Origin of the sequence: Citrobacter sp. T1.2D-1 (assembly GCF_950098555.1) — a bacterium.
Classification (GTDB): Bacteria; Pseudomonadota; Gammaproteobacteria; order Enterobacterales; family Enterobacteriaceae; genus Citrobacter_A; species Citrobacter_A telavivensis.
Genome location: NZ_CATNHH010000078.1, coordinates 57,016 through 114,686, shown reverse-complemented (window position 1 = coordinate 114,686; position 57,671 = coordinate 57,016). Strand labels below are relative to the sequence as shown.

Sequence of the window (57,671 nt, the reverse complement as noted above, 5' to 3'; positions counted from 1 at the left end):
ACGTCATTTACAGAAATTGACACTTCAGATGCCCTTGTTACGTTATTGCGCGCCGGTAATGAAGGACTGTAATTGGGCTTCAGATTGTAAACGCTGCTGTAGCGCACTGGCTTGTGCTTTGCTGGCGAACGGCCCGAGCTGAATACGCCACACGGCGCCGTTCTGCGTGACGCGTCCCGGCACGCCAAACTGCTGGCCTAAGCGCTGCTGATACTGCTGGGCGCGCCCCTGATCGCTCACCGCCCCCACCTGCACTACGTAACTGCCGCTGGCGGACGCTGCGGCAGGCGCAGCCGTCGCGGCGGGTGTCGCTGCCGGTGCACTGACTGGCGCGCTAGCGGGAGTTGCAGCCGCAGGCTGTGGTGCTGGCGTCGGTTCGCTGCCTTCCAGTACGCCTGCGGCCAGGGTCGTCGGTGCACCGAGGAAGCCGCTGCTCTGAACGGGTGCGCCAGCGTTATCTTCACTTTGCAGCGTGGAATTGCTGATGGCGCGAACGTCACCCTGTGGCTGCATCGCTTGCGGTGCGGAGGAGGCGCTGCCCATCCCCCCGCTCAGATCCGGACGTGAGGGCAGGGCATAAGTCTGTTTGGCCACGGTGGTACAGGCCATACCCGGACCGGACAGCGATCCATCCTGCGCAACAATAATGGGATCGATGCGTACTTTGGTGTTATTGGAGGTGTTCAGACGGTCGGCAGCAGCACGTGACAGTGAAATCACGCGATCGTTGCCATAGGGCCCGCGATCGTTAATGCGCACCACGATCATCCGCCCGTTGGCGAGGTTAGTGATTCGCGCATAGCTCGGGATCGGTAACGTCGGATGTGCTGCGGTGAGCTGCATTGGATCGAACGCTTCACCTGAGGCGGTCAGATTGCTACCGGGTTCGGCATCGTAGATCGCCGCGAATCCTGCCTGACTAAAGCGTGAGGCATCCTGCACAATCTTATAGCTCTTACCGTCCCGCTGGTAATCCTGATTAGCGGTCGGGTTGAGCGGTTCAAAACGCGGATCGGCCCCGCTGATTTCAACGACGGGCCCATTACATACCGCTGGCTGTGGCGCGACGGTATTCTGTTGCTGACCATCATCACTCGTACATGCCGCGAGCAGCATAATTCCTGCTGCGACGCAGACTCCAGGCAATTGCTTACGCATTGCGCACCCCTTACACGCTTTTCGATAACATTTTTCTGTGGGTGTGGATCGACATGACAATCCCGAACCCGGCCATCAACACGATCAGTGCTGAGCCTCCGTAACTGACCAACGGAAGCGGAACGCCTACAACAGGCAAAATCCCACTCACCATACCAATATTAACGAAGACATAAACGAATAAAATCAACATTAAGCCACCGGCCATCACGCGACCAAAGGTGGTTTGCGCGTGGGCGGCAATCCACAGACCACGCATAATAAGCAAAATATACAGCGCCAGCAGGATCAGTATCCCGATCAGACCGAGCTCTTCCGCCAGTACGGCGAAGATAAAGTCGGTGTGGCGCTCGGGTAAAAATTCGAGCTGTGACTGGGTACCGTGTAGCCACCCCTTGCCGCTCAGACCGCCGGAACCAATTGCAATTTTAGACTGAATGATGTGGTAACCGGCACCCAACGGATCGGTTTCCGGGTCAAGCAGCATCATCACCCTCTGACGCTGATAATCATGCATCAGAAAGAACCACAGGATCGGGATAAACGCCGCAACCAGCAGCACGGCGACGCCAATCAAACGCCAGCTCAGGCCAGAGAGGAACAGCACGAACAGTCCGGAAAGCGCGACCAGAATCGACGTTCCAAGGTCAGGCTGCGCCGCCACCAGCAGCGTGGGCATAAAAATCAGCACCAGCGCGATGGCCGTGTTCTTCAGGGACGGCGGACAGACGTCACGGTTGATAAAACGTGCGACCATCAAAGGAACCGCAATCTTGGCGATTTCAGAAGGCTGAAAACGTACGATGCCGAGATCCAGCCAGCGCTGTGCGCCTTTGGAGATCGCGCCGAAGGCATCGACCGCCACCAGCAGAATAATACAGAAAATATAGAGATACGGCGCCCAGCCTTCATAGACGCGGGGCGGGATCTGCGCCATGACCACCATGATCACCAGACCCATCGCAATTTGACCGACTTTACGTTCCATCATGCCAATGTCCTGGCCGCTGGCGCTCCAGATAACCATTGAGCTGTAAACCAGCAGCGCCAGTAAAATCAGTAACATGGTGGGATCGATATGGATTTTATCCCAGAATGTTTTTTTGTTCGGATTATCCGTCATGGTTATTGATCCTCCGCCGCTGCAACCGCCGGGTTTTCAGCTGGCAGATCGGTGTTGTTATCGCCCAACATGATGTGGTCAAGAATCTGACGCATAATGGTCCCCACCGCCGGGCCTGCCCCCCCGTTTTCCAGGATGATGGCGACCGCTACCTGCGGGTTGTTGTACGGCGCAAATGCAGTCATCAGTTTATGGTCACGCAGGCGCTCGGCAATTTTATGCGCGTTATAGGTTTCGTTGGCTTTCAGACCGAAGACCTGCGCGGTACCGGATTTAGCGGCAATTTTATACGGTGCGCTGGCAAAATATTTGTGCGCGGTCCCGTTGCCACGGTTGGCGACGCCATACATACCGTCTTTCGCCAGTTCCCAGTAACCAGAATGAATGTCGCCAACCGGTGGCTCCTGCGGCTGCACCCAGGGTACTTTTTTGCCGTCTTCTGCGGTGCTCATCAGCAGATGAGGCACCTTCACCACGCCGTCATTAATCAAAATCATCAGCGCCTTACTCATCTGAATCGGCGTTGCCGTCCAGTAGCCCTGACCAATACCGACCGGGATGGTATCGCCCTGATACCAGGGCTTTTTGAAGCGTTTGAGCTTCCACTCGCGGGTAGGCATGTTGCCGGAACGCTCTTCCGCCAGATCGATGCCGGTATAGTGACCGTAACCGAATTTGCCCATCCACTCAGAGAGGCGATCGATTCCCATGTCATAGGCGACCTGATAGAAGAAAGTATCTGCAGATTCTTCCAGCGATTTAGTGATATTCAGATGCCCGTGACCCCATTTCTTCCAGTCGCGATAACGTTTTTCTGAACCGGGCAACTGCCACCAGCCTGGGTCAAACAGACTGGTATTGCGGGTGATGACGCCCGCGCTTAACGCAGACACCGCGACATACGGCTTCACCGTTGATGCTGGCGGATAAACCCCCTGCGTTGCGCGGTTGACCAGCGGCGTGTTCGGATCGTTAAGCAGACCGGCGTAATCTTTGCTGGAGATGCCGTCGACGAACAGGTTCGGGTCATAACTTGGCATAGAGACCAGCGCCAGCACGCCGCCGGTACGCGGGTCGGTGACCACCACGGCGGCACGACTGCCGGCGAGCAGCGTTTCGATATACTGCTGCAGTTTGAGATCCAGCGTCAGGTAGATATCGTGTCCGGCCTGCGGCGGAACTTCCTTGAGCTGGCGGATAACGCGGCCACGGTTGTTGACTTCGACTTCCTCGTAGCCGGTCTGACCGTGCAGCACGTCTTCGTAGTAGCGCTCAATCCCCAGTTTCCCGATGTCATGGGTGGCAGCGTAGTTAGCCAGCTTGCCATCTTTATCCAGTCGCTCAACGTCTTTATCGTTAATCTTCGACACGTAGCCAATGACATGGGTGAGCGCAGAACCGTACGGGTAGAACCGGCGCTTATAGCCTTTTACTTCAACACCGGGGAAGCGGTACTGGTTAACGGCAAAACGCGCAACCTGGACTTCGGTCAGGTTAGTTTTGACGGCAATAGAGGTAAAGCGGTGCGAACGTGCGCGCTCTTTCTTGAATGCCGCAATATCGTCATCGGTCAGGTCGACGACGCTGCGCAGCGCATCCAGCGTTTGCTGCACGTTATCGACCTTCTCGGGCATCATTTCGATCTGGTAAATGGTACGGTTCAGGGCGAGAGGAATGCCGTTACGGTCATAAATGATGCCGCGGCTGGGGGCGATGGGCACCAGCTTAATCCGGTTTTCATTCGAGCGAGTCTGGTAATCGGTAAAACGGACAATCTGCAGATTATACAGGTTGGCGATAAGCACGCCGGTGAGCAGTAAGATACCCAAAAAAGCGACCAGCGCCCGGCGCACAAATAGCGCGGACTCAGCCGTATAGTCGCGAAAAGAATTCTGTAATTTCATCCGCTGCTTAGTCTACTCAAGCTCAGTGATCACTCACGGTGATAAGGGTGATTAGTGGTAATGCTCCACGCCCGATACAGGCTCTCTGCCACCAGCACCCGGACAAGCGGATGAGGAAGTGTTAGCGCAGAGAGCGACCAACTTTGTTCTGCCGCTGCTTTACAGGCAGGGGATAATCCCTCCGGCCCGCCGATTAACAGGCTGACATCACGACCGTCCAGTTTCCAGCGTTCCAGTTCGGTTGCCAGTTGCGGCGTGTCCCAGGGCTTACCGGGAATATCCAGGGTGACAATGCGATTTTTGCCTGCGGCAGCCAGCATCTGTTCACCCTCTTTGTCGAGAATACGCTTGATGTCCGCGTTCTTGCCGCGTTTGCCGGCCGGAATTTCGATCAGCTCAAAAGGCATGTCTTTGGGAAAACGCCGCAGGTACTCGGTAAAACCGGTTTGTACCCAGTCGGGCATTTTCGTGCCTACCGCGACAAGTTGAAGCTTCACGCATTAACTCCAGAGTTTTTCCAGCTCATACAGGCGACGGCTCTCTTCCTGCATAACATGGACAATCACTTCACCCAGGTCAACGACGATCCAGTCGGCGACGCTTTCACCTTCCACACCCAACGGCAGCATTCCCGCAGCGCGAGATTCCTGAACGACGTGGTCAGCAATAGACATGACGTGACGGCTGGAAGTGCCGGTACAGATGATCATGCAGTCGGTGATACTGGATTTGCCCTGAACGTCTAAGGCGATGATGTCCTGACCTTTAAGGTCATCAATTTTGTCGATTACAAAATCCTGGAGTGCTTTACCCTGCAAGTTTTCCCCCTGGGTGCATGAATGAGTATGAATAAGCCTGTCAGTATACCTGAACCCACCGTCCTTTCGGGACAAATGTCACCGACGGTTTTTGAAAGTGGGCTATCATCCCACCCCATGCAACAGAATGCATCGCCATTTTTGTAAAACAATTTCTGCAAAACGCTGAAGGGCGGGGAAAGTCTGGCAGCGGAGAATAGCAGCCTGTCCTGGCGTGTCAATGGGCGGAGCGTTTCTGGCGATAAAAAACAGACATTTTACTCGCCAGGTGTCCATATCGCTCTGCTGTTGAGAACCCGAAGCGTGGCAAAATCGCCAGTAAAATCAATGGCGCTCCAGCAGCCTTGCTCAACGCGAAAATGCCACATTGCGGCGGCGGGTAAGGCAAGCAGCCGGGCAATCAGCAGGCTGAGGACGCCCTGATGGCTGACCATTAGCACATGCGCATGGTGCTGATAATCGGCAAGAAATGCGATCGCCTGCTCAACGCGCCGGGCGAAGGCCTGAAACCCTTCTCCATTGGTGGGAACGGCATTTTGCCAGTCGTTGCACCAGGCCGCATAGTTCTCGGCATCTTCGTGGGTCAGCTCCCGGTGATGGCGCATCTCCCAATCGCCAAAGAACATCTCATTGAGCTCGGGCTTCACCTGCAGCGGCAGTTCACGCCCCTGAAGCACTAAACGCGCCGTGTGCTGAGCGCGTTCCAGCTCGCTACACAGCACCTGCTCAAAGGGAACCTGGCTGAGCAGTGTATTCAGCGTTTGCGCCTGCGCAACGCCGCGCCCGGTCAACGGCGTGGGAGCATGACCACTGTACAATCCCGCCACATTGGCTTCGGTTTCACCATGACGAACTAACCAGAGTCGCATTTTCCCCTCGTGATACGTATTCGCGCAAAACATGATATTCGCCCTGAATGCGCGCGCTATTTTCTCTAAAATAGCCTCTTTTGCCAGGAGCGGCACAATGTCTCTATTCAAAAGCGCCCACGGCGGTAACATCCGTGAGGCTGCCGAACTCCTCGGGATCTCGCCCGAGAAGCTGCTGGATTTTAGCGCGAATATTAATCCACTGGGTATGCCCGAAACGGTAAAACGCGCCATCGTCGACAATTTACGCCTTGCCGAGCGTTATCCCGACGTCGATTACCGCCATTTGCACCAGGCGCTGGCCCGACATCATCAGGTGCCAGCCGGTTGGATCCTCGCTGGCAACGGTGAGACCGAGTCAATCTTTACCCTGGTGAACGGTTTGCATCCGCGTCGGGCGATGATCGTCACACCAGGATTTGCCGAATACCAACGTGCGTTACAGTGGGGTGAATGCGTCATCGATACGTTCGCGCTGCGTGAAGAGGACGGCTGGCAGTTGACCGGGGCGATCCTCGATGCCTTGACGGCAGAACTGGACTGTCTGTTTTTGTGCACACCTAACAATCCCACCGGATTACTGCCGGAACGGGGTTTACTCGAAGCGATTGCCGGGCGCTGCCGGGCGCTGAATATTGCGCTGATTCTTGATGAAGCGTTTATCGATTTTATTGCCGACGAGGCGGGGTTTATTCCACTGCTACAGAATAACCCGCATATCTGGGTTCTGCGTTCGCTGACAAAATTCTATGCTATCCCGGGGCTGCGGTTGGGGTATCTCATCAACAGCGATGAGCAGGCGGTGGCGGCGATGAGGGCGCGACAGATGCCGTGGTCGATCAACGCCTTTGCCGCGCTGGCAGGGGAACAGGTTCTGCAGGATACCGCCTATCAACAAGCGACATGGCGGTGGCTGCGGGAAGAGGGCGGACGCTTTTATCAGCAACTGTGCGCGCTGCCAGGGCTGACGGTGTATCCTGGCCAGGCGAATTATCTCCTGCTGCGCAGTGAAACCGATCTTCAGCGTGCTTTGCTGGCGCGGCATATTCTGATCCGCAGTTGCGCCAATTACCCTGGTCTTGATGGACGCTATTTCCGTGTGGCAATACGTAGTCGGGAAGAGAACAACCGCCTGCTGGCGGCGTTAACCGAGGCGCTTAGCGATACAACCCGTGCTGATTGATATAGTCCAGCACGGCTTGCGGCATCAGGTCGTCACACGGCTCGCCGTTTTCCAGTCGTTCGCGGATGATCGTGGCGGAAATATTGAACCACGGCGTTTCGGCGAGGTAAATTTTCCCGGCTGGCAGCAGGTGCAGATCGTCTGGCGTATTCGTCAGATGCTGATCCAGCCAATGCTGATGCTGTTCCTGCGCCATTTCGAGCGGGTAGCCGGGACGGCGGCAGACAATCAGATGGGTATTGTCGAGAATCGTTTCGTAGTCATGCCAGGTCGGGAAGGTCAGTAATGAGTCCTGGCCAATGATAAACGCCAGCGGGACATCCGGACCTTGTTCTTCACGCCAGGCCTTCAGCGTTTGCGCCGTATAGGAGGGCGTGTCGTGCCGCAGTTCGCGCTCATCGAGGATGAACAGCGGCTTGTCGGCAATCGCCAGTTCAAGCATGGTTTTTCGCTGTGCACTGGTCGCCTCCGGCTGCGGGCGATGAGGGGGAACATTATTGGGCATCACGATGACCCGCGACAGACCAATCAGATTGGCCAGCGTTTCCACGGGCTTGAGGTGACCATAGTGCACCGGATCAAAGGTGCCGCCAAAGAGAGCCTGTAACGATTTCATATCAGCCATCAATAAAAACTTCAGCCAGCGCTTTGTGGCAAATCAGCAGTGAGAGCCCTTCAAGCTCTGCCCAGACCGACTGGCCATAGTCCTGCTTCAGCGTTAATTCCGTACGTGTCAGTAATTGCACCGCCTGACGTAACTGCGCCGGACTAAGCCGGTTCAGCGCATCGCCAATCATGCCACGGCGGTTTTGCCAGACGCGGTGCTTATCAAAGAGCGTGCGCAGCGGGGTGTGGGCCGACTGGCGTTTTAGCGTGACCAGCAGCAACAGCTCACGTTGCAGGGTGCGCAGCAGAATAACCGGTTCGCTGCCTTCCAGACGTAACTGTTGAAGAATGTGCAGTGCGCGCTTACTTTTGCCCATGACCAGCGCATCCACCCAATGGAACGGGGTGAAGTGGGCGGCGTCGTTAACGGCCTGCTCGACGCGGGGCAGGGTGAGCTTACCGTCTGGCCACAATAAGGATAAACGTTCCAGCGCCTGCGCCAAAGCCAGCAGGTTACCTTCATAGCAATAGCACAATAGTTGATTCGCCGCGTCGTCCAGTTGCAAATTATTTTGCTTTGCGCGCGCCGCTACCCAACGGGGAAGTTGCGCCTGTTCCGGCGTCTGGCAACTGACCTGTACGCTTCGCTCGGCCAGCGCGCTAAACCAGCCGGCATTTTCTTGCGCCTTACTGAGCTTATTTCCGCGCACGATCAGCAGCAGATCGTCATGCAGCAACTGAACCAGCGTAACCAGTTGTTCATTAATGGCGGCATTCGGGCCATTTTCGGGCAGTAACAACAGCAGCGTCTGACGACTGGCGAACAGGCTCATTGCCTGGCATTGCGAGAACAACGCGTTCCAGTCGGTATTATTGTCGAGAGTAAAAGTATGGTGTTCGTCGAACCCCTGAGTTGCCGCAACCTGACGGATGGCGTCCTGGCTTTCCTGCAACAACAAAGGATCGTTTCCGAGTAGCAGATACGCCGCGCGCAACCCTTCAGAGAGTTGCGCGCGGAGTTGTTCAGGGTACAACCGAATCATCAGTTACCCAGCGTGCTGGAGACACGCGTTGAAGAGGAAGCGGGAGCCGCTTCTTTATCGTCAACGGCAACCTCTTCTTGCGATGAGAGACGATCGGCAGCATGTACGCTTGGCAGTTTACGAATCAACTGTTCCGCCGCTCTGTCGTACATCTCTTTGATGATCATATCCTGCTCGTTATCTTTCGCCAGCGCCATCTGCGGGTTGTCGAAGAACGAACGGAATACCCGGACGCTGATAGGATAAATATCGTGACCAGGAATCAACACCGACGCACTGACCGTCATAATCATCTGATATTCCGCAGTCTGACCATTCTGGAAGACAGACGCGGTATCTTTCGAAATACTGACCCGACCCAGACGTAAAGACGGTACGTCTTTACGCAGCGTACTCTTATCCAGTAGCTCAATATCATTCAGACGCAGTTGATTACGCACTGCACGGCTTAACGGACCATTCGGATCCCCTGTGTCCAGAATCATGGTTTTCATTGTGTCCGGAACCTGCGTGGTATTGCGCAGGTGCCAGCCACACCCGGCGGTGGTTAACACCGCCAGAGATAACAACAATGTTGCCAGATATCGCACGCTTCCTCCCGCGCTTAGCCAACGACCAGATTGAGGAGTTTACCCGGCACGTAAATCACTTTACGTACGGTAACGCCATCAAGATATTTTGCGACCAGATGTTCCTGGCCCGCGCGTTCACGAACCTGTTCTTCTGTCGCATTCACCGGAACGGTGATTTTGCCACGCACCTTGCCGTTAACCTGGACTACAACCAGCGTGGAGTCTTCGACCATTGCGGCGTCGTCCGCGACCGGCCACGGCGCGTTGTCGATGTCGCCTTCGCCCTTCAGCGCCTGCCACAGCGTAAAGCAAACGTGTGGGGTAAACGGGTTAAGCATCCGCACCACCGCCAGCAGGGCTTCCTGCATCAGCGCGCGATCCTGCTCGTCATCCTGCGGGGCTTTCGCCAGCTTGTTCATCAGCTCCATCACGGCGGCAATCGCGGTGTTGAAGGTCTGACGGCGGCCGATATCATCGGTCACTTTGGCGATAGTCTTGTGAACATCGCGACGCAGCGCTTTCTGATCTTCCGTCAGCGCGTCAACGTTCAGCGGCGCAACATCGCCACGGGAAGTGTGTTCGTACACCAGTTTCCAGACACGTTTCAGGAAGCGGTTAGCGCCTTCCACGCCGGACTCCTGCCATTCCAGCGTCATATCAGCCGGAGAGGCGAACATCATAAACAGACGCACGGTATCCGCGCCGTAACGTTCAACCATCACCTGCGGGTCGATACCGTTGTTTTTCGACTTGGACATTTTGCTCATGCCGGTATACACCAGTTCATGGCCCGCCGCGTCTTTCGCCTTCACGATGCGACCTTTCTCGTCGCGTTCAACGATCGCATCCACCGGGGAAACCCAGTTACGCTCGCCGCTTTCGCCGACATAGTAGAACGCATCCGCCAGTACCATTCCCTGACACAGCAGCTGTTTTGCCGGTTCGTCAGAGTTCACCATGCCGGCATCGCGCATCAGTTTGTGGAAGAAGCGGAAGTAGAGCAGGTGCATGATGGCGTGTTCGATACCGCCAATGTAAATATCTACCGGCAGCCAGTAGTTTGCTGCGTTGGAATCCAGCATCCCTTCCTGATACTGCGGGCAGGTGTAGCGCGCATAGTACCAGGAGGACTCCATAAAAGTGTCGAAGGTGTCGGTTTCACGCAGCGCAGGCTGGCCGTTAACGGTGGTTTTTGCCCACGCAGGATCGGCTTTGATCGGACTGGTAATACCGTCCATCACAACATCTTCCGGCAGGATCACCGGCAGTTGATCTTCCGGCGTCGGCAGCACGGTGCCGTCTTCCAGTGTGACCATCGGGATCGGTGCGCCCCAGTAACGCTGACGAGAAACGCCCCAGTCGCGCAGACGGTAGTTGATCTTACGCTCGCCGACACCTTTCGCTGCCAGCTTATCAGCAATGGCGTTAAAGGCCGCTTCGAAAGCCAGACCGTCAAACTCGCCGGAGTTAAACAGGACGCCTTTGTCGGTCATCGCCTGTTCGGAAAGATCCGGCTCAGAGCCGTCGGCTGCCAGGATAACCGGCTTAATGGTTAAGCCGTATTTGGTGGCAAATTCGTAGTCGCGCTGATCGTGACCCGGTACGGCCATGACCGCGCCGGTGCCGTATTCCATCAGCACAAAGTTAGCCGCCCAGACCGGGATCGCTTCGCCGGTTAAGGGGTGAACCGCTTTAAAGCCGGTGTCGACGCCTTTTTTCTCCATGGTCGCCATGTCGGCTTCGGCCACTTTGGTGTTACGGCATTCGTCGATAAAGGCCGCCAGTTCAGGATTGCTCTCTGCCGCTTTCTGCGCCAGCGGGTGACCGGCGGCAACCGCCAGATAGGTGGCACCCATAAAGGTGTCCGGGCGGGTCGTGTAGACGGTCAGCGTGTTGTCATAACCGTTCACATTAAAGGTGATTTCCACGCCTTCAGAACGGCCAATCCAGTTGCGCTGCATCGTTTTCACGGTGTCAGGCCAGTGGTCCAGCTTATCCAAATCATTGAGCAGTTCGTCGGCATAGGCGGTGATTTTAATAAACCACTGCGGGATCTCTTTACGCTCAACTTTGGTGTCGCAGCGCCAGCAGCAGCCGTCGATAACCTGTTCGTTCGCCAGTACGGTTTGATCGTTCGGGCACCAGTTGACTGCTGAGGTTTTCTTATAGACCAGACCTTTTTTGTACAGCTCAGTGAAGAATTTCTGCTCCCAGCGATAGTATTCCGGGGTGCAGGTCGCCAGTTCACGGCTCCAGTCATAGCCAAAGCCCAGCATTTTGAGCTGGTTCTTCATGTAGGCGATATTGTCGTAGGTCCACGGTGCCGGCGCGGTGTTGTTTTTCACCGCCGCGCCTTCTGCAGGCAGGCCGAAGGCGTCCCAGCCGATAGGCTGCAGCACGTTTTTGCCCAGCATGCGTTGATAACGAGCGATCACGTCACCGATGGTGTAGTTACGTACGTGGCCCATGTGTAGTCGACCAGAAGGATAGGGAAGCATAGACAGGCAGTAATACTTCTCTTTGCTCTCGTCTTCGGTAACTTCAAATGTGCGCTTCTCATCCCAGTGAAGCTGTACTTTGGATTCTATCTCTTCCGGGCGGTATTGCTCTTGCATGGCAGCCAGTGGTCCTGTTTTCAATACAGCTACAAACGTAGCTTTCGATGTGGTGTTTCAGATCCGCATAGCATAGCCCAAACGCCCGCGTCAAAACAGCCTTTCGCGCATTCAGGTTCGAATTCACGCCATGACAATCCTTGCACGAATTTACACACTCTGTGGGCAGTCTTGCAAAGCGCGGCCTAAATAACGTCTATTATTATAGACAGTTAACGACCCAGGAGGCGAAACGATGAACAAGGTTGCTCAATATTACCGTGAACTGGTGGCGTCATTAAGTGAACGTCTGCGCAATGGCGAGCGCGATATCGATGCGCTGGTGGAACAGGCGCGGCAGCGGGTTTTGCAGGCCGGGGAGTTAACGCGAACCGAAGTGGACGAACTGACACGCGCCGTCAGGCGTGACCTGGAAGAGTTCGCCGTGAGCTATGAGGAGAGTCAGGAAGAGGAATCCGACAGCGTCTTTATGCGGGTGATCAAAGAGAGCCTGTGGCAGGAGCTGGCGGATATCACGGACAAAACGCAGCTTGAATGGCGCGAAGTCTTTCAGGACCTGAGTCATCACGGGGTCTATCACAGTGGCGAAGTGGTGGGGTTGGGCAATCTGGTCTGCGAGAAGTGCCATTTTCACTTGGCGGTGTATACGCCGGACGTGCTGCCATTGTGTCCAAAATGCGGACACGACCAGTTCCAGCGTCGACCGTTTGAACCGTAATATAGCCTGATGGCGATGCTGACGCATCTTATCCGGCCTACGGTGACTATTATGTAGGCCGGATAAGCGTCAGCGCCATCCGGCATTGATCACGCGTAAAACGTTAGCCGTTCTGCCAGCAGGTCAACAAACCCCTGGCGATCCACATCCACCATTACCGTGGCGTTGGGTGCTTTGCCCGTCAGGAAGTAATAGTCCACCACGGTCATCCCCTGGGTATATTTCCCCTGCGTTTCCACGCCAACCCAGCGTTCGACGGTGGTAAACAGTTCGGGTTTTAGCAGCCAGGCGATGGTGCACGGGTCATGTAGCGGCGCGCCGGTGAATCCCCATTTCTCGTCTTTATGATACTCAAGGAAGAAATCGAGTAGCTCCGCAACGATAGTGGAAACCGGGTTGCCAATAGCGCGGAAGCGTTCGGTATCTTCGACGTGAATTTGCGCTTTATGCGTGACGTCCAGGCCGGCCATTACCACCGGAATGCCTGACTGGAAGACGATCTCAGCGGCTTCTGGGTCAACATAGATATTGAATTCGGCGGCAGGCGTCCAGTTGCCGAGCCCCATTGCGCCGCCCATGATCACGATGCGAGCGATTTTGTCATGCAGTTCAGGATGGCTGTTCAGCAACAGCGCAACGTTGGTTTGCGGCCCGGTAGAGACGAGGGTGACCGGCTGTGTGCTCTCGCGCAGCGTCTTCGCCATCAGCTCAACGGCGGTACAGGCCTGAGGCGCAAAGGCGGGTTCCGGCAGCGCCGGGCCATCCAGTCCGCTTTCGCCGTGGACGTTATCGGCAATGATTAGCCCGCGCATCAAGGGTTTCACTGCGCCGCCCGCTACCGGAATGTCTATGCGGTTCAGTAACGTCAGCATCCGTAATACGTTACGCAGCGTTTTATCGGGTGTCTGGTTACCTGCGGATGAGGTGATGGCTTTAACGTCAAGTTCCGGTGAGGCGAGGGCGAGAACAATTGCGATAGCGTCATCATGACCCGGGTCGCAATCTAATAGAATTGGCAGTGCCATTGTTGCTCCTTATGAATGCTACTTTGCGGCAAGGGTAACGCCGGGATGAAAATGATTCGAGGAGCGAGACAAGAAAGCGTGAAATGGCGCGCATTCTGACATGCGCGCCGGAAAAGTTAATGCAGGATTTTGGCAAGGAAGTCTTTTGCACGTTCGGATTTCGGGTTGGCGAAGAACTCCTCTTTCGGCGAGTCCTCAACGATTTTCCCCTCGTCCATAAAGATCACCCGGTTCGCCACTTTGCGCGCAAAGCCCATTTCATGGGTCACCACCATCATGGTCATCCCTTCATTGGCCAGTTCAACCATGACGTCCAGTACTTCGTTGATCATTTCCGGATCGAGCGCGGAGGTGGGTTCATCGAACAGCATGGCGATAGGATCCATACATAGCGCGCGGGCTATCGCCACACGCTGCTGCTGGCCACCGGAAAGTTGGGCCGGATACTTATTGGCATGCGCGGCAAGGCCCACGCGCTCCAACAACTTCTGCGCTTTTTCGCGCGCCGGGGCTTTATCACGCTTCAGCACTTTCACCTGCGCCAGAGTCAGGTTTTCGATAATCGACAGATGCGGGAACAGCTCAAAGTGCTGGAACACCATCCCGACGCGAGAACGTAACTTCGCCAGATCGGTTTTTTTGTCATTGACCATAATGCCGTTTACGGTGATTTCACCTTTTTGTACCGGCTCCAGACCGTTAACGGTTTTGATCAGCGTGGATTTTCCGGAACCCGACGGGCCGCAGACCACCACCACTTCCCCTTTTTTCACTTCCGTGGAGCAGTCGGTCAGCACCTGAAAGTGACCATACCATTTAGAAACATTTTTCAGGGTAATCATTAAACTGTCCTTTTCTTCAAATAGCTGACCAACAACGACGCGCTCAGGCTGATAACAAAGTAGACGGCCCCGGCAAACAGGATCATTTCGACCTGTGTACCATCACGCTCGCCAATAGTAGAAGCGGTACGGAAGAAATCCGCGAGGCTTAAGACGTACACCAGGGAGGTATCCTGGAACAGAACGATGCCCTGTGTAAGCAGCAGCGGTACCATCGCGCGAAACGCCTGCGGCAGAATGATGAGCTTCATTGACTGCCAGTGGGTCATGCCCAGCGCCAGCGCCGCGCTTGATTGTCCGCGGGAAATGCTCTGGATACCCGCACGGATAATCTCGGAGTAATAAGCGGCTTCAAACATCGAAAAGGCGACCATCGCCGAAATCAGGCGAATATCGGTTTTCGGTGACAGCCCCAGAACGTCCTGCAGTAATCCCGGTACGATCAGGTAGAACCACAGCAGTACCATCACCAGCGGGATGGAGCGGAAAACGTTAACGTACGCTTTAGCAAACCAGGCGACAGGCGCGAAGCTGGAAAGGCGCATGACCGCAAGCAACGTTCCCCAGACAATACCGATGACCACCGCTGTCAGGGTAATCTTCAGCGTGATGAGCAGCCCGTCCAGCAGATACGGCAGGGAAGGGACAATAGAACTCCAGTCGAACTCGTACATTATTTGCCTCCCAGATTGCCAGGCAGGCGGATTTTACGTTCCACCACACTCATCACCAGCATGATGAAGGCATTAATCAACACGTACGCCACGGTGATGGCGGTAAACGATTCCCAGGCATGCGCCGAGTAATCCAGCAGCTTACCGGCTTGCGCTGCCATATCGACCAGACCGATGGTGGAGGCGATGGCGGAGTTTTTCACCAGGTTCATCATCTCAGAGGTCATCGGCGGGACGATCACGCGATAGGCGTTAGGCAACAGCACGTAGCGATATGCCTGCGGCAGGGTCAGCCCCATCGCCAGTGCCGCGTTTTTCTGGCCGCGTGGCAGTGACTGAATGGCGGCGCGAACCTGTTCGCAGACGCGTGCTGCGGTGAAAAGCCCCAGACAGAGCATGGAAGAGACGAAGAACTGAATGTTGGGATCCAGTTCCGCTTTAAACCACATACCAAGATTTTCCGGCAGCAGTTCAGGCACGACCAGGTACCAGGTGAAGAACTGGACGATCAGCGGAACGTTGCGGAACAGTTCTACATAAAGGGTGCCGAGCCCGGAAAGGAAGCGATTCGGGACGGTGCGTAAAATGCCGAACAAAGAACCGACCAGGAAGGCAATGATCCAGGCGGTGATGGATAAGGCGACGGTGACCTGAAAGCCGCTCCAGAGCCAGCCGAGATAGGTGGTGTTGCCGAATGGGGCTTGTTGTAAAAAAATGCCCCAGTTCCAGTCTATTGACATACATCTACTCCGAAAAAATAAGGGTAGCAGCGCTACCCTCGAAGATTGTTATCCAGCGTACTTCGGTTTTCAGGCCTGATGGGGAACGACCATCAGGCCTATAGTCTGTCCGTGCTGTATAGCAATCGAGAGGGCAAGGAGTCCCCGCCCCATTTAGTTTTAATTAGTTAAGTGCTTTATCATTCGGTTCTTTGAACAGCGCCTGCATTTCGTTCGACAGTTCGAAATTCATGTTCAGGTTTTTTGGTGGGATCGGGTTTTTGAACCACTTATCAAACCATTTCGCGGCTTCACCTGAGGTCTGCGCCTGGGCGATGGTGTCATCCATCAGCTTTTTGAATTCAGGATCGTCTTTGCGCAGCATGCAGCCGTAGGCTTCCTGAGACTGCGGTTTGCCGACGATTTCCCAGTTATCTGGTTTCTTCGCCTTCGCACGCTCACCGGCCAACAGGGCATCATCCATCATAAAGGCAACGGCGCGACCGCTTTCCAGAGTACGGAAAGAGTCACCGTGGTCTTTAGCGCTGATGATACGCATGTCCATTTTTTGTTCGTCGTTCAGCTTGTGCAGCAGAATTTCAGAGGTGGTTCCTGACGTCACAACAACCGCTTTGCCTTTCAGGTCCGCGAAGTCTTTAATGTCGCCGCCTTTTTTCGCCAGCAGGCGCGTGCCGACGACAAAGATGGTGTCAGAGAAGGCGGCCTGTTTCTGGCGCTCAAGGTTGTTGGTGGTGGAACCGCACTCAAAGTCGAAGGTGCCGTTTTGCAGCAGCGGAATACGGTTCTGAGAGGTAATCGGGATCAGCTTAACCTGCAGATCGGGCTTGTTGAGTTTCTTCTTCACGGCTTCAACGATGGCGTTGGAGTAATCCTGAGAATAACCCACCACTTTCTGCTGATTGTCGTAATAAGAAAACGGCACGGAGGATTCACGGTGACCGACGACGATAACGCCGTTTTTGGCGATCTTGTCGAGCGTGCTGCCTGCGGCTGGCGCTGCGTCTTCCGCGTGTACCAGACCGGCTGACAGTCCCATAACCAGCATTGCTGTGGCTAGCTTACGTAATTGCATATCCAACTCCTTATCGTCTGCGCCGTCGACGCAGTGATACTTATTGTGAGTGTCTGTGTTGTTATCACCTGCAACTTAAGCGTGCAGTGTTTTACCTGTTTGTTAACATTTAGTCTGGCTTAATGTAAAGATTTTGCTGCGTTATTGTTTATTTTTGCGAAGTGCGCCGCACCGTTTAGAGGCAAAAATCTCTCATTGCACCGTTTCGGTGCTACCAGTGAACTGCTTTAGTGCGACTAAGTTGCGCTAAACGTCAAAAACAGGTTTGCCTTGTTTAACAAAGCAATGAGCGTGCCAGAATGGAAGAAGGGAGGGAGAATGGTAGTTTGTAGGCCTGATAAGCGTAGCGCCATCAGGCACGATGTGGCACAACCGCCGGATGGCGGCGTACCGCCTTATCCGGCCTACATTTGATGGTGCACTGTGTTATCTGCGACGTTGACGCAAACTCATTAACACGGCGGCAAAACCGAACAGCGCGGTAATGAACCACAGCGGCCAGTTGCCGGTTCGGGCGTACGGCGTTAAGCCTGTCGTTGGCGTCACATCGGCGGTCAATACCTGACGGGTAAACTGCGGGATCATCGCCTGAATCTCACCCTGTGGACCAATCACCGCCGTAATACCGTTATTGGTACTGCGCAGCAGCGGTCGCGCCAGTTCCAGGGAACGCATCCGCGCCATCTGGAAGTGCTGCCACGGGCCAATCGACTTACCAAACCAGGCATCGTTGGAGATGGTCAGCAGATAGTCCGTATCCGGGCGGAAGTTATCGCGCACCTGTTCACCCAGGATTATCTCGTAGCAAATCGCGGCGGTCAGCGCTAAACCATGCGCATGCAGCTGCGGTTGAACATACGGACCACGGCTGAACGAGGACATCGGCAGGTCAAAGAACGGCGCTAACGGGCGCAGAATGGATTCCAGCGGCACAAACTCACCAAACGGTACCAGATGGTTTTTGTTGTAGCGGTTGGTTGAGTCATAGCGGTAAGGATTGTCTTTCCCCAGCGTGATAATGGTGTTGTAGGTGTCATAGCGGTTCTGTTTGTTCAGCCGCGCATCGACAATACCGGTTATCAGCGAGCTGTTCTTCGCACGCAGCAAATCGTCCATCATGCCCAGAAAACGCTGCTGGTTGATCTCCAGATCCGGAATAGCGGATTCCGGCCAGATGATCAGCTGCGATTTCCCCATTTCGGGCTGCGTCGCATCCAGATAGGTCTTAAGCGTATTCAGCAAATGACCTTCTTCCCACTTCAACGACTGCGGGATATCACCCTGAACCATCGACACCCGGGTCATTCTTTCCGGCTCCAGCGTGTACCACTGGATATAGCGCAGCGGGAAGGGGAGTGCGAAAAGGATAACGGCGACCACCAGCGGACGCCAGTTACGGCTGACCAGCGAGAGAACCAGCAGTCCGCTGACCATCATCAGCAGGAAGTTAATGGCTTCGACACCCATTACCGGCGCCAGGCCTTTCAGCGGGCCGTCTATCTGGCTGTAGCCAAACTGCAGCCATGGAAATCCGGTCAGTACCCAGCCACGCAGGAATTCGGTTAGCTGCCAGACCACCGGCGCGGCAATGGCAACCCGCAGCCAGCTGGTTTTCGGCCACAGACGCGCCAGTACGCCGGCAAACAGCCCGGTATACAGAGAAAGATACGCCGCGAGCAGCACGACAAGGAAAACGTTCACCGGGCCTGGCATGCCGCCAAACTGCGCGATACTGACGTAAACCCAGTTGATTCCCGTCCCGAAGAGTCCCAGTCCCCAGAAGTAGCCAATAGCGGCTGACTGGCGCGGGCGACGATTCAGGGTTAATACCTGCAAGCCCATCAGCGAGACTATCGCCGCGGGCCAGATGTCATAAGGAGAAAAAGCCAGCGTTCCGCAGGCGCCGAATAATAACGCCAGCAGCAGGCGAGTGCGCTGGCGTTCAATTAATGAGGCAAAAGCCATTGAGTTCTTCTTCCCGTTCGGTGTTATTCGTCCAGTGTTGGCTGGGGGGAGTCATCCGGAATTCTGACGTGAACCTGAATAATACGACGGCTGTCGGCCATTGCCACTTTGAACTGGTAACCATCGATATCAATAGTTTCACCACGTGCGGGCAAGTGACCAAACGCCTGCATCACCAGACCACCGATGGTATCGACCTCTTCGTCACTAAAGCTGGTGCCGAAGGCTTCATTGAAGTCTTCGATCGGCGCGAGCGCGCGAATGGTCCAGGTGTGGCGACTGAGTTGGCGGAAGTCGATATCATCTTCTTCATCGTACTCATCTTCGATTTCACCGACGATAAGCTCCAGGATGTCTTCAATGGTCACCAGACCGGAGACACCACCAAATTCGTCGATGACGATAGCCATATGGTAACGCTGGGAGCGAAACTCTTTGAGCATACGGTCAACGCGTTTGCTCTCCGGGACGACAACGGCCTGGCGTAACACTTTCTCCATGCTGAAGGCATCGGCATCGCTGCGCATAAACGGCAGCAAATCCTTGGCCATCAGAATCCCTTCAATGTGATCTTTGTCCTCGCTTATCACCGGAAAACGCGAGTGGGCAGACTCGATAATGACATCGAGGCATTCGTCCAGCGTCTGGTTGCGTTTCAGGGTAATCATCTGGGAGCGGGGAATCATGATGTCGCGAACGCGCTGGTCCGCAATGTCCATCACCCCTTCGAGCATGTCGCGCGTATCTTCATCGATAAGGTCGTTCTGCCCGGAATCACGGATCAGCGCCAGCAGTTCATCACGGTTTTTCGGTTCACCGTGGAAAAGTTGGCTCAGTAACAGGGAAAAAAATCCCTTCTTGTTGCTTAACGTGTCACTACTGTGTGAATTGTCGTCGCTCATGGCGTCGTATGGGTTCTCTTGTTAGTTAATCTCTTGCTCAATGCGCGCAAACTCAGCGCACGGCAGCACTGGAAACCACCGGGCATTCGCCCGGTCGCTTATTCCTTCTCGGCAATGTACGGATCCTCATAGCCCAGAGCAAGCATAATCTCTGTCTCGAGGGCTTCCATCTCTTCAGCCTCGTCATCTTCGATATGATCGTAACCCAGCAAATGCAGGCTGCCGTGGACGACCATGTGCGCCCAGTGGGCATCCAGCGGCTTGCCTTGCTCCTGCGCTTCCTGTTCAACGACCTGACGACAGATGACCAAATCGCCGAGCAACGGTAGCTCAATACCTGGCGGGGCTTCAAACGGGAAAGAGAGCACGTTGGTCGGTTTATCTTTCCCGCGGTAGGTCAGATTGAGATCGTGGCTTTCGGCTTCATCCACCAGGCGAATCGTCACTTCTGATTCTTCCTGAAATTGCGGGATGACCGCATTCAGCCAGGTCTGAAACCGGCTCTCTTCTGGCAAACCGCTGTGGTTCTCACATGCCAGTTGCAAATCAAGGATCACCTGACTCATTTCTGTTCCTGTTCCTGAGCTTCACGCTTGCGCTCTGCAGCAAGCTCAGCTTTACGTTTTTGTTCGGCTTCTTCCCATGCTTCATAGGCGTTAACGATGCGGGCAACCACCGGATGGCGCACGACGTCTTCACTGTGGAAGAAGTTAAAGCTGATTTCTTCGACTTCCGCCAGTACCTCAACGGCATGGCGCAGGCCCGATTTAATGTTGCGCGGCAGGTCAATCTGCGTGACGTCGCCGGTAATTACCGCCTTCGAGTTAAAGCCGATACGAGTCAGGAACATCTTCATCTGTTCGATGGTGGTGTTCTGGCTCTCATCAAGAATGATAAAGGCATCGTTTAGCGTACGGCCGCGCATATAGGCCAGCGGAGCCACTTCAATCACGTTGCGCTCAATCAGCTTTTCGACTTTCTCGAAGCCGAGCATTTCAAACAGCGCGTCATACAGTGGGCGCAGGTACGGATCAACCTTCTGACTCAGATCGCCCGGCAGGAAGCCCAGCTTTTCACCCGCTTCGACCGCCGGACGGGTCAGCAGAATACGGCGGATCTCCTGACGCTCCAGCGCATCCACGGCAGCGGCAACGGCGAGGTAGGTTTTCCCCGTACCGGCAGGACCGACGCCGAAGGTGATGTCATGGTCGAGAATGTTGGCGATGTACTGTGCCTGGTTAGGCGTACGCGGCTTAATCACGCCACGCTTGGTTTTGATATTGACCGCTTTGCCGAACTCGGGGACGCTCTCGGCGCTTTGCTCAAGCACGCGTGCTTCTTTAATCGCGAGGTGGATTTGTTCCGGTTCGATATCCTGCGTCTGGCCGCGCATTGGCGCGGTATCGACGTACAGGCTGCGTAAAATATCCGCCGCAGCGGTGATGCAAATCGGGCGACCGGTCAGTTTAAAATGGTTGTCACGGCGGTTAATCTCGATGCCGAGACGGCGTTCCAGCTGTTTAATGTTGTCATCAAACGGGCCGCAAAGGCTCAGCAGACGGGCGTTATCTGCCGGCTCAAGGGTAATTTCGCGAGTGTCTGTGTTCAAACTGTTCCTCTTATGCATAGGGAGCCGGAAGATGAACATTCACCGGCCTGTCAGGAAATTATTCACGCCACGGGGTAAAGGCGCAAGCACTGGTATCAAGATGGGGGCGTAGAGAGGAAATACAAGAGCCTTATCGGGCCTATGAAGCGTCGTGCTCCAGTAGGCCCGATAAGCACAGCGCCATCGGGAATTTTGACGTTTTGAGCAGAATTAAGGCTGGTAGAATCCAACGCCAATCTCATTTTCTTTACGGGTACGGGCAATCACCGATTCCGGGGTTTCTGCGATGCGCAGCCCCATTTCGTCTTCGGTGCGCACCACTTTCCCGCGCAGTGAGTTGGTCCAGACGTCGGTGATTTCCACATCGACAAATTTACCGATCATCTCCGGTGCGCCTTCGAAGTTCACCACGCGATTATTTTCGGTACGGCCAGACAGCTCCATGATGCTCTTACGCGACGTTCCTTCCACCAGAATGCGCTGAACGGTGCCGAGCATGCGACGACTCCAGGCCATCGCCTGCTGGTTAATGCGATCCTGCAAAATATACAGACGCTGCTTCTTCTCTTCTTCCGGCACGTCATCCACCATATCGGCAGCCGGCGTTCCCGGACGTGCAGAGAAGATAAAGCTGTAGCTCATGTCGAAATTGACGTCGGCAATCAGCTTCATGGTCTGCTCGAAGTCCTGGGTGGTCTCACCCGGGAAACCAACAATGAAGTCGGAGCTTATCTGAATGTCCGGACGCGCCGCACGCAGCTTACGGATAATTGCTTTATATTCCAGCGCCGTGTGGGTACGTCCCATCAGGTTCAGCACGCGATCCGAACCGCTCTGTACCGGCAGGTGCAGGAAGCTCACCAGCTCCGGCGTGTCGCGATAGACTTCGATGATGTCGTCGGTGAATTCGATCGGATGGCTGGTGGTGAAGCGGATGCGGTCAATGCCATCAATGGCGGCAACCAGACGCAGCAGGTCGGCGAATGAGCCGGTGGTGCCGTCGTAGTTTTGTCCTCGCCAGGCGTTAACGTTCTGGCCGAGCAGATTGACTTCACGCACGCCCTGAGCAGCAAGCTGGGCGATTTCAAACAGGATGTCATCAGACGGGCGGCTGACTTCCTCACCACGGGTGTAAGGCACCACGCAGTAAGTACAATATTTGTTGCAGCCTTCCATAATTGAGACAAAGGCGGTCGGACCTTCCGCGCGCGGTTCCGGCAGACGGTCAAACTTCTCGATCTCCGGGAAGCTGATGTCAACAACCGGACTACGGTTGCCGCGAACGGAGTTAATCATTTCTGGCAGGCGGTGCAACGTTTGCGGCCCAAAGATGATATCGACATAGTGCGCGCGCTGGCGAATGTGGTCACCTTCCTGAGACGCCACACAGCCGCCGACGCCGATAATCAGATCGGGATTTTTCTCTTTTAAGAGTTTCCAGCGACCCAACTGATGGAAGACTTTTTCCTGAGCCTTCTCGCGGATTGAGCAGGTATTCAGCAGCAGCACATCCGCTTCTTCCGCCACGTCGGTCAGTTGATACCCGTGAGTGGCATCCAGCAGATCGGCCATCTTCGATGAATCGTATTCGTTCATCTGACAGCCCCAGGTTTTAATATGGAGTTTTTTGGTCATCGACTTGCTCTTGCGAAATAGTGGCTGAATTGCAGGGCGCATAGTGTAATGCTTTGCTGCCCTGGTGACCAGTATGACCGTTATCAGCCTCAAGGGGTAAAAAATCCTGTAAACTTACACAATACATGTAACAGGATGATTGACCATGACAAATCAACCAACGGAAATTGCCATTGTCGGCGGGGGGATGGTCGGTGGCGCGCTGGCGCTGGGGCTGGCACAGCATGGATTCACGGTCACCGTGATCGAACATGCCGCGCCTGCGCCGTTTGTCGCAAACAGCCAGCCGGATGTGCGTATTTCGGCGATCAGCGCGGCCTCAGTTTCTCTACTGAAAGGGCTTGGCGTCTGGGATGTTGTGCAGGGGATGCGCAGTCATCCGTATCGGCGGCTGGAAACCTGGGAGTGGGAAAACGCGCATGTGGTGTTTGATGCCAGCGAACTGAAGCTGCCACTGCTTGGGTATATGGTCGAGAACAACATTCTGCAACGGGCGCTCTGGCAGGCGCTGGAAGTACACCCCAAAGTGACGCTGCGGGTTCCGGCCTCGCTGATTGCGCTGCATCGTCATAACGATCGTCATGAGCTTGAGCTGGTAGGTGGCGAACGAGTCACCGCCAAACTGGTGATTGGCGCGGATGGCGCAAATTCGCAGGTGCGGCAGATGGCTGGCATCGGCATTCACGCCTGGCAGTATGCGCAATCCTGCATGCTGATTACCGTGCAGTGCGAGAACGACCCTGGCAACAGTACCTGGCAGCAGTTCACCCCGGACGGCCCGCGCGCGTTTCTGCCATTGTTCGACCACTGGGCGTCGCTGGTGTGGTATGACTCACCGGCGCGGATCCGTCAGTTGCAGGGGCTGAATATGTCGCAGCTTCAGACGGAGATCGCAAAGCACTTCCCGACACGTCTGGGACAGGTGATGCCCGTCGCAGCAGGCGCGTTTCCGCTGACGCGTCGTCACGCCCTGCAATATGTGCAGCCGGGTCTGGCGCTGGTTGGTGATGCGGCGCACACCATCCATCCGCTGGCCGGGCAGGGGGTTAATCTGGGCTATCGCGATGTGGATGTATTGATCGATGTATTGATTAATGCCCGCAGTTATGGCGAGTCCTGGGCGAGCCAGCCGGTACTGAAGCGTTATCAGACCCGACGCATGGCGGATAACTTCATCATGCAAAGCGGGATGGATCTGTTCTACGCCGGATTCAGCAATGACCTGCAGCCGCTGCGGATTATCCGCAACCTCGGGCTGATGGCGGCAGAACGCGCTGGCGTGTTAAAACGTCAGGCGCTGAAATACGCATTAGGGTTGTAATTTTAATCCAGGCCTACGATCGTAGGCCTGATAAGCGTAGCGCCATCAGGCAATAAACGCAGAAAAGCAAAAAGCCCGCCGAAGCGAGCTTTTCTAATGTGGCTGGGGTACGAGGATTCGAACCTCGGAATGCCGGAATCAGAATCCGGTGCCTTACCGCTTGGCGATACCCCAATTTAAAATTTCAGGCACTTCTTGCATTCACATCGTGAACGTCTTGCAAATTTGGCTGGGGTACGAGGATTCGAACCTCGGAATGCCGGAATCAGAATCCGGTGCCTTACCGCTTGGCGATACCCCAACAAATTGTTTTTGAACCCGTTAAAACGAACTAACGTGTTCTGAATATGGTGGCTACGACGGGATTCGAACCTGTGACCCCATCATTATGAGTGATGTGCTCTAACCAACTGAGCTACGTAGCCAAATACTGCATTTCTTCGATGGCTGGGGTACCTGGATTCGAACCAGGGAATGCCGGTATCAAAAACCGGTGCCTTACCGCTTGGCGATACCCCAATGACCGTCGCGGCAATCCGCAAACTCGAAGAAAGATGGCTGGGGTACCTGGATTCGAACCAGGGAATGCCGGTATCAAAAACCGGTGCCTTACCGCTTGGCGATACCCCATCCGTGCAACGCTTTTATGGGAATGGTGCGGGAGGCGAGACTTGAACTCGCACACCTTGCGGCGCCAGAACCTAAATCTGGTGCGTCTACCAATTTCGCCACTCCCGCAAAAAAGATGGTGGCTACGACGGGATTCGAACCTGTGACCCCATCATTATGAGTGATGTGCTCTAACCAACTGAGCTACGTAGCCCTCTTTTTTCGCGCGTTACCTTATCGGCGTTGCGGGGCGCATTATGCGTATTGAGCCTTGAAGCGTCAACCCCTTTTTCATCGAAAACGGCCGGAATGTGACTGTTTGGTTAGGTTGCGAACAGCGTGACGCAATATTCGGCAATTATTGGTTATTAATCGCTTTCTGAACTGTTTTTCACGATCAAAAAAGGGCCCCGAAAGGCCCTTTTTCATCAGTGTTGCTTATTGATAAGCGGACTGGTGAACACCCACTGCGCGACCCGATGGATCGTTCATGGTTTTGAACGCTTCGTCCCATTCGATCGCTTTAGCTGAAGAGCAGGCGACGGAGGGACCGCCCGGGACACACTCTGCGGCGCTCGGTACCGGGAACAGCTCTTCGAAGATCTCGCGGTACAGATACGCTTCTTTTGAAGACGGCGTATTGTACGGGAAGCGAAAGCGGGCGGTTTCCAGTTGCTGATCGGAAACTTGCTCAGCGGCCACCTCTTTCAGGGTGTCGATCCAGCTGTAGCCCACGCCGTCGGAAAACTGCTCTTTCTGACGCCATGCAACGCTTGCCGGCAGATAGGATTCGAAACATTCACGGAGGACATGTTTTTCCATCTTGCCGTTGCCGCACATTTTATCTTCCGGGTTAATGCGCATCGCCACGTCGAGGAACTTCTTATCCAGGAACGGGACGCGAGCTTCCACTCCCCAGGCTGACATGGCCTTGTTAGCGCGGGCGCAGTCAAACATATGCAGCGCCTGCAGCTTACGTACGGTTTCTTCGTGCAGTTCTTTGGCGTCTGGTGCCTTATGGAAATAGAGGTAGCCGCCGAACACTTCATCAGACCCTTCGCCGGACAGCACCATTTTGATACCCATCGCTTTGATCTTACGCGACATTAAATACATCGGCGTCGAGGCGCGAATGGTGGTTACGTCATAGGTTTCGATGTGATAAATCACGTCGCGGATCGCGTCCAGCCCTTCCTGTACCGTAAAGTGAATTTCATGGTGTACGGTCCCCAGGTGGTTCGCCACTTCCTGCGCGGCTTTCAGATCCGGAGCCCCTTCCAGACCGACGGCGAAGGAGTGAAGTTGTGGCCACCAGGCTTCAGAACGTTCGTCATCTTCCACACGACGGGCGGCGAATTTTTTGGTGATCGCCGAGATAACGGAGGAATCCAGGCCGCCAGAGAGCAGTACACCGTAAGGTACATCAGACATCAGATGGCTTTTGACGGAGTCTTCCAGCGCCTGACGCAGTTCGTTTTTGTCAGTAACGTTATCTTTTACCGCGTCAAAATCGAACCAGTCACGCTGATAATACTGACGGATTTCACCGTCTTTGCTCCAGAGATAACTTCCCGCCGGGAACTCTTGAATGGTGCGGCACACCGGCACCAGGGCTTTCATTTCTGACGCGACGTACAGGTTGCCGAACTCGTCATAACCCATATACAGCGGGATGATGCCGATGTGGTCGCGGCCAATCAGATATGCATCCTGTTCGCTGTCGTACAGCGCGAAGGCAAACATTCCTTGCAGATCGTCGAGAAATTCCACGCCTTTTTCCTGATACAGCGCGAGGATCACTTCGCAGTCAGAACCGGTCTGGAACGCGTAGCGATCGCCATATTCTGCACGCAGCGCCTGGTGGTTGTAAATTTCACCGTTCACGGCCAGCACGTGGGTTTTCTTTTCGTTATACAACGGTTGCGCGCCAGCGTTGACGTCGACAATTGACAGACGTTCGTGGGCCAGAATGGCCTTATCGCAGGCATAAATGCCGGACCAGTCCGGACCGCGATGGCGCATCAAGCGTGACAGCTCAAGGGCTTTTTTACGCAGTTCACCTGCATCTGACTTAATATCGAATACGCCGAAAATTGAACACATAACCTTCTCCGTTAACCTGTTGCGTAATGCTTTTTGTGTTTGCTTGCTAAAGAAAATGCCGCAAAGGAACTGGAGGCGCAAGGGGTTTGCGGTCTGAAAAAGAAAAAACGCAATGGTCATTGCCGATTAGTGAAAAAAGATTATGGTTTGAGCATATTCATTGATGAATTATCAGTTTTTTGCTGATTTCGTTGAATGAGATTATTTTTCTGGTGGGCAAAAATGAAAAACCACGTCCTGGGACGTGGTCTGGGTTAAATAACGTCGATTTCGGCGACGGAGGGATAAATCCAGCTCGGGCGGAACGGCATACTGTCGATGTCATCCAGCGTGGAAACGCCGGAGAGCACCAGGATGGTTTCGAGCCCCGCCTGGAAGCCGGCAAGAATATCGGTGCGCAGGTTATCGCCGACGATCACCGTCTCTTCCGAGTGCGCCTGCATTTTGTTTAACGCCGCGCGGATAATCCACGGACTCGGTTTACCGACGTAGAACGGTTTACGACCAGAGATTTTCTCGATACCCGCGCAGAGCGCGCCACAGGCTGGATAAAAACCGCGGCCGTGGGTGTCCGGGTTGGTGGCAATAAAGCGCGCGCCGTTTGCCACAAAGAAGGCCGCTTTATGCATCATGTCCCAGTTGTAGGAACGGGTCTCGCCGACGATGACAAAGTCCGGGTTCACGTCAGTAATGGTGAAACCGGCTTTATACAGTTCGTGGATCAGCGCGCCTTCGCCGACAACATACGCCTTTTTCCCTTCCTGACGACGCAGGAAATCGGCGGTCGCCATGGCCGAGGTATAAAACACGCTGTCCGGTACATTAACGCCAGCGGTTGCGAAACGGTTTGCCAGATCCTGGCCGGTCTGCGACGGGTAATTGGTCAGCAGCACCAGCGGCAGGCCTTTCTCCATTACGCCAGTCAAAAACTCCGCCGCACCCGGTACGGCGACGTTGTCGTGCATCAGCACGCCGTCGATATCACAAATGACATTCTTGATGGTCATGAACTACCCAGGAAATATGTTAATAATCCGATACTATAAGAGCGCATCAGTTTTCCAGCAAATGCTGGAGCAAAATACCGTTGAGCATGGCGCGTTTTACCAGCGCAAAGGCACCGATGGCGGAGCGGTGATCCAGTGTGGAGCGCACCACCGGCAAATTTGTGCGAAACGCCTTCAGCGCCTGCGTATTAATGCAGCTTTCAATGGCGGGTAACAGCACTTTATCGGCTTCGGTTATCTCACCGGCAATCACGATTTTTTGCGGATTAAACAGGTTGATGGCGATCGCAATGGTTTTACCCAGATGACGCCCAACGTGCTCAATGACCTCTGAGGCCAGGCTGTCGCCCTTATTTGCCGCCTTGCAGATGGTTTTGATCGTGCAGTCTTCCAGCGGAACGCGGCTCTGGTAGCCTTGCTTCAGGAGATTGAGGACGCGCTGTTCAATTGCCGCGTTCGCGGCAATGGTTTCCAGACAGCCAAAGTTACCGCAGTGGCAGCGTTCGCCCAGCGGTTCAACCTGGATGTGGCCAATCTCGCCAACGTTACCGTTACGACCAATAAAAATCCGGCCGTTAGAGATAATACCGGCACCCGTCCCGCGGTGGACGCGCACCAGAATAGAGTCCTCGCAGTCCTGACTTGCCCCAAAGTAGTGCTCCGCCAGCGCCAGGCTGCGGATATCGTGGCCGACAAAACAGGTGACGAGAAAACGTTTTTCCAGCGCTTCAACCAGTCCCCAGTTCTCTACCTGGATATGCGGCATGTAGTGGATCTTGCCGCTTTCCGGATCGACAAGTCCCGGCAGGATCACGGAAATGGCGATGAGTTCGCGGATCTTGCGCTGGTTGTTGTCGATAAAGGCGGTGATGGCATTGAGCAGCGCGTGTTCCAACGTTTCCTGCGTGCGTTCGGGCAACGGATAGTGTTCTTCCGCCAGTACTTTGCTGCTCAGGTCAAACAGGGTGATGGTCGCGTCGTGGCGGCCAAGACGCACGCCAATGGCGTGAAAACTGCGGGTTTCGGTGACGATAGAAATGGCGCGGCGCCCCCCGGTGGAGGCCTGTTGATCGACTTCTTTGATCAGTCCGCGCTCAATCAGTTGACGCGTAATTTTGGTTACGCTGGCGGGGGCAAGCTGGCTTTGCTCGGCAATCTGGATCCGCGAGATTGGCCCATGCTGGTCAATCAGGCGGTAAACGGCCGCGCTGTTAAGCTGTTTTACGAGATCAACATTACCTATTTGAGCTTGTCCGCCTGGTGTCATACTTTCTCTTACTCAGTAACGACCTCGTCACCATTAACGATGGTCTTGATGATTTTAAAGTCGTGTGTGAAAGCGGTCAGGTTTGCCACTTTACCCGCCGCGATACTGCCGAGGTGTTTCTCAACACCGATGGCGCGCGCAGGGTAGAGGGTCGCCATGCGCAGCACTTCGTCGAGTGCAATGCCGCAATGTTCAACCAGGTTACGCACGCCTTCAATCATGGTTAATGATGAACCGCTCAGCGTCCCGTTTTCGTCTACACAAAGTCCATTGCGGTAGTATATTGTTTTACCAGCAAAAATGAACTGTTCAATATTTGCCCCTGCCGGCGCAGTCGCATCTGTCACCAGGCACAGTTTGTCGCCCTTCAGTCGTTTGGCGTTGCGGATGTTGGCATAATCAACGTGCAGACCATCTGCAATCACGCCGCAATAAATGTCGGCTTCATCCAGGATCGCGCCCGCCAGACCCGGCTCACGTCCGGTGATATACGGCATGGCGTTGAACAAATGCGTGGCAAAGGTGATACCTGCACGGAATCCGGCCTTCGCTTCTTTCAGCGTGGCGTTCGAGTGACCGGCAGAGACCACAATCCCGGCGTTCGCCAGCTTACCGATCACTTCCGCCGGGACCATTTCCGGCGCCAGCGTCACTTTGGTGATAACGTCGGCATTATCGCACAGGAAATCAACCAGCGCAGCGTCAGGCTGACGGACAAAACGCGGATTGTGCGTCCCTTTTTTCACCAGGTTTAGCCAGGGGCCTTCCAGATGTAGACCCAGCGCCTGATTCGGATGTTTCGCAAGGTATTCACGCATCACGCGAACACCTTGTTTCATGAGATCGTCGCTGGTGGTAATCAGCGTAGGCAGATAGTTGGTGCAGCCCGATTTCTCGTTGGCCTTCTGCATGATTTCCAGCGTTTCAACGGTGACAGCTTCTGCGGTGTCGTTAAACTGCACGCCGCCGCAACCGTTAAGCTGGACATCGATAAAGCCGGGGGAAAGAATGGCCCCGTTCACTGAACGTTGTTCGATCTCTGGCGGCAGTTCTGCCACAGGGCAAACGCGGTCAATCAGGCCATTGGCGACAACAATCGCATGGTCATCAAGAATTTCGTGGCCGGTAAAGATCCGACCCTGGGTTAAAGCATACATTCCGACCCCCGATTTCAAAAAATGCCGCCCTGAACACGGTGGCAGGGCGGAGACTACATTACAGACCTTTAATATTCTCTGCTTCTAACTCGTTGAAATATTTCAGTGTCTTAACTTTCAGTTCCATCGTGGACGGCTCATCACACACCACAACCGCTTTCGGATGCAGTTGCAGACAGCTGATGGTCCACATGTGGTTAACATTACCTTCAACCGCAGCCTGCAGCGCCTGTGCTTTCTGATGGCCCAGCACCAGAATCATCACTTCTTCGGCATCCAGTAGAGTACCCACGCCAACGGTCAGTGCGTATTTCGGTACCTGAGCCACATCGCCGTCAAAGAAACGAGAGTTTGCCACACGGGTATCATGCGTCAGGGTTTTGATTCGGGTACGAGAGGCCAGCGAAGAAGCGGGTTCGTTAAACGCGATATGGCCGTCATTACCCACGCCGCCCATGAACAGGTGGATTTTACCGTAGGAACGGATTTTTTCTTCATACTGGCGGCACTCGGCGTCGATATCTGGCGCGTTGCCGTTGAGCAGGTTGATGTTTTCTGCTGGAATATCAACGTGGTCAAAGAAATTACGATGCATGAAGCTGTGGTAGCTTTCCGGATGCTCTTTTGGCAGGCCGACATATTCGTCCATGTTGAACGTCACGACATGTTTGAAGCTAACCTGGCCCGCTTTGTGCATTTCGACTAAGGCTTTATACGCAGTCAGCGGCGTGCCGCCCGTCGGCAGACCCAGCACAAACGGACGATCGGCTGTCGGTTTGAACGTATTGATGCGGTTAACGATATGGCGTGCAGCCCATTTGCCGACCTGTTCAGCGGAAGTCAGGGGAATCAGTCTCATTCTTCACCTCAGAAAGTAAATGTAAGCCGTTGACGGATTGCGCGTCGGTGCATAGTAAAGCGTAACCTGGCATGCATCGGTTGGGTCAATCTGTCTTGATTTTTTGAATGATAAAATAAGTTTTCCCACATAGCCAGTAAAAGGGAGTGATAATAACGATATTTGGTGACTAAACTCACAAAAAACACGCTTTTAATTTGCGATACGAATTAAATTTTTACACACTCACAATGCCAGTAAAGCAACAACTGAATTTCAATAAGTTAGTGACAAAATAAAAACACAGCTTAAAGCGAGCCTTAACGGGGTCTCAAAGGGGGAAGAAAGTGAGTATTCTAGGTTATCTGCAAAAGGTTGGCCGTGCGCTAATGGTGCCGGTCGCCACGCTGCCAGCGGCGGCAATATTGATGGGGGTCGGCTACTGGATCGACCCGGTAGGTTGGGGTGGAGATAACGCACTTGCGGCGTTCTTCATTAAGTCCGGCTCCGCCATTATCGATAACATGTCCGTGCTGTTTGCTATCGGTGTGGCTTACGGTATGTCCAAAGATAAAGACGGTGCTGCGGCGCTGACCGGTTTTGTGGGCTTCCTGGTGTTGACCACACTCTGTTCTCCGGCTGCGGTTTCCATGATTCAGAAGATCCCTGCTGACCAGGTTCCTGCCGCTTTCGGTAAGATCAGCAACCAGTTCGTGGGTATCCTCGTTGGTATTATCTCTGCCGAGCTGTACAACCGCTTTAGCAGCGTCGAACTGCCGAAAGCGCTCTCCTTCTTCAGCGGTCGCCGTCTGGTGCCGATCCTCACCTCTTTCGTGATGATCATCGTCGCGTTCATCATGATGTACATCTGGCCGGTGATTTTCGACGGTCTGGTGAACTTCGGTGAGCATATTCAGAAGCTGGGATCAACCGGTGCGGGTATCTACGCCTTCTTCAACCGTCTGTTGATTCCGGTGGGTCTGCACCACGCGCTGAACTCCGTATTCTGGTTTGACGTTGCGGGGATTAACGACATTCCTAACTTCCTCGGCGGTGCCCAGTCTATCGAATCGGGCAAAGCAGTTGTGGGGATTACCGGTCGTTATCAGGCGGGCTTCTTCCCGATCATGATGTTTGGTCTGCCGGGTGCGGCGCTGGCTATCTACCACTGCGCGCGTCCTGAGAACAAGGCGAAAGTGCTGGGTATCATGATGGCCGGTGCGTTTGCGGCGTTCTTTACGGGTATCACCGAACCGCTGGAATTCTCCTTCATGTTCGTTGCGCCGGTTCTGTATGTGATTCACGCTGTCCTGACCGGTATCTCCGTATTCATCGCGGCGAGCATGCATTGGATTGCCGGCTTCGGCTTCAGTGCGGGTCTGGTGGATATGGTGCTTTCTTCCCGTAACCCGCTGGCAACCCAGTGGTGGATGCTGATCCCACAAGGTCTGGTGTTCTTTGCCATCTACTACGTGGTGTTCCGTTTCGTTATCACCAAATTCAACCTGATGACTCCGGGTCGCGAACTGGCCGTGGCTGGCAGCGAAGCGGATGGTCAGGACCTGAATGTGAGCAGCGATAAAGAACAAGACGTTTCAGCCCTGGCGCGTCAGTACATCGCAGCCATCGGCGGTTCTGACAACCTCACCGGTATCGATGCCTGCATCACCCGTCTGCGTCTGAGCGTAAAAGACTCGTCGCTGGTGAATGAAAGCCTGGCGAAACGTCTGGGTGCTTCTGGTGTGATTCGTCTGAACAAAACCAGCGTGCAGATTATTGTCGGCTTCGTGGCTGAGAAAATCGCCAACGCGATGAAAACAACGGGACCGGTTGCGGCGGCTGAAGCCTCTGCTGCACCTGCTGCCCAGGCGGCGGCAAAACCGCAGGCGGTGCCGAATGCGGTGACCATTGCTGAACTGGTCTCGCCAGTGACCGGTGATGTGGTTGCGCTGGAGCAGGTGCCTGACGAAGCGTTCGCCAGCAAAGCGGTAGGCGACGGCGTTGCGGTAAAACCAACGGATAAAACCGTGGTTTCTCCGGCAGCGGGCACCATTGTGAAAATCTTCAACACCAACCATGCGTTCTGCCTGGAAACCGAGAAAGGCGCGGAAATCGTTGTCCACATGGGTATCGATACCGTCGCGTTGAACGGCCAGGGCTTCAAGCGTCTGGTGGAAGAGGGCGCGGAAGTGACTGCTGGTCAGCCGATTCTGGAAATGGATCTGGACTACCTGAACGCGAACGCGCGCTCCATGATAAGTCCTGTGGTGTGCAGCAACATCGACGACTTCAGCGGCCTGGTGATCAAAGCCGACGGTCATGTGGTTGCCGGTCAAACGCCACTGTATGACATTAAAGGGTAGGTTGGATAAGGCGTAAGCCGCCATCCGACAACATGAAGCGGCGGGGGAAAACCTCCGCCGCTTTTTTTTGCAGCAAATTCCCTCCTATTTTTCTTCAACACCACTTTTTCAGTAACTAAAGGTTGTCAGTCTGTCCGGCTTATAAGATCATATGCCGTTATACGTTGTTTACGCTTTGAGGAATCCACGATGAGTGAGGCTGAAGCCCGCCCGAGTAACTTTATTCGTCAGATCATCGATGAAGATCTGGCCAGTGGTAAGCACACCACGATCCATACCCGTTTTCCGCCGGAGCCAAATGGCTATCTGCACATTGGCCACGCGAAATCTATCTGCCTGAACTTTGGTATCGCGCAAGATTACCAGGGCCAGTGCAACCTGCGTTTCGATGACACCAATCCGGTAAAAGAAGATATCGAGTACGTTGATTCGATCAAAAACGACGTTGAGTGGTTAGGTTTTCACTGGGCTGGCGACGTTCGCTACTCTTCCGATTACTTTGATCAGCTGCACGCCTATGCGGTTGAACTGATCAACAAAGGTCTGGCGTATGTCGATGAACTGACGCCGGAGCAGATCCGCGAATACCGTGGCACGCTGACTCAGCCAGGCAAAAACAGTCCGTTCCGCGATCGCAGCATCGAAGAGAACCTCGCACTGTTCGAAAAAATGCGTACGGGCGGCTTTGAAGAAGGTAAAGCCTGTCTGCGTGCGAAGATCGACATGGCATCGCCGTTTATCGTGATGCGCGATCCGGTTCTGTACCGCATTAAATTTGCTGAGCACCATCAGACCGGCAACAAGTGGTGCATCTACCCGATGTATGACTTCACCCACTGCATCAGCGACGCGCTGGAAGGCATTACCCACTCACTGTGTACGCTCGAGTTCCAGGACAACCGTCGTCTGTACGACTGGGTGCTGGACAACATCTCCATTCCGGTTCACCCGCGCCAGTATGAATTCTCGCGCCTGAATCTGGAATACACCGTGATGTCCAAGCGTAAGCTGAACCTGCTGGTGACTGACAAACATGTAGAAGGCTGGGACGATCCGCGTATGCCGACCATCTCCGGTCTGCGTCGTCGCGGCTATACCGCGGCGGCAATCCGTGAATTCTGCAAACGCATTGGCGTGACCAAGCAGGACAATACGATCGAAATGGCGTCGCTGGAATCCTGTATCCGCGAAGATCTGAACGAAAACGCGCCGCGTGCGATGGCGGTTATCGATCCGGTAAAACTGGTTATTGAGAACTACCCGCAGGGTGAAAGCGAAATGGTCACCATGCCTAACCATCCGAACAAACCGGAAATGGGCACGCGTGAGGTTCCGTTCAGCGGTGAAATCTGGATTGATCGCGCTGACTTCCGCGAAGAAGCCAACAAGCAGTACAAGCGCCTGGTGATGGGCAAAGAAGTGCGCCTGCGTAACGCCTACGTGGTGAAAGCAGAACGCGTGGAAAAAGATGCTGAAGGCAATATCACCACTATCTTCTGTACCTATGATGCGGATACGTTGAGCAAAGATCCGGCCGACGGACGTAAAGTGAAGGGCGTTATCCACTGGGTTAGCGCCGCACACGCGCTGCCGGTAGAGATCCGTCTCTACGATCGTCTGTTCAGCGTACCAAACCCGGGGGCTGCGGAAGACTTCCTGTCCGTGATGAACCCGGAATCACTGGTGATCAAACAGGGTTTTGCTGAGCCGTCGCTGAAAGCTGCGGTAGCAGGGAAAGCGTACCAGTTTGAGCGCGAAGGTTACTTCTGCCTGGACTGCCGTTATGCCAGCGCAGAGAAACTGGTGTTTAACCGCACCGTTGGCCTGCGTGACACCTGGGCGAAAGTCGGCGAATAAGCCGTCGCAACGACCCTTTCAAACGCCGCACTCTGCGGCGTTTTTTTTCGCCGATAAATCTCACTTTGCGAAGCGAATTAATTCCCATTCAAAAAATAAAGCCATTAACAAACGCTTGTTTTCGCTAACTTATGTAATAAACCGCTTATGACAAGAAATAGCTTTCATCTTTCTGGAAAACATAGAAAATTTTTATATTTACTGTCATTTATTAACCAATGAATGAAATGTAACAGAAAGCGATGAAATATGTGCGGTTGCTCATACTCTTACATTCTCGTTACAGAAAGAGATTGATAATTCGCGTCGCGAAAAATAGTCTATCACTGTAGTCAGTGAGGTTTCTCTCACAGCTACTTTTAAATTTTTATTTTTTTCGCTGTTTTGCCTTTGGCAACAGCAATTTATACGTCAAAGAGGATTAACATATGCGTACGTTTAGTGGCAAACGTAGTGCGCTGGCGTTGGCTATCGCCGGTATCACAGCACTGTCGGGTCTGGTCGTTGTTCCGCAGGCACAGGCCGAAGGCTTTTTCGATGATTCAACCCTGACCGGCGGCATCTATTACTGGCAGCGTGAGCGCGACCGTAAAGATGTCACCGACGACGACAAATACAAAACTAACCTCTCTCACGCGACCTGGAACGCCAACCTGGATTTCCAGTCCGGCTATGCGGCGGATATGTTTGGTCTCGATGTGGCGGCGTTTACTGCAATTGAAATGGCGGAAAACGGCGACAGCGGACATCCAAACGAAATCGCTTTCTCGAAAAAGAACAAAGGCTATGACGAAGACTACTCCGGTGATAAGAGCGGAATTAGTTTGTATAAGGCCGCCGCGAAATTCAAATATGGTCCCGCCTGGGCACGTGCCGGTTATATTCAACCTACCGGTCAAACGCTGTTAGCGCCGCACTGGAGCTTTATGCCGGGTACCTATCAGGGTGCCGAAGCTGGCGCTAACTTTGATTACGGCGACGCGGGCGCACTGAGCTTCTCCTACATGTGGGCCAATGAATATAAAGCGCCGTGGCACACCGAAGTCGATAAATTCTACCAGGGCGATAAAAAGACCAAAGTCGATTATCTCCACTCTGTCGGCGCAAAATATGATTTCAAAAATGACCTGGTGCTGGAAGCGGCATTTGGTCAGTCCGAAGGCTATGTCGATCAGTACTTCGCCAAAGCCAGCTACAAGTTCGATTTAGGTGGCAATCCGTTCTCCACCAGCTACCAGTTCTACGGGGCGCGTGACAAAGTCGATGACCGCAGTGCCAGCGACATTTATGACGGTACGGCCTGGCTGCAGGCGTTGACCTTCGGCTACAAGGTGGCGGAAGTTGTTGACCTGCGTCTGGAAGGGACCTGGGTTAAGGCCGATGGTCAGCAAGGGTTCTTCCTGCAACGTATGACACCGACCTATGCGTCATCCAACGGTCGTCTGGATATCTGGTGGGATAACCGTTCGGACTTCAACGCCAACGGTGAAAAAGCGGTCTTCTTCGGTGCAATGTATGACCTGAAGAACTGGAATCTGCCTGGCTGGGCGGTCGGGGCTTCTTATGTGTATGCCTGGGACGCGAAACCGTCTACCTGGCAGAGCAGCCCGGATGCGTACTACGACAAAAACCGTACCATCGAAGAGTCATCTTACAGCCTGGATGCAGTCTATACGCTGCAGGACGGTCGTGCGAAAGGCACCATGTTTAAACTGCACTTCACCGAATATGACAACCACTCCAACATCCCGAGCTGGGGTGGCGGTTATGGCAACATCTTCCAGGATGAGCGCGACGTGAAGTTCATCGTGATTGCGCCGTTCACCATCTTCTAATGCCAACAGCGGCAGGCCCTGCGCCTGCCGCACCGTTGAGGACCATGCTATGAAAAAACTGATACTCATCGCCGTGATGGCCTCGGGACTGGTGGCCTGCGCGCCGTCAACGGCCCCGAAAGAAGACAGCCGGTTGAAAGAGGCGTACAGCGCCTGTATCAATACGGCGCAGGGTTCGCCAGAGAAAATCGAAGCCTGTCAGAGCGTGTTGAATGTGCTGAAAAAAGAGAAACAGCATCAGCAGTTTGCGAATCAGGAGAGTGTAAGGGTGCTGGATTACCAGCAGTGTATTCAGGCGACGCGCACCGGTAACGATCAGGCCGTGAAAGCCGATTGCGATAAGATCTGGCAGGAAATTCGCAGCAACAATACGGCGAAGTAAGCGTCAGAAACAACATAAAACGGGCGGAGAGATTTCTCCGCCCGTTTGCGTTTCAGAGCTTATTCTCTGCCGTCTGATAACCGCGGCTGAGACGGACAAACAGCATTGCGGTTGCGACGAGTCCACAGAGCGCTGCGCACATGAGCCACCAACCCGGAGAACTCTTATCGCCGGTCAACTGGACCAGCGCCGTGGAAATAGCGGGCGTCAGGCCGCCGAAAATCGCCGTGGCGAGGCTAAAGGCCAGCGAAAACCCCACGGTTCGCACATAAATCGGCATCACTTCGGTCAGTGCGGCAACCATCGCGCCGTTGTACATGCCGAAGAAGAACGAGAACCAGAGCAGCACCAGCGTCATACGGGTGAAATCCGGGGCGGCGGTAAGCCAGTTCATTACCGGCCAGGTGGTGATCAGGGCGAGCAAAGTGATGCCCATCAGCACCGGGCGACGCCCAATCCGGTCAGAGATGGCGCCGCCAATTGGCAGCCAGATGAAGTTAGAAATCCCCACCAGCATGGTGACTATCAGGCTGTCACGCGCGCTCAGGTTCAAAACGGCTCTCCCGTATGTAGGGGTATAAACGGTAATAAAATAAAAGGTCGTGGTCGTCATCGCCACCAGTAAGGTACCTGCGGTGATGATGCGCCAGTTTTTAACGATGGTGGTAAAAATCTCCCGGGTGTCGGGGCGGTGCTTACGTTGTAAAAAGGCTTCAGTTTCCTGTAGTGAACGTCGAAGAACAAAAATCAGCGGAATAATCATACAGCCAATAAAGAACGGGATTCGCCAACCCCATTCAGAGATCTCATCGTGTCCCAGCGTGACATTCAGGCCGTAGCCAATCAGCGCGGCGACAACGATCGCGACCTGTTGACTGGCCGATTGCCAACTGGTGTAAAAGCCTTTGTTGCCAGGCGTTGCAATTTCAGAAAGATAAACAGAGACGCCACCCAGTTCGACGCCGGCAGAGAATCCCTGTAACAAGCGCCCCAGCAGGACCAGCGCGGGGGCCAGCAGGCCGATGGTCTGATAACCCGGAACGAGGGCTATCAGCAGCGTGCCGCAGCCCATGATTGCAAGAGTGACCATCAGTCCTTTACGCCGGCCGATCCTGTCGATATATGCCCCCAGTATTACCGCCCCGATGGGACGCATTAAAAAGCCGGAGCCAAAAACGGCAAAAGTAAGCATGAGGCTGGCGAACTCACTTTCGGCAGGAAAAAACGTCTTTGCGATATAGGTGGCATAAAAACCAAACAGAAAAAAATCGAACTGTTCGAGAAAATTACCGCTGGTCACACGCAGTATTGCGCCGAACGTGCCGGCGCGCGATGGTTGTTGAGTCATTGAGGTTGCTCCACTGTCTTATCATAATATTTATAGAGGTAAGAGTTTGCGGGTCAGTCGCCTGCGACCCCCGCCTGTTTTCCGCGTCGCTTCTCAATCGCCCATTTGAGTAAAGACGCGCAGCGGTAAAATCCGTGGGCAAATTTTCCGTACGGAATGGTCAAAAAAAGTGCCATGACCACGCCAAGATGGATGGCAAGCAGGATCCCCATCCATGAGGTGTCTCTTCCCGCCAGCAAGCCCAGACCGGTCAGGCTGGTCAGTAGCAGCAGTAAAATAAATCCGCGATCCATTGGTTTCTGCCGCGCGTCACCATGCAGAGGCGAACGCTTAAGGTTTAGCCACAGCAGGCCTGCCGGACCGACGACTAAACCGACGCCTCCGAGCGTGCCAAGCATGACCGGCACGCTAAAGAACGGGTAGGGGGCTTCCCATCCGGCAAAATAGTGGTAGCCGGTCGCCACCACGGTCGCGGCGAAACAGAGCATAAAGCCGTAGAAGGTGAAATGATGGAAACGACGGCGCATCAGCGTAAAGGCGTCGTCAGCGTCGTTGCAGCCTTTGCCATGTCCGCCGTCGAGGTATTTCAGCGTCAGCGCATTGTGCGAGGCTTCGGCAATTTCCGCCGGACGTGGCCCGACCGGCGATATCTCACGCCAGAAGCGGATCACGCCCGCCATCAGTAAACCGATCGCCAGAACGAAAACGGAACCAAACATCCATGCCAGCAGGTTGTGCGGGAAGATTTGGTAGAAATCACCGGCCAGCGGTGGGTGGCGCAGCGATCCTTTCAGCCCCATCGCGAGGAGTAAAAAGAGGATCAGACTAAAGACCAGCGCCAGCGTCACGGTGACGCCTGCCCGGCGATACAGTGCGCCAAAGGCCGCAGGCTGTGCGTAATGTTGATAGGTCTCCAGGCGTACTTCCGCCATCGCTTTCGGCACGTTGAGAGCAAACTCATGCGGCGGGGCATACTGGCAGGCATGTAAGCAGGCGCCGCAGTTATGACACAGGTTAGCAAGATAGTTGATGTCGGCTTTGCCGAATTCCAGTCGTTGAGTCATTGCCGGAAACACGGCGCAAAACCCTTCGCAATAGCGGCAGGCGTTACAAACCTGCATCACCCGCTCGACTTCCGCCTCCGGCTCGGTGAGAATTTTGGCTTCAATAATCAATTTTTCAAGCTGCTTCATGGCGCGCCTCCTTACGTGCCGCCCGTGCGGCTTCTTTCCCTGCGATCCGCCCGAACGTGGTGCCGATGGACATGCCGACACCGGCGGTATAACCCTTGCCCAGCACGTTGCCTGCCATCATCTCACCGGCAACGAACAGGTTACGGCTGGGGGCACCAGCGAAGTGGACCGCAGCGTGTGCATTCACTTTCAGTCCCAGATAGGTAAAGGTGATCCCCGGACGCAGGGCATAGCCGTAGTAGGGTGGTGTATCGATAGGCCGCGCCCAGTGGGTTTTGGGTGGCGTCAGGTTCTGCGTCGCGCAGTTATCCAGCGTTGTGTGATCAAACTGGCCCGGTTGACAGGCCTGGTTGTACTGCTCCACGGTATGGGTAAAGCGTTCGGTATCCAGCCCCAGCTGGCGGGCCAGTTCACCCAGCGTGTTGGCTTGCGCACCCGGGAAAACCGGCGGCATAAAGTGGCCGATCGCTTTGCTATCGATAATGGAGTAGCCAATCTGGCCGGGCTGGTGGGCAACCAGACGCCCCCAGATGGCATACCGTTTCGGCCAGAAATCTTCGCCTTCATCGTAAAAGCGCTCCGCGTCCCGATTGACCACCACGCCAAGCGAGACGCAATCCACGCGGGTACAAATGCCGCCGTCATACAGCGGGGCTCGGGCATCAATGGCAACACAGTGGGACTGGGACGGATCGCCGATGATGTCAGCCCCGGCATCGATCATAAATCTGAGCAAGACGCCCTGATTAAAGCGGGTGCCGCGAATGAGGAAGTTATCGGCCGGCCATTCGCCACGCGCGTTTTCCCCCCAGGCCTCGCGCAGCCATTCGCGGTTGGATTCAAACCCGCCAGCGGCGAGGACGCAGGCTTTGGCCTCAATGCGCTCGTTCCCTGCCAGGGCGGCGACGAATTCACCGTTGCGCAATTCAAGCGCCTGTACCGGCGAGTTGTAGCGAATCTGAACCCCCAGCTTTTCTGCGCTGCGGTAATAGGCGTTCACGAGGGCTTTACCGCCGCCCATGAAGAAGGCATTGGTACGCGCCACGTGCAGTGCGCCAGAGAGTGGAGGCTGAAAGTTAACACCGTGCTGGCGCATCCAGTCACGACACTGCGATGAGGTGCGGATCACCAGACGCGCCAGCGCTTCATTGGTGTTGCCTTCCGTGACACGCCAGAGATCCTGCCAGAATTCCTCTTCGGGATAACTCTCGACCAGCACATCCTGTGGCGCATCGTGCATGCATCGTAAATTGCGCGTATGTTGAGAATTGCCGCCGCGCCATTCCCGTGGTGCAGCCTCTAACAGCAACACGGAGGCTCCTGCCTCGCGAGCGGTTAAGGCGGCACATAACGCGGCATTACCGCCGCCAATCACCAGTACATCCACCATCGTATACTCCATTACCATTTAACTATTTGTTAAATTTGTAATTGAAATGTATACGTACGGGTTGTATGGGCGCTATGACGAAAAGCTAAAGACCTGTTTAGTGAGCGTAAAGGGTTGCACCCGGCCAACAGCCGGTTTCAACAAGTTCACGCATGACTTTTGTGAGCATCACGCGGGCGGCGAGCCCGGCGGGGGTGAGTTCATCGTCAGACAGGCTGACCAGAAAATTGGGGCGGCTAAGTACAGGATTGTGGACACCGATCACTCTTAGCGCGTCTCTCTCAAGGTGCGAAATGGCAGCTCCGGGTTGCAGCGTGGCACCGAGTCCGCTGCGAACGGCATGCATCAGTAACGTCAGGCCGTCAATTTCCGTGGCGATATCAACCTTTAGTCCGTGTTCCTGGCAGATGGCCTCCAGTCGGCCGCGCAGTCCGTGACCTAGGCTGGGCATGATCAGGGGAATATTCGCCAGTTGAGCAGGGGTTATGATGTCATCCTGAATATCCGCCAGCAGCTCGTGCGTGCCAATCAGAAAAAGCCGCTCTTCGAGAACCGGCCTGGCGCTCCAGCGCAGGATCTTCTCTTTTTGAAAAACGACGGCCAGATCAATCTGACGGGTGTTGATCATCCGTTCCAGATTGCCCGAGAGGCTTTCCACCACATGCAAGCGTACGTCGGCGTAATGTTCCCGCATAGCATGAATAAACGGCATTCCCAGGACAGAGGCCGTGCTGGGGGCCATGCCGACACTGACGTGTCCGGACAGACGCGCATCGCGCGCGGCCAGAATGGCGTCATCAGCGTGACGCAGCGCCAGTTGCGCCTGTGAGTAAAAGGCCAGACCGGCGTTGGTTGGCGTTACGCCACGTGAGGTTCGCTGCAACAGACGAATCGCGAGTTCGTTTTCCAGTCGTGTCATCTGCTGGCTGAGCGCGGAAACGCCGATGTCGAGATCGAGCGCCGCGCTGCCCATACTCCCGGTTTCCACAATACGGACAAAATAACGTAGCTGGCGAAGTTCCATTTCGATTCTCCGGACAAGGCAGGGTGAGATTTTACATTAAAGCAACATGCTGTCAGAAGAAAGCGCGGCGTGGGGAATAACACGCATAAAAAAAGCCAACCGGCAGGTTGGCTTTTCAGAATAATACAAATTATTTCGCGTCGTGCGCGTGTTCGTCTTCGCGACAATCGCCTTCAGCGCAGTGGCCGTACAGATAAAGGCTATGATTCGTCAGACGAATGCCATGCTTCGCCGCGATCTCACGCTGACGCGCTTCAATAGAATCATCACTGAATTCGATCACTTTGCCGCAATCGAGGCAAATAAGGTGATCGTGATGATGCTGCTGGGTCAGCTCGAAAACGGATTTACCGCCTTCAAAATTGTGGCGGGTAACGATCCCGGCGTCGTCAAACTGGTTCAGCACGCGATACACGGTCGCCAGACCAATTTCTTCACCCATGTCGATCAGTCGTTTATATAAATCTTCCGCACTGACGTGATGGTTTTCCGGTTCCTGAAGAACTTCCAGGATCTTTAAACGAGGAAGCGTTACTTTCAGGCCAGCCTTCTTTAATGCGGTATTGTTGTCAGTCATGCGGAATCTGTCCTGTTGCTAAACGATTCACTTCATACAAGAAGTGACAGAAATTGCACTCGAGATAATGCGTTTCATTATAGGACTGCCGTGTCTAAATGAAAACCGCAAGCCTCTGGCAAATGTTAATAAATAGTCGGTATTGCCTGGAAATGAGAGCGCCACCTAAAAACTCCCGCACATTGTACAGGGATGGGCAAGAAAGTTACAAATTTGTAGCAATTATTTTGATTGGTTCTGTCTATTGATGCGGCGCAAACATTGTCTGCGCCGCCGTACATCAGGCGTTAATGATGTCGTCGAGGTGCAGTTCTTCAGAAATCTGCTTCACCCATTTTTCCACGCGCTCGGCGGTCAGTTCCGGCTGACGGTCTTCGTCAATCGCCAGACCGACAAAATGGTCGTCATCCGCCAGACTTTTGGACGCTTCAAAATGATAGCCTGCGGTCGGCCAGTGACCCACGATGGTTGCGCCGCGCGGCTCAATGATATCGCGGATTGTGCCTAACGCGTCGCAGAAGTATTCAGCATAGTCTTCCTGATCGCCGCAGCCAAACAGCGCAACCAGTTTGCCGTTAAAATCAATGTCTTCGAGGGTCGGGAAGAAGTCGTCCCAGTCGCACTGCGCTTCACCGTAGTACCAGGTTGGGATACCAAGCAGCAGAATGTCATAGCCTTCGAGATCTTCCTTGCTGCTTTTTGCAATGTCATGCACATCGGCAACGTCTTTACCAAGCTGTTTTTGAATCATTTTTGCGATATTTTCGGTATTCCCGGTGTCGCTGCCGAAAAAGATGCCAGTGATTGCCATGAGTAAAGTAACCTCTTGAAACTTATTGAAATGGTGGTGGCGAGTTGCCCACAGATAACGGCAATCATAGCAGAACAGTCAGGTATGCGGAAATAGCAAACGCATACGAGTGCACTCCATGCTACACGAAAGTGGGGAATGGGGTGATTTCAGGCGAGATCCTGGCCGCGTAGCGCCGCCAGTTGGGCCATCAGTATCTCTTCAATCAGTTCGCTGCGGCTCATCTCCCGGGATTCCGCCAGCTCATTTAGCGCGTCAACGGCTTCCGCGTTGAGTTTGAGCTCGACACGCTTAAGACCACGAACTTTGTCGCGTTTTAGCTGATTACGCTTGTTAATGCGCAGTTGTTCATCGCGCGAAAGCGGATTGGTTTTCGGTCGTCCCGGGCGACGCTCGTGCGCGAACAGATCTAGTGTCGTACGGTCCGTTTGTTCTTTGGCCATGATTTTGGTGACTTCGGGGAAACAATCAGCCAGGCCTCTGCCCGGATGGATAGCGCGCCATCATACATCAGCGGATGAGGCGCGCCAACGTTCGTACGTGTAATCGCGCACGGACGCTGAGTTTTTAATCAGTTAGCCGTCTCGTTGAGATAACGACGGATGGCGCGCAGCACCGCCTCCGGCTTTTCGGCATGCACCCAATGACCCGCCCCGGCAATCACATGCGCACGCGCCTGTGGGAACTGGGCCAGTAAATCGGCGCGATACGCCTCGGTGACATAAGGGGAGTTGCCGCCGGGGATAAACAGCGCCGGATGATCCCAGGCCGGAATCGTCTCCCAGCCGACGATATGCGGGTATTGTTCCCACAGCACCGGCACGTTAAAACGCCACTCGCCGTCAACATATGATTTCAGCAAAAACTGAATCACGCCTTCTTCATTAAGATATTCGCGCATGACCGCAGCCGCCTGCTGGCGGGTCTTTGCCTCTGATGCCGTCACCGCGTTGATGGCAGCGAAAATTTCGTCGTGGCGGCGGACAGGGTAGTCCACCGGGGCGATATCTATTGCCACTAAACGATCGATGCGTTCCGGGGCCAGCGCGCTGAGCGCCATTACCGCTTTACCGCCCATCGAGTGACCAATAAAGGTGGCTTTTTCGATGTGTTGTGCCTCCAGCGTATCCAGCAGATCCTGTGCCATCGCCGGGTAGTTCATCACCGGGTCGCGAGGAGAGAGACCGTGGTTACGCATATCGACCTGGATGATGTCATGGTCGTTCACCAGGTCGCGTGCGAGCACGCCCAGGTTGTCCAGACTACCAAATAAACCGTGAACCAGTACGATGGGAGAATTATTGTGCAGGTTTTGTGCGGATTGCGCTCGGATATTCAATTTCATGGCAAAGTTCTTTTTTTCGCTCTGTCGGGTTAGGGTATTATGTTGACCATTCTGCCACTGGGCTGCAACCACTTCGGTTTTCTCCGAGTTTTTTGTTCAGCCAGGTTTGACGCTATTCGCCGTTGGGATTTGCCCCTATACTCCCAACGATTTGTATTTCAGATCAGATAAGACACCGCACTGGATTAAGATGAAAACGATTGAAGTTGATGATGAACTCTATAGCTATATTGCCAGCCACACGAAGCATATCGGCGAGAGCGCATCCGAGATTTTACGGCGTATGTTGAAGTTTTCCGCCGCATCACAGCCCGTCACGCCAGTGACAAAAGAGGTTCGCACTGCGCAACCGGTGGTTGCAGAGGCGAAACCCGTCAATCTTGTCAAAGATAAAGTGCGCGCGATGCGTGAACTGCTTCTGTCCGATGAATATGCGGAACAGAAGAAAGCGGTTAACCGCTTTATGCTGGTGCTGACTACACTTTATACACTGGATCAACACGCGTTTGCTGAAGCAACGGAATCGTTGCATGGCCGTACGCGTGTCTATTTTGCGGCTGATGAACAGACGCTACTGAAAAACGGTAATCAAACCAAACCAAAACACGTGCCCGGCACGCCTTATTGGGTGATCACCAACACCAACACCGGCCGTAAATGCAGCATGATCGAACACATCATGCAGTCAATGCAATTCCCGGCGGAATTGATTGAAAAGGTTTGCGGAACAATTTAATCCATGCAGAAAAGGACCAGGCAATGGCAATCCACGACCGTGCAGGCAAGCCTGCGCAACAAAGTGATTTGATTAACGTCGCTCAACTGACGGCACAATACTATGTACTGAAGCCCGCAAAAGGAAATGCGGAACACGCGGTGAAGTTCGGCACTTCCGGACACCGTGGCAGTGCAGGTCGTCATAGCTTCAACGAGCCCCACATTCTGGCGATTGCGCAGGCTATCGCGGAAGAGCGTGCGAAAAACGGCATTACGGGTCCGTGCTATGTGGGTAAAGACACCCATGCGCTGTCCGAACCGGCGTTTATCTCCGTACTGGAAGTGCTCGCAGCGAACGGTGTCGACGTGATTGTTCAGGAGAACAACGGTTTTACCCCAACGCCAGCAGTATCGAATGCAATTCTGGTCCACAACAAAAAAGGCGGCCCGCTGGCTGACGGTATTGTCATTACCCCGTCCCACAACCCGCCGGAAGATGGCGGCATTAAATACAACCCGCCTAACGGTGGCCCGGCAGATACTAACGTCACGAAAGTGGTGGAAGACCGCGCGAATGCGCTGCTGGCTGATGACCTCAAAGGCGTGAAACGTATTTCTCTGGATGCGGCGCTGGCGTCCGGTCATGTCAAAGAACAGGACCTGGTACAGCCGTTCGTTGAAGGGCTGGCGGACATCGTCGACATGGCTGCTATCCAGAAAGCCGGTCTGACGCTGGGCGTGGATCCGCTGGGCGGTTCCGGTATTGAATACTGGAAGCGTATCGCGGAGCATTACAAACTGAACCTGACCATCGTGAACGATCAGGTTGATCAAACCTTCCGTTTTATGCATCTCGATAAAGATGGCGCGATCCGTATGGACTGCTCGTCTGAGTGTGCGATGGCCGGTTTGCTCGCGCTGCGCGACAAGTTCGACCTGGCGTTCGCCAACGACCCCGATTATGACCGTCACGGTATTGTCACCCCGGCGGGGCTGATGAATCCGAACCACTATCTGGCGGTGGCGATCAACTACCTGTTCCAGCATCGTCCGCAGTGGGGTAAAGAGGTGGCCGTCGGTAAAACGCTGGTCTCTTCAGCCATGATCGACCGCGTGGTTAACGATCTGGGTCGCAAACTGGTAGAAGTCCCGGTTGGTTTTAAATGGTTTGTTGATGGTCTGTTTGACGGCAGCTTCGGCTTTGGCGGTGAAGAGAGCGCGGGGGCATCCTTCCTGCGTTTCGACGGTACGCCGTGGTCTACCGATAAAGACGGGATCATCATGTGCCTTCTGGCGGCAGAAATTACCGCCGTCACCGGGAAGAACCCGCAGGAGCACTACAACGAGCTTGCTGCCCGTTTTGGCGCGCCGAGCTACAACCGTCTGCAGGCAGGCGCAACGTCCGCACAAAAGGCGGCGCTGTCTAAACTGTCTCCGGAGATGGTCAGCGCCAGCACGCTGGCAGGTGACCCGATCACTGCGCGTCTGACCGCAGCACCGGGTAACGGTGCGTCGATTGGCGGTCTGAAAGTGATGACCGACAACGGCTGGTTCGCCGCGCGTCCGTCCGGTACGGAAGATGCGTACAAGATCTATTGCGAGAGCTTCCTCGGTGAAGAGCATCGCAAGCAGATCGAGAAAGAAGCCGTCGAAATTGTCAGCGAAGTGCTGAAAAACGCCTGAGTTAAAAAGTCGCATTAAAAAGGAGCCGATTGGCTCCTTTTTCTATTCCCGCACGCTTTCCCGTAGGCTGCCATCCGGCGTTGTTTTATTGCCTGAAGGCGCTTCGCTTATCAGGCCTACGCTCGCACGATATTGGAAGTTCGCGTGGTTATTGGGGGAGCTTATACGCCTGACGCGCTAATAACTTCCAGTCACCCGCGCTGTCTTTTTTCATCACCAGCATCACGCCGATTTTCACTTCGCCTGGTTTGCCGCTGTCGTTTGTTTTCGCCTCCAGAATATGGCGGACGATCGCGACATCGCCATCAATCTGAACAGTCTGATCGTTCAGATTTAAGGTCTTGAATTGTGATTTTCCTGTCACGATAGCGTCAACAAATTCGGCGTTATTTTCAATTCTTCCGCTGGAATGGCCATAGCTCAGGGAGGCGGTTCCCACTTTTTCCAGACTGGATTTTTCACCGCTCAGCATCGCCTGACGCATGCTTTCTACGGCATCTGTCACCGCTTTAACGTCTGTACTCTGTGCAAAGCAAGAGCTGCTTAACAGCAAGAGCGCCATACAAAATGCTTTTTTCATGTTCATCTCCTGATAGAAATTTTTGGCCTCAGTCGGCCCCTGAACCTAATGAAATTCTGTCGAAACATTCAGGATGTAAATAGAACATGCATTCATTAAAAATAAAACGATGTTTTAATGATGAACATCACAGACTGTGAAAAACGTTCTCGCTCTGATCGGATTACGCTTTCCTGTGCTCACCTTCTTCTTTTGCAGAAGTGAAAAAAAGGCGCCACAGGGCGCCTTTTATGACTGTCGTATAGCAATACGTCCACCGGGCAGGGTTTTAACCGTGCTTATTCTTCAGTTCAAAGCGCGGTGAGACCAGACCATAAAGCGTCCAGCCGAGGAAGGTCACGATGGAACCATACAGCATCGCTTCCTCACCTGACGAGTAGAGCGCATAGAAGCTGTACATCGCGCCCACGAACGCCACGAAGTTTGCCGATTTTGCTTTCGCCGCCGGAACATTCGCCACTCGCTGAATGATCACCAGCGCGGCCATCGACAGGATGTACGGGATGATGTTCGTTACCACGGCCAGGTTGACCAGCACGTTAAACTGGCTGTTCAGCGACGGGCTGATAGTCATCAACGATAAGCCGCTCTGGATGACCACAATCGTCAGCATTCCCTGAACGGGCGCATCGACTTTAGTCACGCGAGAGAAGATCCTGGGGAAATAACCTTCGTCGGCAGAGGATTTAAAGACCTGGGCAATCGTGAACTGCCAGCCTAACAGCGAGCCGCAGCAGGACATGATCATCAGCGCCATGATCACTTTACCCACTTCCGGCGTGAACATCTGCGCAAACGCCAGACCAAACGGGGCGGTCGAGTTTGCCAGATCCATGTTAGGCACAATCCCGGCAATGACGTTGGTGGAGACGATGTAGATCACCGCCGCGCCCAGCGTCCCGCCCAGTACGGCAATTGGTACGTTCTTTTCAGGGTTTTCCACCACTTCCGCGTTAGCACAAGCCGATTCAAGACCAAGAAACGCCCACAACGTCATCGCGATAGACGAACCGACCGCCGTGAAGAACGGTACGTTATGCGGGTTCCAGGAGTTGGCATACAGGGTTGGACTAAACCAGAACCAGCCGATGATACACAGACCGACCACCGGAATGATGACGCCCCAGACGGTGATACTGCTGATCTGTCCGGTAATGCGCGCACCGCCAAAGTTAGCAACCGTACAGATCCACAGCACGCCAATGGTGGCGAGACCGATTTGCACCGGGGTAAGACTAGCGCCAAATAGCTCGGTACCATAACCCACGGCGGAAATCGCGATGGCGACGTTGGCAATCAACAGCGACACCCCGTAGGTGTAGTTCGCCATAAAGTTGCCGGATTTACCAAACGCATATTCCGCGTAGCCACCCATCCCGCCGGATTTACGGCTAAACATGCCACACTTGGCGAACGCCCAGGCCAGCGCCATGGAACCGACGGCGGTAACCAGCCAGGAGATAATCGAAATGGTGCCGACTTCAGCCAGTTTGGTCGGCAGCATGATGATCCCGGAACCCATCATATTGACCATGGTCAGGATGGTGAGTTGCATCACGCCCATTTTATTGGATTTGGCTTTACTCATAATGCTTCTCCTTTCAACAGGCCAGTCTGTGCTTCGCGGGGTTTAATCACGTAGCACCACACCTGTTTGCGACCATCGCACTCTTTGACGTACACACCCTGAAGCTCCGGCGCAAAACCGGGCAGCAGGTTGATCCCTTCCTCCAGCGCGCTGAAGTAACGCAGTACCGCGCCGCCCCAGACTTCCCCCGGAACCACGCACAGCACGCCTGGCGGGTAAGGGAGCGCGCCTTCAGCGGCAATGCGGCCTTCGGCTTCTGGCAGAGGCACCAGATCCACTTCACCACGCAGATACGCGTAGTTGGCTTCCTGAGGGTTCATGCTAACGCGCGGGAAATGCGACTTACGGAACATCTCTTTTTGCAGCTGCTTCACGTTATGGCGTGCGTACAGGTCGTGCATCTCCTGACACAGCTGGCGCAGGGTATAACCGGCATAGCGCGCTTCGTGCTGTTTGTAGAGCGACGGCAGTACATCAGCCAGTGGCGCATCAGACTCCAGCAACCGCTCGAAACGCACCAACAGGGCGACGAGCTGTTGCAGTTTTGCCATATCTTCCGCCGGGGTCAGCAGGAACAGGATCGAGTTGAGGTCGCATTTTTCCGGCACCACGCCATTTTCACGCAGGAAGTTGGCAAGGATGGTTGCCGGGACGCCGAAGGTGTCGTATTCGCCGCTATGTGCGTTGATCCCCGGCGTGGTCAGCAGCAGTTTGCAGGGGTCAACAAAGTATTGATGCTCGGCGTACCCTTCAAACGCATGCCAGCGTTCGCCCGGGACGAAGTGGAAGAAGCGCAGGTCATTCGCAATTTCCGCGGTAGGGTAAGACTGCCACGGTTTACCCTCAATCCATTGCGGAACGAACGGGCGAATATGATGGCAGTTATCGAGGATCAGCTTACGGGCGTCGATACCGTTCGCCACGCAATCCATCCACATATTGCGACCACTGACGCCTTCGTGCATTTTGGCGTTAATATCCAGCGCCGCAAACAGCGGATAGAACGGGCTGGTGGAGGCGTGCATCATAAACGCATTATTCATGCGTTTATGCGGTACATAACGCGACTGGCCTTTGATATGGCTGTCTTTTTTGTGTATTTGCGAGGTCTGGGAGAAGCCTGCCTGCTGCTTGTGAACCGACTGCGTCACCAGAATACCCGGATCGTTTTCGTTCAGTTCCAGCAGGAGTGGTGAGCAATCCGCCATCATCGGGATAAACTGCTCATAGCCTACCCAGGCGGAGTCGAACAGGATGTAGTCGCAAAGGTGACCAATCTTATCCACCACCTGACGCGCGTTATAAATCGTGCCGTCGTAGGTCCCTAACTGGATGACGGCAAGACGGAACGGACGTGCATCCCGGGAACGTGGTGGTGCCACTTCGCTAACTAACTCACGCAGATAGCTCTCTTCAAAACAATGAGCATCGATCCCGCCGATGAAACCGTACGGGTTACGCGCCGTTTCCAGATAGACCGGCGTTGCGCCCGCCTGCAATAACGCGCCGTGATGGTTTGACTTATGGTTGTTGCGGTCGAAGAGCACCAGATCGCCCGGAGTGAGCAGCGCGTTAAGCACCACTTTGTTGGACGAAGAGGTTCCGTTCAGCACAAAGTAGGTTTTATCGGCATTAAACACCTTCGCGGCATGCTGCTGGGCAATGCACGGCGCGCCTTCGTGGATCAGCAAATCGCCCATTGCCACGTCGGCATTACACAGGTCGGAGCGGAAAAGCGCTTCGCCAAAATATTCCACGAACTGGTTGCCAGCCGGGTGACGGCGGAAAAACTCGCCACCCTGGTGTCCTGGGCAGTCGAAGGCGCTGTTCCCCTGGTTAACATAGTCAACCAGCGCGCGGAAGAACGGGGGTCGTAATTGCGTTTCGTAATGGCTGGCTGCCGTTTCTAACTGACGACCGTAGAAAGCGGTACGGGCTTCGTGACATTCAAATACGCCCGAAATGCGTGGTAGATATTCTGCCGGAACGCGCTCTTCCTCTTCCGTTGCGATGAAGACGGGAATACCGTAGCCGGTCGCGTCAATTTCATCGAGTTTTCCACGTTCAATATCATTGACAGATAACACCACTGCAGCCACATCAATAAAATGGCTTTCATCAACATTCACAATCGTGCGTTGTGTAGAAAAACAGTCAGGACAAGAACGACTCACGGCAATTTTTAATTCAGACATTTTCATCTCTTTATTTTCAGGTAATAGCAGGTCCTCAATTTCTCGAATGAGAAACTGATAACTCCGGAATAAAAGCAAAGTGTGTCCCCTGATAAATAAATCAGTAAATTGCTTTTTTTAGGATGCAAAAAACCTTACCTGTCCGGTCACAGGCGAATCAAGGCTTAAGCAGAGTGAGCACTGAGGAATACAGGCGTGAGCCTGTGATACAGCGAGTCAGGAAGACCTGTATGCTGGAGTGCCCATAGTCGAAAGACTAACGGGCATTAAAGAAATGAAAGTCAAAGCTATTACGGTGGGCAAACATCATAATATGCGTTGTCCGCCTTATATGGGGCATTGTACGGCTATTATTTTCCATTTTGCTTACCTTTACTGGATGAGTGGAAGGTGAGGGTATTTTATCCAGGAAATGGCATCATTCTGTGAAGGGGATCAATAATAAACGATCATTTTCAAAATAATTAGTCGCTGTTTATGCATATCGTGCGATAAGATATCACATTGTTATTTATATGTTATATAAATGTATTTTATTATTTTTTTAGGATTTTACTTGTGATGGGAAATATATCTATTGTGACACAAAAAATAATAAAGATATTATTTTTGTTTTATTTAAAATAAATGAATAACCATTCAGGGCATAAAACGATAGCCAATGCCGGTTTCGGTAATGAAATGGCGGGGTCGGGCGGGATCATGCTCCAGTTTCTGTCGCAAGTGGCCCATATAAATACGCAAATAGTGACTGTGCTCGACGGCGTTCGGTCCCCAGACCTGGTTCAACAACTGGCGCTGGGTAAGCACTTTTCCGGCGTTGTTAAGCAATACGGCCAGCAGGCGAAACTCAATCGGCGTCAGGTGGATTTCCGTTTCACCGCGATGAATCAGATGTGCAGCGAGGTCTACCTCCACATCGGAAAAGCGCACCACCGGTTCGGGGGAGGGGGTGGCGGAATGACGGCGCAGGGCAACGCGCAGGCGCGCCTGTAACTCGCCAATGCCAAAAGGCTTGCTCAGATAGTCATCGGCACCCGCGTCCAGCGCGGCAATTTTGTCACTCTCTTCGCTACGGGCAGAGAGCACAATCACCGGGACGGCGCTCCACTGTCGCAGGTCGCGAATAAAATCAATACCATCACCATCCGGCAGGCCGAGATCGAGAATAATGAGATCGGGCTTGCGCGTTGCCGCCTCCAGCAAGCCGCGTTGAAGGGTCTCGGCTTCGTACACGCGCAGACCATCGGCTTCCAGCGCGGTACGCAGAAAGCGGCGAATGGCTTGCTCATCTTCAACAATCAGAACGTTTGTCACATATCCTCATGAAAATCTTCAAGTTCTGGCGGGGCTTCTTGCACCAGTGTAACACGGAAACAGGCACCGCCCTGAGGGCGATTATAGACGGCAATTGTCCCGCCATGCACTTCCACAATCGCCCGACAAATGGCCAGCCCCAGCCCAACGCCCGGCACCGCTGACTCTTTGTTCCCCCGCGCGAATTTATCGAAAACGCGCTGCTCCTGACCTTGCGGAATGCCCGGCCCATTATCCCAGACGTCAAGTTGCAGATGTTTGTCTGCCACGTGTGCGTCGATACCGATCTCCGCCTGCGGTCCGGCATATTTGATGGCATTTTCCAGCAGGTTAATCAGCACCCGCTCGAACAGCGGGCCATCGACATGAATGAGGGTCAGCGGCGCGGGCAGGGAAAGATTCACCGGATGAACCAGGCCGGGTTCCAGCATTTTCAGCGCGCTGCCGACCACTTCTTCCAGCGTCAGCCACTCTTTCTTGAGGTTGAAACCGCCCGACTGAATGCGTGCCATATCCAACAGATTGTTGACCAGGCGGGTGGTATTCAGCACATGCTGGCGAATTTCGCTGGCCTGTCTGGCATGGGGCGAGCCTTCGCTGGCGAGGTCGAGCGTGAGGATTTCCGCCTGACCAAACAGCACGGTTAGCGGGGTACGCAGGTCGTGAGAAAGCGCGGCGAGCAGGGCGTTTCGCAGGCTTTCACGTTCGCTGGCCATCCGCGCCAGTTCTTCGCTGGCCGTTAAGGTCAGGCGCTCCAGCGCATTCGCTACCAGCAGGGTGAACGTTTCCAGCAGTCGCTGCTGTTCGGGGATCATCAACTGGCGCAAATTGCCCGGTTCAACAACCACCAGTCCGTGTGTTTTGTCGGCACTGCGTAAAGGCAGGATCTGGTACGGCACGCCGGGCAGGGTATCGGTGCCGGCGCCCGCCGGTAACCCTTTATCAAAGCTCCAGCGGGCAATGGCATCATCCCAGGGCGTCATTCCCTGCTGGTGGGTGAGGGCGCTCAGTTTACCCTCTTCATCCGGCAACAAAATCTGGCTGCGGGCATGAAACGTGGAGGCAATAAATTGTTCGCTGGTGGTGGCGATATCGTGTGCACGGCGTCCCATCGCCAGCGCTTTCGACATCTCATAAAGATGACGCGTTCTCTGTTCCCGATAGCGCGCGACGCGGGCCTGGTAACGCACCCCCGCCGTCAGGTTACCGACGATCAGGCCCACCGTCAGCATGACGCCAAAGGTGAGGAGATACTGCACGTCTGAGACGGCGAGCGTGCCGCGTGGCGCAATGAAAAACAGGTCAAAACTGACCACGCTAATAAAGGTGGCAAACACCGACGGCCAGCGGCCATAGAAGAGCGCGATGACCACCACGCCAAGTAGATAGAGCATCACCAGGTTAGCGGCATCAAAGGCGGCCAGCCACTGGCTGGCAATAAAGGTGGTAAGGGCGCAGAGTGCGACAGCGACCAGACCGCCCTGAATTTGCACCCGCCATTTGTCCTTAAAGGCGCGGGTATCAGGCACAGACGTCAGCGCCCTGACCGGCGGATCGTCCAGGGCAACAACCATCAGATCCAGTTCCGGCGCGCGTTTCGCCAGCCGGTCGGCAAACGAATCCCGGTGCCACCAGCGCCGCGTGGTCGGGCGTCCCAGCACAATTTTTCCCAGATTGTGCTCGCGGGCGTAGCGAACCACCGCTTTGTCTTCACTGGGGTCGGACAGCGTGGCGGTTTCCGCGCCTAACTCTTGCGCCAGTCGCAGGGCATGCAGAATATTACGCCGCTGCTTTTCGGGCAGACGATGCAGCGCCGGCGTTTCGACGTAGACGGCGTGCCAGACGCTGCCCAGTCGAGATGCCAGTCGCGCGGCGGTGCGCACCAGTTTTTCACTGCCGGTGTTGTGACCAATGCAGAGCAGAATGGCGTCACGGGTATGCCAGACCTTTTCTTCACCTGGACGGCCCCGCCATGCGCGCATCTGATCGTCCACCCGATCGGCGGTACGGCGCAGCGCCAGCTCGCGTAGCGCGATTAAATTGCCCTTGCGGAAGAAGTGTTCGATAGCGCGCTCGGCCTGTCCGGCGATATAGACTTTGCCCTCTTTCAGGCGCTGACGCAGATCGTCAGGAGGCAGGTCGACCAGCACCACCTCGTCGGCAGCGTCAAAAAACGGATCCGGTACGGTTTCGCGTACCTGAATTCCCGTCACGCCACTGACCACGTCGTTCAGGCTTTCAAGATGCTGCACGTTGACGGTGGTAAAGACATCAATACCGGCATCGAGCAGTTCTTCAATGTCCTGCCAGCGCTTGGGATGACGTGAGCCTGGCGCATTACTGTGCGCCAGTTCATCCATTAAGATCAGCGCCGGACGACGGGCGAGCGCCGCATCGAGATCGAACTCGCTGATATGTCGTCCGTGGCGTGCCTGCCGCCTCAATGGCAGGATGCTGAGACCGTCCAGCAGGGCAGCGGTCTCTTTGCGTCCGTGCGTTTCCACCACGCCAATCAGGATGTCCAGTCCCTGTGCGCGCAGGCGTTGGGCTTCGGCGAGCATGGCCCAGGTTTTTCCGACGCCCGCACAGGCACCGAAGAAAATTTTCAGTTTTCCGCGATGCGGGGCAACCGCCTGCTCCAGCAGGCGATCGGGATCGGGGCGTAAAACGTCATCATCAACCATCAGAGCCCGTCCAGCGCTAAATTGAGTTCCACAATATTGACCACCGACGGACCGATAAAGCTCACCGGCGGTTTCTGCGTGTATTTTGCAACCAGTCGCGTCACCTGTTCAATGGTGAGATGGCGAGCCTGCGCCACGCGAGGGATTTGCCACGCCACCGCGGCGGGCGTCAGGTTGTTGTCCAGCCCGCTCGCGGAGGCGGTGACCAGTTCCACCGGTACGCTACGACTAGCCTGCGGGTTGGCGGCGCGCAGGGCAGCGATCCGGCTTTGCAGTTGTTTATCCAGTTCCGGGTTACTGACGGCGAGATTACTGCCGCCGGAAGCCATCGGATTATAGGGCATTTCAGCGGTGGCCGAAGGCCGTCCCTGGAAATAGCCTTCAGAGGTAAAGTTCTGCCCGATTAGCGCAGAACCGCGCACCCCGTGGTCATCCAGAATCAGTGAACCGTTGGCCTGATGCGGGAACCACCATTGCCCAAGCGCAGTGGTCAGCAGCGGATACACGCCGCCCGTTAGCAGCATCAGGAACATCATTGTTGAGAACAGCGGACGTAAACCACTCATCAGACACCTCACACCAGACCCAGCAGGGTCAACAGTAAATCAATCACTTTGATGCCAATAAACGGCACAACCAGACCACCCAGACCGTAGATCCACAGGTTACGACGCAGCATGGCTGACGCGGAAAGCGGTTTGTAGCTCACGCCTTTCAGCGCCAGCGGGATCAGAAAGACAATGATCAAGGCGTTAAAAATTACCGCGCTCAGGATGGCCGAATCAGGCGAATGCAGACGCATAATGTTCAGCGCATTCAACTGCGGATAGGTCGCGGCGAACGCGGCCGGAATGATCGCGAAGTACTTCGCCACGTCGTTGGCGATACTGAAGGTGGTCAGCGAACCGCGCGTCATTAGCATCTGTTTGCCGATGTGCACCACTTCGATAAGCTTGGTGGGATTGGAGTCGAGATCCACCATGTTGCCTGCTTCTTTTGCCGCCTGCGTACCGGAGTTCATCGCCACCGCGACATCGGCCTGGGCCAGCGCCGGGGCGTCGTTGGTGCCATCACCGGTCATTGCCACCAGGCGACCTTCAGCCTGGTACTGGCGGATGAGCGCCAGTTTAGCCTCCGGGGTCGCTTCGGCAAGGAAGTCATCTACGCCCGCTTCGGCGGCGATGGCTGCGGCGGTCAGACGGTTATCGCCGGTAATCATCACCGTTTTGATACCCATTTTACGCAACTGGGCAAAACGCTCTTTTATCCCGCCCTTGACGATATCTTTCAGCGCGATCACGCCTAATACGCGGGAACCTTCCGCCACCACGAGCGGTGTGGCACCCAGACGGGCGACGCTATCCACCTTCTGCTCAACATCCGCCGGGAACTGGCCGCCGTTGGCCT

The 57,671-nt window shown here is 54.6% G+C and carries 50 protein-coding genes and 7 tRNA genes (1 of these 57 running past the window's edge); 9 read left to right on the top strand and 48 right to left on the bottom strand.

Going from position 1 to position 57,671, the window contains the following annotated elements:
* Positions 1-42: 42 nt before the first annotated feature.
* From rlpA to QQZ17_RS25665, 6 genes are all read right to left on the bottom strand, one after another.
* On the bottom strand, positions 43-1,158 hold the full coding sequence (gene rlpA / locus QQZ17_RS25690; protein ID WP_152405501.1) for an endolytic peptidoglycan transglycosylase RlpA: 1,116 nt from the start codon (positions 1,156-1,158) through the stop codon (positions 43-45).
* 10 nt (positions 1,159-1,168) lie between these two features.
* Positions 1,169-2,281 (bottom strand): peptidoglycan glycosyltransferase MrdB, encoded by a 1,113-nt coding sequence (gene mrdB, locus QQZ17_RS25685; RefSeq protein WP_152405500.1) that lies wholly within the window; start codon positions 2,279-2,281, stop codon positions 1,169-1,171.
* A 2-nt stretch (positions 2,282-2,283) separates the two neighbouring features.
* Complete coding sequence (gene mrdA / locus QQZ17_RS25680) at positions 2,284-4,185, bottom strand: peptidoglycan DD-transpeptidase MrdA (protein WP_152405499.1); 1,902 nt, start codon at positions 4,183-4,185, stop codon at positions 2,284-2,286.
* 29 nt (positions 4,186-4,214) lie between these two features.
* Positions 4,215-4,682, bottom strand: coding sequence for a 23S rRNA (pseudouridine(1915)-N(3))-methyltransferase RlmH (gene rlmH / locus QQZ17_RS25675; protein ID WP_003022725.1), 468 nt, complete (start codon positions 4,680-4,682; stop codon positions 4,215-4,217).
* Between the two features lie 3 nt (positions 4,683-4,685).
* Entirely contained in the window at positions 4,686-5,003 is a 318-nt protein-coding gene (rsfS, locus tag QQZ17_RS25670) for a ribosome silencing factor (protein ID WP_012904988.1), read from the bottom strand.
* 257 nt (positions 5,004-5,260) lie between these two features.
* Positions 5,261-5,872, bottom strand: a complete 612-nt coding sequence (locus QQZ17_RS25665) for an adenosylcobalamin/alpha-ribazole phosphatase (RefSeq protein ID WP_152405498.1) — start codon at positions 5,870-5,872, stop codon at positions 5,261-5,263.
* 97 nt (positions 5,873-5,969) lie between these two features.
* On the opposite strand from QQZ17_RS25665, the gene cobD reads away from it, so the two are divergent.
* Entirely contained in the window at positions 5,970-7,055 is a 1,086-nt protein-coding gene (gene cobD, locus QQZ17_RS25660) for a threonine-phosphate decarboxylase CobD (protein WP_152405497.1), read from the top strand.
* Here the strand turns inward: cobD and nadD are convergent.
* The 4 genes from nadD to leuS are packed head-to-tail and all read right to left on the bottom strand — an operon-like array spanning position 7,030 to position 11,891.
* Positions 7,030-7,671: a nicotinate-nucleotide adenylyltransferase gene (nadD, locus tag QQZ17_RS25655; protein WP_152406375.1), complete on the bottom strand. Its 642-nt coding sequence runs from the start codon at positions 7,669-7,671 to the stop codon at positions 7,030-7,032. The genes cobD and nadD overlap by 26 nt on opposite strands.
* A 1-nt stretch (position 7,672) precedes the next feature.
* On the bottom strand, positions 7,673-8,704 hold the full coding sequence (gene holA, locus QQZ17_RS25650) for a DNA polymerase III subunit delta (protein WP_152405496.1): 1,032 nt from the start codon (positions 8,702-8,704) through the stop codon (positions 7,673-7,675).
* Positions 8,704-9,294 carry an LPS assembly lipoprotein LptE gene (gene lptE, locus QQZ17_RS25645; RefSeq protein ID WP_152405495.1) on the bottom strand — a complete coding sequence of 197 codons (591 nt, stop codon included), beginning with the start codon at positions 9,292-9,294 and terminating at the stop codon, positions 8,704-8,706. Before lptE ends, holA begins: the two co-directional genes overlap by 1 nt.
* Before the next feature lie 14 nt (positions 9,295-9,308).
* Positions 9,309-11,891, bottom strand: coding sequence for a leucine--tRNA ligase (gene leuS, locus QQZ17_RS25640; protein ID WP_152405494.1), 2,583 nt, complete (start codon positions 11,889-11,891; stop codon positions 9,309-9,311).
* Between the two features lie 235 nt (positions 11,892-12,126).
* On the opposite strand from leuS, the gene QQZ17_RS25635 reads away from it, so the two are divergent.
* Positions 12,127-12,609, top strand: coding sequence for a zinc ribbon-containing protein (locus tag QQZ17_RS25635; RefSeq protein ID WP_042320694.1), 483 nt, complete (start codon positions 12,127-12,129; stop codon positions 12,607-12,609).
* Between the two features lie 89 nt (positions 12,610-12,698).
* On the opposite strand, the gene rihA is transcribed toward QQZ17_RS25635, so the two are convergent.
* The 10 genes from rihA to miaB form a co-directional block, all read right to left on the bottom strand.
* Positions 12,699-13,634, bottom strand: coding sequence for a pyrimidine-specific ribonucleoside hydrolase RihA (gene rihA / locus QQZ17_RS25630; RefSeq protein WP_152405493.1), 936 nt, complete (start codon positions 13,632-13,634; stop codon positions 12,699-12,701).
* 116 nt (positions 13,635-13,750) lie between these two features.
* On the bottom strand, positions 13,751-14,476 hold the full coding sequence (gene gltL / locus QQZ17_RS25625) for a glutamate/aspartate ABC transporter ATP-binding protein GltL (RefSeq protein WP_043001415.1): 726 nt from the start codon (positions 14,474-14,476) through the stop codon (positions 13,751-13,753).
* Entirely contained in the window at positions 14,476-15,150 is a 675-nt protein-coding gene (gltK, locus tag QQZ17_RS25620; protein ID WP_152405492.1) for a glutamate/aspartate ABC transporter permease GltK, read from the bottom strand. The genes gltL and gltK overlap by 1 nt, the downstream gene beginning before the upstream one ends.
* A complete protein-coding gene (gene gltJ, locus QQZ17_RS25615; RefSeq protein ID WP_152405491.1) occupies positions 15,150-15,890 on the bottom strand; it encodes a glutamate/aspartate ABC transporter permease GltJ in 741 nt (246 codons plus the stop codon). Before gltJ ends, gltK begins: the two co-directional genes overlap by 1 nt.
* 163 nt (positions 15,891-16,053) lie before the next feature.
* On the bottom strand, positions 16,054-16,962 hold the full coding sequence (locus tag QQZ17_RS25610; protein WP_046477456.1) for an amino acid ABC transporter substrate-binding protein: 909 nt from the start codon (positions 16,960-16,962) through the stop codon (positions 16,054-16,056).
* A 426-nt stretch (positions 16,963-17,388) separates the two neighbouring features.
* The gene (lnt, locus tag QQZ17_RS25605; RefSeq protein WP_152405490.1) at positions 17,389-18,927 is read right to left on the bottom strand and encodes an apolipoprotein N-acyltransferase; all 1,539 of its coding nucleotides are present in this window, start codon (positions 18,925-18,927) and stop codon (positions 17,389-17,391) included.
* Positions 18,928-18,950: 23 nt separating this feature from the next.
* Positions 18,951-19,829, bottom strand: coding sequence for a CNNM family magnesium/cobalt transport protein CorC (gene corC / locus QQZ17_RS25600; RefSeq protein ID WP_152405489.1), 879 nt, complete (start codon positions 19,827-19,829; stop codon positions 18,951-18,953).
* Between the two features lie 98 nt (positions 19,830-19,927).
* Positions 19,928-20,395, bottom strand: a complete 468-nt coding sequence (ybeY, locus tag QQZ17_RS25595; RefSeq protein ID WP_152405488.1) for an rRNA maturation RNase YbeY — start codon at positions 20,393-20,395, stop codon at positions 19,928-19,930.
* Positions 20,392-21,438, bottom strand: coding sequence for a PhoH family protein (locus QQZ17_RS25590; protein ID WP_042320685.1), 1,047 nt, complete (start codon positions 21,436-21,438; stop codon positions 20,392-20,394). The genes ybeY and QQZ17_RS25590 overlap by 4 nt, the downstream gene beginning before the upstream one ends.
* A 210-nt stretch (positions 21,439-21,648) precedes the next feature.
* On the bottom strand, positions 21,649-23,073 hold the full coding sequence (gene miaB / locus QQZ17_RS25585) for a tRNA (N6-isopentenyl adenosine(37)-C2)-methylthiotransferase MiaB (protein WP_152405487.1): 1,425 nt from the start codon (positions 23,071-23,073) through the stop codon (positions 21,649-21,651).
* Between the two features lie 145 nt (positions 23,074-23,218).
* Between miaB and ubiF the strand changes: the two genes are divergently transcribed.
* Positions 23,219-24,394 carry a 3-demethoxyubiquinol 3-hydroxylase gene (ubiF, locus tag QQZ17_RS25580; protein WP_152405486.1) on the top strand — a complete coding sequence of 392 codons (1,176 nt, stop codon included), beginning with the start codon at positions 23,219-23,221 and terminating at the stop codon, positions 24,392-24,394.
* 99 nt (positions 24,395-24,493) lie between these two features.
* On the opposite strand, the gene QQZ17_RS25575 is transcribed toward ubiF, so the two are convergent.
* The 12 genes from QQZ17_RS25575 to nagB all read right to left on the bottom strand — a co-directional run bounded on the left by QQZ17_RS25575 (position 24,494) and on the right by nagB (position 31,396).
* Positions 24,494-24,568: transfer RNA gene (locus QQZ17_RS25575), tRNA-Gln, on the bottom strand.
* A 52-nt stretch (positions 24,569-24,620) separates the two neighbouring features.
* Positions 24,621-24,695: transfer RNA gene (locus tag QQZ17_RS25570), tRNA-Gln, on the bottom strand.
* A 47-nt stretch (positions 24,696-24,742) separates the two neighbouring features.
* A tRNA-Met gene (locus tag QQZ17_RS25565) sits at positions 24,743-24,819 on the bottom strand.
* 19 nt (positions 24,820-24,838) lie between these two features.
* Positions 24,839-24,913: transfer RNA gene (locus tag QQZ17_RS25560), tRNA-Gln, on the bottom strand.
* Positions 24,914-24,949: 36 nt separating this feature from the next.
* Positions 24,950-25,024, bottom strand: a tRNA-Gln gene (locus QQZ17_RS25555).
* Between the two features lie 23 nt (positions 25,025-25,047).
* Positions 25,048-25,132 (bottom strand) — tRNA-Leu (locus tag QQZ17_RS25550).
* Between the two features lie 8 nt (positions 25,133-25,140).
* Positions 25,141-25,217, bottom strand: a tRNA-Met gene (locus QQZ17_RS25545).
* Between the two features lie 224 nt (positions 25,218-25,441).
* On the bottom strand, positions 25,442-27,106 hold the full coding sequence (asnB, locus tag QQZ17_RS25540; RefSeq protein WP_152405485.1) for an asparagine synthase B: 1,665 nt from the start codon (positions 27,104-27,106) through the stop codon (positions 25,442-25,444).
* Between the two features lie 254 nt (positions 27,107-27,360).
* The gene (gene nagD, locus QQZ17_RS25535) at positions 27,361-28,113 is read right to left on the bottom strand and encodes a ribonucleotide monophosphatase NagD (protein WP_046477474.1); all 753 of its coding nucleotides are present in this window, start codon (positions 28,111-28,113) and stop codon (positions 27,361-27,363) included.
* 46 nt (positions 28,114-28,159) lie between these two features.
* Positions 28,160-29,380 carry a DNA-binding transcriptional regulator NagC gene (gene nagC, locus QQZ17_RS25530; protein ID WP_152405483.1) on the bottom strand — a complete coding sequence of 407 codons (1,221 nt, stop codon included), beginning with the start codon at positions 29,378-29,380 and terminating at the stop codon, positions 28,160-28,162.
* Between the two features lie 8 nt (positions 29,381-29,388).
* The gene (nagA, locus tag QQZ17_RS25525; protein WP_152405482.1) at positions 29,389-30,537 is read right to left on the bottom strand and encodes an N-acetylglucosamine-6-phosphate deacetylase; all 1,149 of its coding nucleotides are present in this window, start codon (positions 30,535-30,537) and stop codon (positions 29,389-29,391) included.
* 58 nt (positions 30,538-30,595) lie between these two features.
* Positions 30,596-31,396 (bottom strand): glucosamine-6-phosphate deaminase, encoded by an 801-nt coding sequence (gene nagB / locus QQZ17_RS25520; protein WP_152405481.1) that lies wholly within the window; start codon positions 31,394-31,396, stop codon positions 30,596-30,598.
* 326 nt (positions 31,397-31,722) lie between these two features.
* On the opposite strand from nagB, the gene nagE reads away from it, so the two are divergent.
* From nagE to chiQ, 4 genes are all read left to right on the top strand, one after another.
* Positions 31,723-33,738, top strand: coding sequence for an N-acetylglucosamine-specific PTS transporter subunit IIBC (nagE, locus tag QQZ17_RS25515; RefSeq protein ID WP_152405480.1), 2,016 nt, complete (start codon positions 31,723-31,725; stop codon positions 33,736-33,738).
* A gap of 189 nt (positions 33,739-33,927) precedes the next feature.
* Positions 33,928-35,595, top strand: coding sequence for a glutamine--tRNA ligase (glnS, locus tag QQZ17_RS25510; RefSeq protein WP_152405479.1), 1,668 nt, complete (start codon positions 33,928-33,930; stop codon positions 35,593-35,595).
* Between the two features lie 428 nt (positions 35,596-36,023).
* Complete coding sequence (gene chiP, locus QQZ17_RS25505) at positions 36,024-37,430, top strand: chitoporin ChiP (RefSeq protein WP_152405478.1); 1,407 nt, start codon at positions 36,024-36,026, stop codon at positions 37,428-37,430.
* A gap of 49 nt (positions 37,431-37,479) precedes the next feature.
* Positions 37,480-37,812 carry a ChiQ/YbfN family lipoprotein gene (gene chiQ, locus QQZ17_RS25500; protein WP_125368863.1) on the top strand — a complete coding sequence of 111 codons (333 nt, stop codon included), beginning with the start codon at positions 37,480-37,482 and terminating at the stop codon, positions 37,810-37,812.
* Positions 37,813-37,864: 52 nt separating this feature from the next.
* On the opposite strand, the gene tcuC is transcribed toward chiQ, so the two are convergent.
* The 8 genes from tcuC to ybfF form a co-directional block, all read right to left on the bottom strand.
* Entirely contained in the window at positions 37,865-39,160 is a 1,296-nt protein-coding gene (gene tcuC / locus QQZ17_RS25495) for a tricarballylate/proton symporter TcuC (protein WP_152405477.1), read from the bottom strand.
* 53 nt (positions 39,161-39,213) lie between these two features.
* Positions 39,214-40,353, bottom strand: a complete 1,140-nt coding sequence (gene tcuB, locus QQZ17_RS25490; RefSeq protein ID WP_152405476.1) for a tricarballylate utilization 4Fe-4S protein TcuB — start codon at positions 40,351-40,353, stop codon at positions 39,214-39,216.
* Positions 40,340-41,743, bottom strand: coding sequence for an FAD-dependent tricarballylate dehydrogenase TcuA (tcuA, locus tag QQZ17_RS25485; RefSeq protein ID WP_152405475.1), 1,404 nt, complete (start codon positions 41,741-41,743; stop codon positions 40,340-40,342). The genes tcuB and tcuA overlap by 14 nt, the downstream gene beginning before the upstream one ends.
* A gap of 97 nt (positions 41,744-41,840) precedes the next feature.
* A complete protein-coding gene (tcuR, locus tag QQZ17_RS25480) occupies positions 41,841-42,767 on the bottom strand; it encodes a tricarballylate utilization LysR family transcriptional regulator TcuR (protein ID WP_152405474.1) in 927 nt (308 codons plus the stop codon).
* Positions 42,768-42,897: 130 nt separating this feature from the next.
* Positions 42,898-43,344, bottom strand: a complete 447-nt coding sequence (gene fur / locus QQZ17_RS25475) for a ferric iron uptake transcriptional regulator (RefSeq protein WP_046477500.1) — start codon at positions 43,342-43,344, stop codon at positions 42,898-42,900.
* 280 nt (positions 43,345-43,624) lie between these two features.
* Positions 43,625-44,155, bottom strand: a complete 531-nt coding sequence (gene fldA / locus QQZ17_RS25470) for a flavodoxin FldA (RefSeq protein WP_152405473.1) — start codon at positions 44,153-44,155, stop codon at positions 43,625-43,627.
* 149 nt (positions 44,156-44,304) lie between these two features.
* Complete coding sequence (gene ybfE / locus QQZ17_RS25465; protein WP_044326665.1) at positions 44,305-44,598, bottom strand: LexA regulated protein; 294 nt, start codon at positions 44,596-44,598, stop codon at positions 44,305-44,307.
* A 128-nt stretch (positions 44,599-44,726) separates the two neighbouring features.
* Positions 44,727-45,500: an esterase gene (gene ybfF / locus QQZ17_RS25460; protein ID WP_152405472.1), complete on the bottom strand. Its 774-nt coding sequence runs from the start codon at positions 45,498-45,500 to the stop codon at positions 44,727-44,729.
* Between the two features lie 190 nt (positions 45,501-45,690).
* Here ybfF and seqA point away from each other — a divergent pair, with 190 nt between their 5' ends.
* Together seqA and pgm are read left to right on the top strand one after the other, a co-directional pair.
* The gene (gene seqA / locus QQZ17_RS25455; protein ID WP_152405471.1) at positions 45,691-46,236 is read left to right on the top strand and encodes a replication initiation negative regulator SeqA; all 546 of its coding nucleotides are present in this window, start codon (positions 45,691-45,693) and stop codon (positions 46,234-46,236) included.
* A gap of 23 nt (positions 46,237-46,259) precedes the next feature.
* Positions 46,260-47,900 carry a phosphoglucomutase (alpha-D-glucose-1,6-bisphosphate-dependent) gene (gene pgm / locus QQZ17_RS25450; protein ID WP_152405470.1) on the top strand — a complete coding sequence of 547 codons (1,641 nt, stop codon included), beginning with the start codon at positions 46,260-46,262 and terminating at the stop codon, positions 47,898-47,900.
* A gap of 148 nt (positions 47,901-48,048) precedes the next feature.
* Here pgm and QQZ17_RS25445 read toward each other — a convergent pair whose 3' ends face one another.
* The 8 genes from QQZ17_RS25445 to kdpB form a co-directional block, all read right to left on the bottom strand.
* Positions 48,049-48,480, bottom strand: a complete 432-nt coding sequence (locus QQZ17_RS25445) for a nuclear transport factor 2 family protein (RefSeq protein ID WP_152405469.1) — start codon at positions 48,478-48,480, stop codon at positions 48,049-48,051.
* Between the two features lie 268 nt (positions 48,481-48,748).
* Positions 48,749-50,068, bottom strand: a complete 1,320-nt coding sequence (gene potE / locus QQZ17_RS25440) for a putrescine-ornithine antiporter (RefSeq protein WP_152405468.1) — start codon at positions 50,066-50,068, stop codon at positions 48,749-48,751.
* Complete coding sequence (speF, locus tag QQZ17_RS25435; RefSeq protein ID WP_152405467.1) at positions 50,065-52,263, bottom strand: ornithine decarboxylase SpeF; 2,199 nt, start codon at positions 52,261-52,263, stop codon at positions 50,065-50,067. Before speF ends, potE begins: the two co-directional genes overlap by 4 nt.
* Positions 52,264-52,519: 256 nt before the next feature.
* Positions 52,520-52,624, bottom strand: a complete 105-nt coding sequence (speFL, locus tag QQZ17_RS25430) for a leader peptide SpeFL (RefSeq protein ID WP_114149115.1) — start codon at positions 52,622-52,624, stop codon at positions 52,520-52,522.
* A gap of 278 nt (positions 52,625-52,902) precedes the next feature.
* Positions 52,903-53,580 (bottom strand): two-component system response regulator KdpE, encoded by a 678-nt coding sequence (gene kdpE, locus QQZ17_RS25425; RefSeq protein WP_152405466.1) that lies wholly within the window; start codon positions 53,578-53,580, stop codon positions 52,903-52,905.
* A complete protein-coding gene (gene kdpD, locus QQZ17_RS25420) occupies positions 53,577-56,264 on the bottom strand; it encodes a two-component system sensor histidine kinase KdpD (protein ID WP_152405465.1) in 2,688 nt (895 codons plus the stop codon). Before kdpD ends, kdpE begins: the two co-directional genes overlap by 4 nt.
* Positions 56,264-56,830 carry a potassium-transporting ATPase subunit KdpC gene (kdpC, locus tag QQZ17_RS25415; protein WP_152405464.1) on the bottom strand — a complete coding sequence of 189 codons (567 nt, stop codon included), beginning with the start codon at positions 56,828-56,830 and terminating at the stop codon, positions 56,264-56,266. Before kdpC ends, kdpD begins: the two co-directional genes overlap by 1 nt.
* A gap of 8 nt (positions 56,831-56,838) precedes the next feature.
* On the bottom strand, positions 56,839-57,671 hold the 3' portion of the coding sequence (gene kdpB / locus QQZ17_RS25410) for a potassium-transporting ATPase subunit KdpB (protein ID WP_152405463.1). 1,216 nt of this gene lie beyond the right edge of the window; the window shows 833 of its 2,049 coding nt (coding positions 1,217-2,049); the start codon falls outside the window, past its right edge; its stop codon occupies positions 56,839-56,841.

Excerpts from the sequence above, each read along its gene's own strand:
- rlpA (WP_152405501.1), bottom strand. The coding sequence starts at position 1,158 with ATGCGTAAGCAATTGCCTGGAGTCTGCGTCGCAGCAGGAATTATGCTG.
- mrdB (WP_152405500.1), bottom strand. The coding sequence starts at position 2,281 with ATGACGGATAATCCGAACAAAAAAACATTCTGGGATAAAATCCATATC.
- mrdA (WP_152405499.1), bottom strand. The coding sequence starts at position 4,185 with ATGAAATTACAGAATTCTTTTCGCGACTATACGGCTGAGTCCGCGCTA.
- QQZ17_RS25665 (WP_152405498.1), bottom strand. The coding sequence starts at position 5,872 with ATGCGACTCTGGTTAGTTCGTCATGGTGAAACCGAAGCCAATGTGGCG.
- cobD (WP_152405497.1), top strand. The coding sequence starts at position 5,970 with ATGTCTCTATTCAAAAGCGCCCACGGCGGTAACATCCGTGAGGCTGCC.
- nadD (WP_152406375.1), bottom strand. The coding sequence starts at position 7,671 with ATGAAATCGTTACAGGCTCTCTTTGGCGGCACCTTTGATCCGGTGCAC.
- holA (WP_152405496.1), bottom strand. The coding sequence starts at position 8,704 with ATGATTCGGTTGTACCCTGAACAACTCCGCGCGCAACTCTCTGAAGGG.
- leuS (WP_152405494.1), bottom strand. The coding sequence starts at position 11,891 with ATGCAAGAGCAATACCGCCCGGAAGAGATAGAATCCAAAGTACAGCTT.
- QQZ17_RS25635 (WP_042320694.1), top strand. The coding sequence starts at position 12,127 with ATGAACAAGGTTGCTCAATATTACCGTGAACTGGTGGCGTCATTAAGT.
- rihA (WP_152405493.1), bottom strand. The coding sequence starts at position 13,634 with ATGGCACTGCCAATTCTATTAGATTGCGACCCGGGTCATGATGACGCT.
- gltL (WP_043001415.1), bottom strand. The coding sequence starts at position 14,476 with ATGATTACCCTGAAAAATGTTTCTAAATGGTATGGTCACTTTCAGGTG.
- gltK (WP_152405492.1), bottom strand. The coding sequence starts at position 15,150 with ATGTACGAGTTCGACTGGAGTTCTATTGTCCCTTCCCTGCCGTATCTG.
- gltJ (WP_152405491.1), bottom strand. The coding sequence starts at position 15,890 with ATGTCAATAGACTGGAACTGGGGCATTTTTTTACAACAAGCCCCATTC.
- QQZ17_RS25610 (WP_046477456.1), bottom strand. The coding sequence starts at position 16,962 with ATGCAATTACGTAAGCTAGCCACAGCAATGCTGGTTATGGGACTGTCA.
- lnt (WP_152405490.1), bottom strand. The coding sequence starts at position 18,927 with ATGGCTTTTGCCTCATTAATTGAACGCCAGCGCACTCGCCTGCTGCTG.
- corC (WP_152405489.1), bottom strand. The coding sequence starts at position 19,829 with ATGAGCGACGACAATTCACACAGTAGTGACACGTTAAGCAACAAGAAG.
- ybeY (WP_152405488.1), bottom strand. The coding sequence starts at position 20,395 with ATGAGTCAGGTGATCCTTGATTTGCAACTGGCATGTGAGAACCACAGC.
- miaB (WP_152405487.1), bottom strand. The coding sequence starts at position 23,073 with ATGACCAAAAAACTCCATATTAAAACCTGGGGCTGTCAGATGAACGAA.
- ubiF (WP_152405486.1), top strand. The coding sequence starts at position 23,219 with ATGACAAATCAACCAACGGAAATTGCCATTGTCGGCGGGGGGATGGTC.
- asnB (WP_152405485.1), bottom strand. The coding sequence starts at position 27,106 with ATGTGTTCAATTTTCGGCGTATTCGATATTAAGTCAGATGCAGGTGAA.
- nagD (WP_046477474.1), bottom strand. The coding sequence starts at position 28,113 with ATGACCATCAAGAATGTCATTTGTGATATCGACGGCGTGCTGATGCAC.
- nagC (WP_152405483.1), bottom strand. The coding sequence starts at position 29,380 with ATGACACCAGGCGGACAAGCTCAAATAGGTAATGTTGATCTCGTAAAA.
- nagA (WP_152405482.1), bottom strand. The coding sequence starts at position 30,537 with ATGTATGCTTTAACCCAGGGTCGGATCTTTACCGGCCACGAAATTCTT.
- nagB (WP_152405481.1), bottom strand. The coding sequence starts at position 31,396 with ATGAGACTGATTCCCCTGACTTCCGCTGAACAGGTCGGCAAATGGGCT.
- glnS (WP_152405479.1), top strand. The coding sequence starts at position 33,928 with ATGAGTGAGGCTGAAGCCCGCCCGAGTAACTTTATTCGTCAGATCATC.
- chiP (WP_152405478.1), top strand. The coding sequence starts at position 36,024 with ATGCGTACGTTTAGTGGCAAACGTAGTGCGCTGGCGTTGGCTATCGCC.
- chiQ (WP_125368863.1), top strand. The coding sequence starts at position 37,480 with ATGAAAAAACTGATACTCATCGCCGTGATGGCCTCGGGACTGGTGGCC.
- tcuC (WP_152405477.1), bottom strand. The coding sequence starts at position 39,160 with ATGACTCAACAACCATCGCGCGCCGGCACGTTCGGCGCAATACTGCGT.
- tcuB (WP_152405476.1), bottom strand. The coding sequence starts at position 40,353 with ATGAAGCAGCTTGAAAAATTGATTATTGAAGCCAAAATTCTCACCGAG.
- tcuA (WP_152405475.1), bottom strand. The coding sequence starts at position 41,743 with ATGGTGGATGTACTGGTGATTGGCGGCGGTAATGCCGCGTTATGTGCC.
- tcuR (WP_152405474.1), bottom strand. The coding sequence starts at position 42,767 with ATGGAACTTCGCCAGCTACGTTATTTTGTCCGTATTGTGGAAACCGGG.
- fur (WP_046477500.1), bottom strand. The coding sequence starts at position 43,344 with ATGACTGACAACAATACCGCATTAAAGAAGGCTGGCCTGAAAGTAACG.
- fldA (WP_152405473.1), bottom strand. The coding sequence starts at position 44,155 with ATGGCAATCACTGGCATCTTTTTCGGCAGCGACACCGGGAATACCGAA.
- ybfE (WP_044326665.1), bottom strand. The coding sequence starts at position 44,598 with ATGGCCAAAGAACAAACGGACCGTACGACACTAGATCTGTTCGCGCAC.
- ybfF (WP_152405472.1), bottom strand. The coding sequence starts at position 45,500 with ATGAAATTGAATATCCGAGCGCAATCCGCACAAAACCTGCACAATAAT.
- seqA (WP_152405471.1), top strand. The coding sequence starts at position 45,691 with ATGAAAACGATTGAAGTTGATGATGAACTCTATAGCTATATTGCCAGC.
- pgm (WP_152405470.1), top strand. The coding sequence starts at position 46,260 with ATGGCAATCCACGACCGTGCAGGCAAGCCTGCGCAACAAAGTGATTTG.
- QQZ17_RS25445 (WP_152405469.1), bottom strand. The coding sequence starts at position 48,480 with ATGAAAAAAGCATTTTGTATGGCGCTCTTGCTGTTAAGCAGCTCTTGC.
- potE (WP_152405468.1), bottom strand. The coding sequence starts at position 50,068 with ATGAGTAAAGCCAAATCCAATAAAATGGGCGTGATGCAACTCACCATC.
- speF (WP_152405467.1), bottom strand. The coding sequence starts at position 52,263 with ATGTCTGAATTAAAAATTGCCGTGAGTCGTTCTTGTCCTGACTGTTTT.
- speFL (WP_114149115.1), bottom strand. The coding sequence starts at position 52,624 with ATGGAAAATAATAGCCGTACAATGCCCCATATAAGGCGGACAACGCAT.
- kdpD (WP_152405465.1), bottom strand. The coding sequence starts at position 56,264 with ATGGTTGATGATGACGTTTTACGCCCCGATCCCGATCGCCTGCTGGAG.
- kdpC (WP_152405464.1), bottom strand. The coding sequence starts at position 56,830 with ATGAGTGGTTTACGTCCGCTGTTCTCAACAATGATGTTCCTGATGCTG.